The organism is Lactiplantibacillus sp. C232 (assembly GCF_023806725.1).
Lineage (GTDB): Bacteria > Bacillota > Bacilli > Lactobacillales > Lactobacillaceae > Lactiplantibacillus > Lactiplantibacillus plantarum.
The window spans coordinates 57,672-110,814 of record NZ_JAMSKZ010000008.1 but is presented as its reverse complement, the minus strand read 5'-3'; the positions used below and the strand labels follow the sequence as shown (position 1 = coordinate 110,814).

51 protein-coding genes and 3 pseudogenes (1 of these 54 running past the window's edge) are annotated in these 53,143 nt (G+C 41.5%); 2 read left to right on the top strand and 52 right to left on the bottom strand.

Going from position 1 to position 53,143, the window contains the following annotated elements:
* The coding region (locus MZO41_RS09350; protein ID WP_252129676.1) for a lectin-like domain-containing protein at positions 1–2,525 on the bottom strand (2,525 nt) is incomplete at its 3' end.
* A gap of 306 nt (positions 2,526–2,831) precedes the next feature.
* On the opposite strand from MZO41_RS09350, the gene MZO41_RS09345 reads away from it, so the two are divergent.
* Positions 2,832–3,578 carry a helix-turn-helix transcriptional regulator gene (locus tag MZO41_RS09345; RefSeq protein ID WP_003644185.1) on the top strand — a complete coding sequence of 249 codons (747 nt, stop codon included), beginning with the start codon at positions 2,832–2,834 and terminating at the stop codon, positions 3,576–3,578.
* Positions 3,579–3,702: 124 nt separating this feature from the next.
* Here MZO41_RS09345 and MZO41_RS09340 read toward each other — a convergent pair whose 3' ends face one another.
* The 36 genes and pseudogenes from MZO41_RS09340 to MZO41_RS09160 all read right to left on the bottom strand — a co-directional run bounded on the left by MZO41_RS09340 (position 3,703) and on the right by MZO41_RS09160 (position 37,326).
* On the bottom strand, positions 3,703–4,479 hold the full coding sequence (locus MZO41_RS09340; protein ID WP_003643285.1) for a DUF4422 domain-containing protein: 777 nt from the start codon (positions 4,477–4,479) through the stop codon (positions 3,703–3,705).
* A 135-nt stretch (positions 4,480–4,614) separates the two neighbouring features.
* On the bottom strand, positions 4,615–5,694 hold the full coding sequence (locus MZO41_RS09335) for an acyltransferase family protein (protein ID WP_058906903.1): 1,080 nt from the start codon (positions 5,692–5,694) through the stop codon (positions 4,615–4,617).
* Positions 5,678–6,787 carry an acyltransferase family protein gene (locus MZO41_RS09330; protein WP_003643283.1) on the bottom strand — a complete coding sequence of 370 codons (1,110 nt, stop codon included), beginning with the start codon at positions 6,785–6,787 and terminating at the stop codon, positions 5,678–5,680. The genes MZO41_RS09335 and MZO41_RS09330 overlap by 17 nt, the downstream gene beginning before the upstream one ends.
* Entirely contained in the window at positions 6,784–8,004 is a 1,221-nt protein-coding gene (locus tag MZO41_RS09325; protein ID WP_003643282.1) for a hypothetical protein, read from the bottom strand. The genes MZO41_RS09330 and MZO41_RS09325 overlap by 4 nt, the downstream gene beginning before the upstream one ends.
* On the bottom strand, positions 7,991–8,614 hold the full coding sequence (locus MZO41_RS09320) for a YveK family protein (protein ID WP_003643281.1): 624 nt from the start codon (positions 8,612–8,614) through the stop codon (positions 7,991–7,993). Before MZO41_RS09320 ends, MZO41_RS09325 begins: the two co-directional genes overlap by 14 nt.
* A gap of 5 nt (positions 8,615–8,619) precedes the next feature.
* The gene (locus MZO41_RS09315; protein WP_003643280.1) at positions 8,620–9,747 is read right to left on the bottom strand and encodes a hypothetical protein; all 1,128 of its coding nucleotides are present in this window, start codon (positions 9,745–9,747) and stop codon (positions 8,620–8,622) included.
* Positions 9,748–9,768: 21 nt separating this feature from the next.
* Positions 9,769–10,902, bottom strand: coding sequence for a UDP-galactopyranose mutase (gene glf / locus MZO41_RS09310; protein ID WP_013355410.1), 1,134 nt, complete (start codon positions 10,900–10,902; stop codon positions 9,769–9,771).
* Positions 10,903–11,258: 356 nt separating this feature from the next.
* Positions 11,259–12,191 (bottom strand): glycosyltransferase family 2 protein, encoded by a 933-nt coding sequence (locus tag MZO41_RS09305; protein ID WP_013355409.1) that lies wholly within the window; start codon positions 12,189–12,191, stop codon positions 11,259–11,261.
* A gap of 62 nt (positions 12,192–12,253) precedes the next feature.
* Positions 12,254–13,165 (bottom strand): glycosyltransferase family 2 protein, encoded by a 912-nt coding sequence (locus MZO41_RS09300; protein ID WP_022638556.1) that lies wholly within the window; start codon positions 13,163–13,165, stop codon positions 12,254–12,256.
* Positions 13,166–13,556: 391 nt separating this feature from the next.
* Positions 13,557–13,952 carry a barstar family protein gene (locus MZO41_RS09295; RefSeq protein ID WP_072534105.1) on the bottom strand — a complete coding sequence of 132 codons (396 nt, stop codon included), beginning with the start codon at positions 13,950–13,952 and terminating at the stop codon, positions 13,557–13,559.
* A gap of 293 nt (positions 13,953–14,245) precedes the next feature.
* Positions 14,246–14,656 carry an Imm63 family immunity protein gene (locus tag MZO41_RS09290; RefSeq protein WP_013355406.1) on the bottom strand — a complete coding sequence of 137 codons (411 nt, stop codon included), beginning with the start codon at positions 14,654–14,656 and terminating at the stop codon, positions 14,246–14,248.
* Positions 14,657–14,917: 261 nt separating this feature from the next.
* Positions 14,918–15,835: a hypothetical protein gene (locus MZO41_RS09285; RefSeq protein ID WP_033607865.1), complete on the bottom strand. Its 918-nt coding sequence runs from the start codon at positions 15,833–15,835 to the stop codon at positions 14,918–14,920.
* Positions 15,836–15,998: 163 nt separating this feature from the next.
* Positions 15,999–16,409, bottom strand: a complete 411-nt coding sequence (locus MZO41_RS09280) for a hypothetical protein (RefSeq protein ID WP_013355405.1) — start codon at positions 16,407–16,409, stop codon at positions 15,999–16,001.
* Between the two features lie 160 nt (positions 16,410–16,569).
* Positions 16,570–17,593: pseudogene (locus MZO41_RS09275) on the bottom strand (IS30 family transposase).
* Positions 17,594–17,653: 60 nt separating this feature from the next.
* Positions 17,654–17,878, bottom strand: a complete 225-nt coding sequence (locus MZO41_RS09270) for a hypothetical protein (protein WP_013355402.1) — start codon at positions 17,876–17,878, stop codon at positions 17,654–17,656.
* 115 nt (positions 17,879–17,993) lie between these two features.
* Positions 17,994–18,913: pseudogene (locus MZO41_RS09265) on the bottom strand (hypothetical protein).
* A gap of 142 nt (positions 18,914–19,055) precedes the next feature.
* Positions 19,056–19,973 carry a hypothetical protein gene (locus MZO41_RS09260; RefSeq protein WP_013355400.1) on the bottom strand — a complete coding sequence of 306 codons (918 nt, stop codon included), beginning with the start codon at positions 19,971–19,973 and terminating at the stop codon, positions 19,056–19,058.
* Positions 19,974–20,108: 135 nt separating this feature from the next.
* Entirely contained in the window at positions 20,109–20,387 is a 279-nt protein-coding gene (locus MZO41_RS09255) for a hypothetical protein (protein WP_013355399.1), read from the bottom strand.
* Between the two features lie 101 nt (positions 20,388–20,488).
* Entirely contained in the window at positions 20,489–20,752 is a 264-nt protein-coding gene (locus MZO41_RS09250) for a hypothetical protein (RefSeq protein ID WP_022638552.1), read from the bottom strand.
* A gap of 34 nt (positions 20,753–20,786) precedes the next feature.
* On the bottom strand, positions 20,787–21,713 hold the full coding sequence (locus MZO41_RS09245) for a hypothetical protein (RefSeq protein WP_013355397.1): 927 nt from the start codon (positions 21,711–21,713) through the stop codon (positions 20,787–20,789).
* Positions 21,710–21,997, bottom strand: a complete 288-nt coding sequence (locus MZO41_RS09240) for a hypothetical protein (protein WP_128650866.1) — start codon at positions 21,995–21,997, stop codon at positions 21,710–21,712. The genes MZO41_RS09245 and MZO41_RS09240 overlap by 4 nt, the downstream gene beginning before the upstream one ends.
* Before the next feature lie 379 nt (positions 21,998–22,376).
* Complete coding sequence (locus MZO41_RS09235; RefSeq protein WP_003637645.1) at positions 22,377–22,649, bottom strand: hypothetical protein; 273 nt, start codon at positions 22,647–22,649, stop codon at positions 22,377–22,379.
* 283 nt (positions 22,650–22,932) lie between these two features.
* Complete coding sequence (locus MZO41_RS09230; protein WP_041161945.1) at positions 22,933–24,414, bottom strand: pre-toxin TG domain-containing protein; 1,482 nt, start codon at positions 24,412–24,414, stop codon at positions 22,933–22,935.
* A gap of 1 nt (position 24,415) precedes the next feature.
* Positions 24,416–26,146 (bottom strand): annotated as a pseudogene (locus MZO41_RS09220) (LPXTG cell wall anchor domain-containing protein).
* Between the two features lie 191 nt (positions 26,147–26,337).
* Positions 26,338–26,538, bottom strand: a complete 201-nt coding sequence (locus MZO41_RS09215) for a type II toxin-antitoxin system RelB/DinJ family antitoxin (protein ID WP_013355395.1) — start codon at positions 26,536–26,538, stop codon at positions 26,338–26,340.
* Positions 26,539–26,572: 34 nt separating this feature from the next.
* A complete protein-coding gene (locus MZO41_RS09210) occupies positions 26,573–27,952 on the bottom strand; it encodes an oligosaccharide flippase family protein (RefSeq protein ID WP_225868878.1) in 1,380 nt (459 codons plus the stop codon).
* Between the two features lie 59 nt (positions 27,953–28,011).
* A complete protein-coding gene (locus MZO41_RS09205; protein ID WP_015380072.1) occupies positions 28,012–29,085 on the bottom strand; it encodes a polysaccharide pyruvyl transferase family protein in 1,074 nt (357 codons plus the stop codon).
* Positions 29,078–30,037, bottom strand: a complete 960-nt coding sequence (locus tag MZO41_RS09200) for a glycosyltransferase (protein WP_013355393.1) — start codon at positions 30,035–30,037, stop codon at positions 29,078–29,080. The genes MZO41_RS09205 and MZO41_RS09200 overlap by 8 nt, the downstream gene beginning before the upstream one ends.
* Positions 30,022–31,296 carry a hypothetical protein gene (locus tag MZO41_RS09195; protein WP_015380070.1) on the bottom strand — a complete coding sequence of 425 codons (1,275 nt, stop codon included), beginning with the start codon at positions 31,294–31,296 and terminating at the stop codon, positions 30,022–30,024. Before MZO41_RS09195 ends, MZO41_RS09200 begins: the two co-directional genes overlap by 16 nt.
* On the bottom strand, positions 31,289–32,320 hold the full coding sequence (locus MZO41_RS09190) for a glycosyltransferase (protein ID WP_022638546.1): 1,032 nt from the start codon (positions 32,318–32,320) through the stop codon (positions 31,289–31,291). Before MZO41_RS09190 ends, MZO41_RS09195 begins: the two co-directional genes overlap by 8 nt.
* Before the next feature lie 17 nt (positions 32,321–32,337).
* On the bottom strand, positions 32,338–33,432 hold the full coding sequence (locus MZO41_RS09185; RefSeq protein WP_013355390.1) for a glycosyltransferase family 4 protein: 1,095 nt from the start codon (positions 33,430–33,432) through the stop codon (positions 32,338–32,340).
* Positions 33,433–34,110: a sugar transferase gene (locus tag MZO41_RS09180; protein ID WP_015380067.1), complete on the bottom strand. Its 678-nt coding sequence runs from the start codon at positions 34,108–34,110 to the stop codon at positions 33,433–33,435.
* Positions 34,091–35,038, bottom strand: a complete 948-nt coding sequence (locus MZO41_RS09175) for an NAD-dependent epimerase/dehydratase family protein (protein ID WP_013355388.1) — start codon at positions 35,036–35,038, stop codon at positions 34,091–34,093. Before MZO41_RS09175 ends, MZO41_RS09180 begins: the two co-directional genes overlap by 20 nt.
* Before the next feature lie 17 nt (positions 35,039–35,055).
* Positions 35,056–35,829 carry a tyrosine-protein phosphatase gene (locus MZO41_RS09170; RefSeq protein WP_013355387.1) on the bottom strand — a complete coding sequence of 258 codons (774 nt, stop codon included), beginning with the start codon at positions 35,827–35,829 and terminating at the stop codon, positions 35,056–35,058.
* On the bottom strand, positions 35,816–36,544 hold the full coding sequence (locus MZO41_RS09165; RefSeq protein ID WP_013355386.1) for a CpsD/CapB family tyrosine-protein kinase: 729 nt from the start codon (positions 36,542–36,544) through the stop codon (positions 35,816–35,818). Before MZO41_RS09165 ends, MZO41_RS09170 begins: the two co-directional genes overlap by 14 nt.
* Positions 36,545–36,555: 11 nt before the next feature.
* Positions 36,556–37,326 carry a YveK family protein gene (locus MZO41_RS09160; protein WP_022638544.1) on the bottom strand — a complete coding sequence of 257 codons (771 nt, stop codon included), beginning with the start codon at positions 37,324–37,326 and terminating at the stop codon, positions 36,556–36,558.
* A 359-nt stretch (positions 37,327–37,685) separates the two neighbouring features.
* Here MZO41_RS09160 and MZO41_RS09155 point away from each other — a divergent pair, with 359 nt between their 5' ends.
* The gene (locus tag MZO41_RS09155) at positions 37,686–38,285 is read left to right on the top strand and encodes a tyrosine-type recombinase/integrase (RefSeq protein ID WP_015380064.1); all 600 of its coding nucleotides are present in this window, start codon (positions 37,686–37,688) and stop codon (positions 38,283–38,285) included.
* Positions 38,286–38,333: 48 nt separating this feature from the next.
* Here MZO41_RS09155 and rfbB read toward each other — a convergent pair whose 3' ends face one another.
* The 15 genes from rfbB to MZO41_RS09080 all read right to left on the bottom strand — a co-directional run.
* A complete protein-coding gene (rfbB, locus tag MZO41_RS09150; RefSeq protein ID WP_013355383.1) occupies positions 38,334–39,350 on the bottom strand; it encodes a dTDP-glucose 4,6-dehydratase in 1,017 nt (338 codons plus the stop codon).
* Positions 39,351–39,442: 92 nt separating this feature from the next.
* A complete protein-coding gene (locus tag MZO41_RS09145; RefSeq protein ID WP_015380061.1) occupies positions 39,443–40,672 on the bottom strand; it encodes a hypothetical protein in 1,230 nt (409 codons plus the stop codon).
* A gap of 102 nt (positions 40,673–40,774) precedes the next feature.
* A complete protein-coding gene (tagD, locus tag MZO41_RS09140; RefSeq protein ID WP_013355381.1) occupies positions 40,775–41,170 on the bottom strand; it encodes a glycerol-3-phosphate cytidylyltransferase in 396 nt (131 codons plus the stop codon).
* A 19-nt stretch (positions 41,171–41,189) separates the two neighbouring features.
* The gene (locus MZO41_RS09135) at positions 41,190–42,605 is read right to left on the bottom strand and encodes a flippase (RefSeq protein ID WP_022638387.1); all 1,416 of its coding nucleotides are present in this window, start codon (positions 42,603–42,605) and stop codon (positions 41,190–41,192) included.
* 69 nt (positions 42,606–42,674) lie between these two features.
* Positions 42,675–43,559 (bottom strand): glycosyltransferase family 2 protein, encoded by an 885-nt coding sequence (locus tag MZO41_RS09130; protein ID WP_013355379.1) that lies wholly within the window; start codon positions 43,557–43,559, stop codon positions 42,675–42,677.
* A 17-nt stretch (positions 43,560–43,576) separates the two neighbouring features.
* Entirely contained in the window at positions 43,577–44,689 is a 1,113-nt protein-coding gene (locus tag MZO41_RS09125) for a CDP-glycerol glycerophosphotransferase family protein (RefSeq protein WP_013355378.1), read from the bottom strand.
* A gap of 1 nt (position 44,690) precedes the next feature.
* Positions 44,691–45,755 carry a glycosyltransferase gene (locus MZO41_RS09120; protein WP_013355377.1) on the bottom strand — a complete coding sequence of 355 codons (1,065 nt, stop codon included), beginning with the start codon at positions 45,753–45,755 and terminating at the stop codon, positions 44,691–44,693.
* A 44-nt stretch (positions 45,756–45,799) separates the two neighbouring features.
* Positions 45,800–46,576 carry a DUF4422 domain-containing protein gene (locus MZO41_RS09115; RefSeq protein ID WP_013355376.1) on the bottom strand — a complete coding sequence of 259 codons (777 nt, stop codon included), beginning with the start codon at positions 46,574–46,576 and terminating at the stop codon, positions 45,800–45,802.
* Positions 46,577–46,584: 8 nt separating this feature from the next.
* Entirely contained in the window at positions 46,585–47,865 is a 1,281-nt protein-coding gene (locus MZO41_RS09110) for an O-antigen ligase family protein (RefSeq protein ID WP_022638388.1), read from the bottom strand.
* Between the two features lie 24 nt (positions 47,866–47,889).
* Positions 47,890–49,011 (bottom strand): hypothetical protein, encoded by a 1,122-nt coding sequence (locus MZO41_RS09105; RefSeq protein ID WP_225868877.1) that lies wholly within the window; start codon positions 49,009–49,011, stop codon positions 47,890–47,892.
* Positions 49,012–49,015: 4 nt separating this feature from the next.
* A complete protein-coding gene (locus tag MZO41_RS09100; protein WP_013355374.1) occupies positions 49,016–49,618 on the bottom strand; it encodes an AAA family ATPase in 603 nt (200 codons plus the stop codon).
* Between the two features lie 23 nt (positions 49,619–49,641).
* A complete protein-coding gene (locus MZO41_RS09095; RefSeq protein WP_013355373.1) occupies positions 49,642–50,277 on the bottom strand; it encodes a YveK family protein in 636 nt (211 codons plus the stop codon).
* A gap of 123 nt (positions 50,278–50,400) precedes the next feature.
* Positions 50,401–51,519, bottom strand: a complete 1,119-nt coding sequence (glf, locus tag MZO41_RS09090; protein ID WP_013355372.1) for a UDP-galactopyranose mutase — start codon at positions 51,517–51,519, stop codon at positions 50,401–50,403.
* A 149-nt stretch (positions 51,520–51,668) separates the two neighbouring features.
* On the bottom strand, positions 51,669–52,385 hold the full coding sequence (gene larD, locus MZO41_RS09085; protein ID WP_003643315.1) for a D/L-lactic acid transporter LarD: 717 nt from the start codon (positions 52,383–52,385) through the stop codon (positions 51,669–51,671).
* Positions 52,386–52,574: 189 nt separating this feature from the next.
* A protein-coding gene (locus MZO41_RS09080; protein ID WP_003643314.1) for a YihY/virulence factor BrkB family protein crosses the window boundary here: on the bottom strand, positions 52,575–53,143 show its 3' portion. It continues 361 nt past the right edge of the window; 569 of the gene's 930 nt are visible here — the last part of the coding sequence; its start codon lies off the right edge, out of view; its stop codon occupies positions 52,575–52,577.

Below are 53,143 nucleotides of genomic sequence, written 5' to 3'. Positions count from 1 at the left end.
GTTCCATCCGTATAAACATAATGAATAGTCTCATTGACCGTTTTACTTTCCGTTGTCACGGTTGGAGCATTCTTGGTGTACACGATGGTAAATTCAAGGTCACTGGAATCGCCAGTAACCGTCTGCGTACTAATTTTGCTCTGATCTGGTGTGTAGCCCTTAATTGCTGGACTATCCACGGCCGCAAATTGTTGCGCTGCCGACCAACCCCCATATGTCTTTTCACCCGTGACAGCATCTGTAAATATAGTCCGTGTAAACGTGATGGGCTGGGCCACATAGTCATCGTGGGCTGTAGTTCCATCCGTATAAACATAATGAATAGTCTCATTGACCGTTTTACTTTCCGTTGCCACGATTGGGACATTCTTGGTGTACACGACGGTAAATTCAAGGTCACCAGAATCACCAGTAACCGTCTGCGCTGACACATGCTGCAAATCTGAATTAGGCGCATCAGTACTTGTTACTGTATAGCCCTTGATTTGTGGATTTGTAACTGCATCGAAATCTTGACTATTACCCAATACCCATCCAGAATCGACTGGTCTACCAGTTGTCGCATCTAGTTCTATCGATGTTGTAATTGTTGAATAGTAGGTTGTCGTCGTTCCATCCACCGGATTCGTCACGGTCAATATATGGATGGGATTGGCGGTGTAGCTAGTGGTCAACGCATGACCATTTTCATCAACATAATTAATAGTTTCGTTAACTGTCTTGACAATAGCCATATATTCAGGCACATATACATAGATAACAGTACCATTGTCACCCGATTGGATTAAGGTTCCATTGGCATCTAAACTTTTTGTGCCGGTAACTGAGCCATCATCCATCTTAATAAATCTATAATTGGGAATTATTAATTGTTTAGTGGTGTACCGACCATTGACATACGCTCCATCTGGATAATTAGCTGTTCCTTGAGCTAGCTGATGTCCAGTAGTATCAACATATTTTACATTCACAGTCGCTGCTTCTTGAAAATCGAAGCTAGTCAACTTAAATTGTTGTAAATTTTTAGCTGCACCAGTTGATGCACTGACAACCATGGCCATTGCTTGATAAGAACTGGCAACAGTCGTCTTCCAAGTTAATACTTTACCACTAGCTTGCGTATAACTAACGGTTAACGTTCTTGTAGCACCATCATAGTTAACTACAAAATCATGAAAGTTACCATCAATATCCGCTTTACTTAACGCCTGCGACTCTCCTGTATCTTGAGCCCACCATCGCTGTACCTTAGAACCATTCGCAGTCGAAATTTCTTGGTTACTCGTCTTGACAAAGGTGCCATATGGTGCGTTGGCTGAGTCACCATTCCAACCAAAGCCATTAGAATTTGTTGATGAGATTTCACTCCCATTTTTATCTGATGATGGTGCTTGGTAGCTATTAAACCATGTGTCTAGCTTGAACCCGATAGCGTCTTGCAATCCACCAATACCTAAATTACCACCAGCATTTCCCACGTCAGTTGTATTGCCACTGTGAAAAGCAAACCCAATTCCATCCGCACCATTCGGGTTAGACCCCAGATTTACCTGACCAGTTAATGTAAAGCTTTTATTCATATCAATCTTACTGGTTAATGAAAAATTACCAACTTGATTATTTTGATTGGGCGTAATAGTTACAATTCCCGTCTTGGCATCATATGTTGCAGATCCGTTCAAACTAAAATACTTTAGGAAATTGTCCTTGTCTACATGAGTCAAGGCCGCTTCATCAGAGATCAACGCTTTACTTGTACGAAGCTGCTGTAACAATGTGCTATATGACACTTTTGTCTTGGTGGAGTACTTTTTAACACTAGTCGAGGTAGCACGAACCGCTTTGCCCGTAGTCGTAGTTGTTAATGATTGGGCTTGGCTTTTAGTGCTATTAATCTTCCGACTACTTGTACTGGTTGTCTGACTAGTATTTTTCGCACTACTGGATTCTTGATTGCTTGTACGGGTCGCTTGATTAATACTCTTGGCACTGTTAGCTTCTTGATTGCTTGTACTGGTTGCCTGACTAGTATTTTTCGTACTACTGGATTCTTGATTGCTTGTACGGGTCGCTTGATTAATACTCTTGGCACTGTTAGCTTCTTGATTGCTTGTACTGGTTGCCTGACTAGTATTTTTCGCACTACTGGATTCTTGTTTGCTTGTACTGGTTGCCTGACTAGTATTTTGAACGCTACTATTTTCTTGGCTAGTTGCGCTGACCGCCTTATTGACAACACTCGCGCTAGCGTCTTGATTAATTGATGCACTAACACTTTTATCATCATTTGTAAGAATCACATTACTAGACGTATGCTGATTTTTAGACGCATCAGTAGAGATGCTCGTCACATGTTGAGATGCTGAATCGTTCGTCACTTCGGAATCTGCTGCGGCGGCCCGTGTCATAGTAACAGTACCTACCCCCAATGAAACCAACGTAATCCCCATAATAGCCCAGTTTTTTCCACATTTATAAAGCTTATAGTGTGTTTTATGCTCTCCAAAATTATCCTTTTTTAACATAAAAATCTATCCTTTCGCACGATTTTGTAAAAAATCATGCGAAAGGATAGGTGTAAAATGGGACATTATAATTAAAGTTTCTCAGTTAAATTCACGATAAGTATAGCATTACCTATTTGATAACGCAGAATATATAGCACGATTTTTTACAAAAGCATGCTAAAGTTACCTTGTTGCCTTAATTAATCATAATGGTAACATCTTTCTACTACAAAATAAATTACATTTAATAATTTTTGTGTTGTCCATGAATGATTTGTATTGCAAAATATCAAATTTAATAATTATGATGGAAGGTCTCTAATTATGAACATTGCACGCTTTACTCCCTTGCGTATCTCATCATCCGAGCAAGAATTCATTTTAAATTTTTCATTATTGGAACATGATCTGATACACTTTTTTAAAATACGTGATTTCGATCACGCAATTAGTCGCATCAATAAATTCAAGGAAGTTCATCCTATAAATTGTATCGATGCAGAAATACTTAATCAACTTCTACTGGGCTTAATTGGTAGCTTAACAGCAGCTAGTTATACCCACAATCTCAACCTAAATGACTTCCTAAAATTGCGATTATATTTCTTTAATTTTATTAAAAAATCACCTTGTACATCATCGACATTTTGGCCATTAAGCAATGATATCATTACTACTTATTTCAATTTATTAGACAACTTCGACTTTCATGTTTCTTACCAGAATCTATCAAAACAAGTGGCTTTAACGGCTTATTACATCAGTGCCCATCCACAAGAACTTACTAACAGTCATGGAGTTCTGCATACTTTAAACTTGAACAATGATTACACCCAAAAACTGTTCAAAAAAGAACTAGGATTTTCAATTAATGCGTATATTCAGCATATTAAATTATCAGAAGCCAAGCGTTTGTTACTACAACGTCAGCTATCTGTCGGTAAAATCGCATCTTTATTGCACTTTTATGACACCCCTACGTTCTCAAAAACATTCAAAAAGGCTGTAGGTTTGTCACCACTCAAGTATCGTGAACTAAACTATCTGTCGTTAACAAGTCAGTCCTATTAATATGACCTGGTCACTATTAAACGCGTACTGGTGGTTATCGATACACGTTACTTGATGTTCATGGTACACCAGGATCACCTACTCAACACTTCAATTTGTCTGCATTAAATTGAAATGTCAAACGTTAAAAATGGGTCCGCTTGGCAGCTTGTGGAAAGAACTTACGTTTCAACAGATTATACGCTTTCGCCGGTAACTGTTGCTTTTCCATGTACATTACCGGGACTTCCACGTACTTAAGTTGGTTATGGTTGATCCACACGTCCAATAGGAACTCAGATAAGTACCCGAAAACGCGAGCTTCTTGGACATCGTAATCCGCAATATCGATCCGGTCACACACAGCAAACAGAATATCAAAGACCCATTTGGCATAGTCGTCAAACTTAGGACCCGCCATAATCATCATGTTAAACATGTGCGCCGACGTTTGATGCATCAACTGATCAAAATCATCTAAGTAGGCGGCATGACGTTCACTAATAACCGTTCGCATCATGTCCAGTGGTTCCCGATGATGTGCGTGAACGTAATGTGAATAATTCGATTCAATATAATAATGGCGCTTTTTTGGTACGATGACATCATATTGCTGCAATAAACTTTCAATTTCGGTCATTGATAAAATACCGGCTAATTTGCGTTTAGGTGCCTCAGACAAGTAGCGTCGATATTGATTCAAACCCTTAACATCCGCATGACAGTTCTTCCAGATCCAGTACATCGCCGTTAGCTCGTTAAAGTTCGGGTTGCTTGCCGAAATGTTGTCACCGACGTTATCAGGTTGATAATTTTGTGGTGCACCCCCATGGATCGCAGCACCAACAAAAATAGGTCGGTAAGTTGGATCCTGTGGCATTTGATACGGCTTATGAGCCGCTACATAAATTTGTACTTTCATTTGCCAGTCCCCCTCTGGTATGAAATTTGTGCTTCAAATCATGATAAATTTTCCATCATTTAATAATGCAAGTATTTGCACGTGACTGTTAGGTCAATTAATTATCTCGGTATTTGCCGGATTATACACAGTAATTTAACGACGTTGTAGCCGGCGAAATAGATACTGCCGAGGTAAAAAACAAGCTCGAATTCCCGGAAGATGCGGAATTGCCAGCATGGCAACCGTCACGAAGCCAATCCGGTAACTGATTGCGATGATCGTCGTCACGAGTGGTCCCATATGGGTAATCAAATGATTCGTCAACCATCCTTCAATGCCAATCACGTTTAGATCGATCAAATGAAAACACAGAACCACTAGCGATAACTGACCGTAGCGTTTTAACCACTTAATCGGCCGCGCATTCGGATAATGACTAAGCCAGTCACTGACGCGAATGATACACAAACTGCCAGCAACACCCCCCATGACGCTAATCAACAGATTAGGCGATGTTGGAACTGTCAACGCAAAATAACCCTGAAAAGCACTCACTAACCACATGAACGTGAATAATAAATACCAAGCTGATGATATCCGACTTAGCAGGGCTGTTTGTTTAACGAGGTAACCAGCATATAAAAAGAGCTGTGCTAACAACGCGGCGTTAACGGCCCACGGTAAATAAGCGGCATGACCGAGCCAACCACCTAAGATTGCGAAAATAGCGAACACCCCGCCCCGTACAATGGCCTGACGCCAGCGCTGATGACGTCGGGCCGTTAGTAGCATCACACCATTGAACAGTTGCAGCACAATAAACATACTGAGCAAGAACCACACGGCCCCAATCGGTTGAACTTGCCAGTGCCACGGATTGAACACTGCCGAACCGGCCCCGTATGCCGTGGCAATTAGTCCTTGTCGCCAGCTTGGAAAATACGCATTAAGGAGCGGATTCGGTAATAATCGGGCTATCGCACTTACGACTAAGAGCACAACTGCCGTTGCGAGATACGGTAGTAATAGGTTAATGATGCCACGCTGACATTCTTGTCGTGCCGGGCGTGAGCGATACAAATAACCGCTCAACATGAAGAAAATCGGCATGTGAAAGGCGAAGATCAAACTACCGAAGAATTGCCCGTTATAGGGGCCCAAGGTATGACCAATCACGACCGCTAAAATTGCGATTCCCTTTGCAATATCGATCCACTCAATTCTTTTGCGCATTAACAGAGCCTCCTATTAACTGGGAGCCACCAAATAAATCTGGTAATAACCGTTGCAACCAGCGGACATGTCGTAATAACCATACTAGTTCAACGCTAACGATCAGCACCGCGATACTCCAGAGCCAACCAGACCACCACGCACCAATAATTGGTGTCAGCAACCGATTAATGACCATAAATGGTGTAATCAGTAGACCGGCCACCAGCATATCACCATAACCCGTTTGAACAAAGTTATGCCGGCGTACTGCTTTGGACCGTGGCCGGTTCATCATCCAGGTGGCAATCGTCACCCACAGCGTCAAACATGGAATTGCCTGAAAGGTTTGGGCAAATGGCTGGCTGCTGATAAGGTCAAAATTCTTTTCCAGATTCACTTGATACATCGTGACCGACACCATCACGGCATAGCACCCACATGTCAGCAGCCACGCCACTAAGAGATGTTCTCGCGTAATCCGGTGTAACACCTCCGTTTGGCTCAACCAATACCCCATCAATGCAAAAAAGCAACCGGCCGTAATCGCGAGCGGCGAATTAACACTGATCGTCGTCAAACCAGTGAAATAGGCCAAGATTGGTACCATGCCAATAAATACGAGCTCCGCCCAAAATAGGTATTGCTGAATCGCAACACTCGCATGGTGTGCAATCACCCTTAACAACGGCAAGGTGACAAAGAAGCCCAACAGCTCATACAAAATGTCATAAAAGCCCACGGGCGCTTGGGCTAACGCGGTTAAAAAGCCGGCAATGTTAAAACTATTTAAACTGCCTTGGGTCACCAAGTCTTCAAGATAGAAGGCCAGTGAGAATAAGGTAATTCCGCCTATTATCCATAAGACTCGGCGAATCAACTGTGGCACGGTCAATGCCGTGCGCCGCAATTGATAGGCGCCCAGGGCCATCAACAATAAGTTGGGGCCCGCTGCCGTTATTAATGCAATGACGAGCTGCGGATAGAACCAGATACTTTGTGGTTGGTGGCTAAAACTAAATACCGCGTTCATCCCGGTATCACCGAATAGAATTAACATCAGGGCGATGATCAGGATCAACCGCTGGACCCGATAAGCCTGTTGATGATTCATCGGCACGACGCCCCCCTTCGAATAACGACAGGTTGGTCAAATGCGGGGCCGACTGCCGTTTGATAATTTGGTAAATCAGCGAATAACATCAGAATAAAGACGTTATACGTTACTTCTAAGAAGTGCTGATCAAACATACTACTGATGGCAATGGCCACAAAGATTACCGGCAACAAATAATCGTGTTGCCGCGTACGTTGATACAAAAACCAGGTCATACCGATAATTATAATCAGCGTTAATAGTAATCCGTATGAAATCAACATATTTAAGAATGACGAGTCAATGAAGAAATACGTTGCATCACCAACACCATTGGTAAACGTTTCAAACCGATCGCCGCCCCAACCATTAATTGGAATCGGGGCTTGGCCGAATAATTTAACGCCATATGCTAATAACGCGTTATTCCCTAGCGCGAGTCGCGTGGACAAGGTATTATTGAGCGCTACCAGCAACCGGTCTTGATAATTAAAAATATTCGACAACCCAATAATTAGCCCACTAGCAAGTGGTAACATCAAAAAGCTATACCGAATCATCGGCCGAAGCCACCGAAGCTGACGGCGATAGATATAGACCAAGTACAAGCTGATCAAAACGAGTAAAGCAATCACATCCGTCATCGTTTTCGTAAACTGGTAAATCATTGCCAGGCCAAACAACACGGGTAATAGCGCTACTAATCGAAAACGACGGGCCAATAAATACAAATACGCCGCACACAGATAGAAAATATGGGCCGCAAAATCAGTGGTATACACGACACCAAACGACTGACGTAACCCATCGGCAGTTGCAAACGTAATATTTTTAATCAGTCCGACTTCCGCAGCAACTAGCGCTAACAAGAGAATCGTCCCCACGACGCCCAGATAAACTTGAATGATCTGCCGAAACGAAACTTCCCGGGCTGCAATCACCAACATGATTGTCGGCATCAAATAATGCGCACCCGATGTGAGTGTCACGACAGTCACCAGTACAAGTAAACTGACTTCTCCAATAATTTGGCCGGGGGTCAAGGTATCTAAGCAAACCACGAGGCCCAGTAATGCGGCCAAAGTCGCTAATTCAATCAAAACGCCCACTCGATGCGGTATCATCTCGTTAAAGGTCGTCGTCTGTAGTGTGACTGAGGCTAAGTAGATTCCGAAGATAATCAGATAGAGCACATTACGGTGCTGCTGCATACTTGCTCCCCTACGTCTCATCATCGTGCCGCCCCCAACCCTGACCATATTTCACGAGGTACGGACTCAGCAACGCCAAGCCGCCCCCAACAACTAATATTAACTTCCAAAGCGCCCCGCGAATCACGTTCGTCTCACGCGTTACGGTACGTTTAACTGTCTTCACTCGATAATTTTTTAAGCCCGTCAGATTAGCTTTAATCGCCACATTGAACGCCTGAACATTCTGCTGGGCCACTTGCCGTGAACTACTCGTTGCTGTCACTCGCAAGACCGGTCGCCGCGCAACTGGTGCCGCTTGGACCGACTCACTCAGTTCCTGAATCGGTTGCCAAATGCCATAATGCGCATAGGCATAAGTGCTGGCTCGAGTCAGCACTGCACTCTGGTGTGGCATCACGTTGAACTGCGTGATAGCTTTGATATCCTGGCGTCGCTGACGTTTTAGACGGGCTGTTGACAGCCCTGAACGCGGCGTTTGCGCAATCTGAATATCAACAGATGCTTGATACACCGGCTTAGGTAGCCATCGATTGCCCGCCCATCCAAGGCCGACGCTTAGCATAATGATCAGCAATTCGAGCGGCAACCACCGCCACGCTAGACTAAAGCGTTCCTTTGGCTGTACCTTCATGTGCCTCACTCACTCCCACGTAGACTAATTTGAAATTGGCTCCAGAGATAATCAGTGACCAATAGATGCTGCTGCCCCACTGCTTTAAATCGCCGATCAAGTAACCGATAACGTGGCTGTTTCTGAACTTTTTCAGCTGTCGTCAAGTCAAATATTAACCGGTAGCGATGCTTGGTGGTCGGTATCAAATTCACCGCGGTCACTCGTTGTGACTGCGCATGATTTAGCTTAACGCGACCAACCAACCTGACCGGACGCGTCAACCGATTGGCACGATAAATGGCCAACTGCGTACCGCGCTGACGAAACAGGTATAAGTGTTGATCAATCAAGCTCATTCCAGCGACTTGGCGCGCTGGGAGCTTTCCTAGTTGTAACGCGTGCCAAGCTTTGATCCGTCCAGTCTTCGTGAGCTGTCCATAATAGAGTTTGGCGCGACTGCTTTGGCGATCAATGCCGCGAACCATAACAACCGCTGAACGAGTCGTACCTGGAAAGACGGCCTGAACCCGACCTTGCTTAAAATCAGCCCCGTTAAAGTTCAACCGTTGATGTTGCCAATCTTTAAAATTAGTCGTCCAGTAACGGTCTTGCCCATCTATCAACGTCAAGCGGCCATTCGCGTACCAGACACTCGGCCGTGACAATTGCACATGCGGATAACTAATGGGTAGTTTCGTCCATATCCGGCCGTCTTGGCTGGTACTGATACGACCGTACGTTGTCGCATCACCTCGCTGCTGTCGATTTTGAAAGACCGGCGTGGCGGTATTCTGAGTACCGGCTTGTAAATACCGTGCTTGACGTAGCGTCTTGCGTAGCTCCGCCGTCGTCTGTGCAGAACGATACTTTAGATGCACTGTTTGATTACGGCGCGGCAACAAAGTCGACAATGGATCGCGAGTCGTTAAGACATAGCCATTAATGCCAGATTGAAATAAATTGCGGTGATTGACCTTACCTACTAAGGTAATTGGTCCGGGTGAAATAATCGGCGTCCCATTTTGATCAGTTTGATAAATCCGCGTGACCGTGTCTTGACCGCGCTGAATACTCAGGGCGTAGCAAGCATATCCCAATAATAGTGCGAGCAATGCTAGGCTCCCCCACACAATTGCTAGCCGTTTTCTCATCTTCAATCATCACACATTCTTTTATTTGGTCGTTGCAAATTCCGACGCGACTGTCACTAAGGCCGCGTGAATCACTTGGTGCATGTCATAGTAGCGATACTGGCCTAGTCGACCACCAAAGATGACTTGGGGTTCAGCCGCGGCGAGCTTCGCATACTGTTTGTAGAGCGTATTGTTGGTTTGATTATTGACCGGATAATACGGCTCGTCACCCCGCTGCCAGTTCGCTGGAAATTCACGTGTAATTACAGTTTGATCCGCATCGCCCTTACCGAACTCAAAGTGTTTGTGTTCGATAACACGGGTATACGGCGTCTCAGCATCAGTGTAATTGACTACGGCATTACCTTGATAATTATCCACGGGCACGGTTTCAGTCTCAAAACGTAGTGAACGGTAGGCTAATTCCCCTAACTGATATTCAAAGAATTGGTCAATCATCCCGGTAAAGACGACTTTCGGGTATTGGGCAAGATACTCAGCCTTATGCGCAAAGAAGTCGGTGTTCGTTTCCACGGTAATTTCAGGATGAGCTAACATCTTCTCAACAATCTGCGTATAACCACCGATGGGAATACCTTGATAAGTATCGTTAAAGTAATTGTTATCGTAAGTGTAGCGTACCGGTAACCGCCGAATAATGAACGCTGGTAAATCCGTAGCCTTTTGTCCCCACTGCTTTTCCGTATAACCCTTGATCAGCTTTTCGTAAATATCGGTCCCAATCAACGCAATTGCTTGTTCCTCCAAGTTGCGTGGTTGGTGATCACCGAGATTCGCCGCCGCGCGTTGTTCCGCAATCTTAGCGGCTGCTTCTGCCGGTGTCCGAACGCCCCAGAGTTCACTGAACGTATTCATGTTGAACGGCAGGTTGTACATGTGACCCTTGTAATTAGCGACTGGGCTATTCGTATAACGGTTAAATTCCGCAAATTGATTAACGTAATCCCAAATTTCACGATCCGAAGTGTGGAAGATATGAGCCCCGTATTGGTGGACTTGAATCCCCGCCACTTCCTTAGTGTAGATATTACCAGCAATGTGGTCGCGCTTTTCAATCACTTTGACCCGTTTACCGCGTAAGGCTGCTTCATGAGCAAAGACGGCACCAAATAGTCCCGCACCAACTACCAAATAATCGTATTGTTCGTTCATGTGAATTCCCCCAAAATTAACTTGTTCTTGGTGAATTATAACAAACATTACGTGATAAACAATCGCTCAACATACGGATATAATGGGTTTTAATCAAATATTGGGGCTTGCTAAATTAAGTTTACTATCTAAATAACAAATAATATTATGATTACCCGTTTAAACGCGTTTGTGCCGAGCCACGTCTAGTCCGTCATCTGATTTAGATGTTACCGACTAATAATCCGTTCCGGTCAGACCGCCAACCACAATATTTATCATCTGAGATTAGGAAATAAATTCGAAAATTAAATTTTGCGGGGTCCAAAAAGCCGTCCTAATTAGTCAGACTAACTTGGACGGTCAACGGGTGACGTTTAAAATTTCTGCCCCGGCATAAAATTAAGGTTCAAGCCTTCTTTTTCAATCGCCGCGTCCCGCAACGCTTGCGTATAGGCCTTGATGACCATTTTATGATAACCCCGATAAAATGGCCCGCATAGCTTGAATAGCAAGCGAGCATAGAAATAGCTCAGCCAGGCCAGACTAACCACTGGATTGGCCCGCCAGCGTTTGATGGTAATGAACCGGTTGCGTAGGCCGTAGTAGAGCCGCCAATCTGGAATAAAGCTAGTCTTTAGGTCCAGCGACGGTAAATAGGTCTTGTGAATCAACTTGGCCGCACTCACGTTGACTGGTTTGGACAACTTGGCCGTCCGGACCGCGTATTCACAGTCATCCCACCAAATGAAGAAGCCCGCATCGGCCACACCGACTTGCTTAACGATCGCCAGGCTCATGAAGACGCCACAGAACGTGTATTGGTCAAACTCAAAGTTACCCGTGTAAGCCGCTTCAGGCACTGCCTGCGTCCGAAAAGTACTCCAACTTGTGAAGCGATTGCGTTGATCCACTTGCAGGCGACCATCTTCCACGTATACGCTCCCCGTCAGGATTTGGCGATTCGGATGGGTCGAATGATACGCGATTAATTTTTCAAAATAGTCCGCTTCAAAAATGGCATCGTCATCGGATAGTGAGACCCAGTCAAGGTTCGGGTCGGCCTGAGCAATCTGCATGCCCCGCGCAAACCCACCGGCACCGCCGATATTTTGTTCCAAATAGCGATAGTCGACCTGCGAATTCGTCAAGATACCCTGATGTTCCAGCGCCGCACGCGTCCCATCGGTCGAATGATTATCAATGATGATGATCTTGGTCGGCGGCACCGTCTGATTCATCAGTGCCGTAATTGATTCAAGTAATAATTTTTTGCGGTTAAAAGTTACCACAACTGCCCCATATTGCATGTTCGTCCACTCCTAAATCGTTTCGTTGACCAGCTTTGGTCTGTCTTCTAATTGTGCCGTCATCACGATGGTAAAAAAGCGAGTTGGCGCCCCAATCGTGCGTGCCAACCATCTCGATAGCCGGTCACGTAGGCTTTGATCAGCGGCCATGCCTGGCCCCAGCGATTCCGGAAGAGTAGAATCGCCAGTAATTTACGTGCCAAAAAGCGGCGACAATACCAGCGCGTCACGCGATTAGCACCGCGATGCTTCAGCAATAACGCGATGCGGTTGCGCATCACGTAATACTCTTTCCACGGTGCAATCGAGGCGCGCATGTAAGTCGTTTTGTGTAAGACTTTGGCTGCACTAAGATTCATGAACCGACCGTACTTCAACGCGCGGACCGCGTATTCAAAATCATCAAACCGAATAAAATAATCTTGCTCAGGCAAGCCAATGTCTTCGACCACTTGCCGGCTCATTAAGACCCCGACAAATGAGAAAATGTCATACATAAAATCCTGCACGTAAGTGGCTTCACTGACTGGTTTGACCGTCAATGTCGCCGGATTCGTAATCAACTCGCGATGCATCATGTCGTGCGTGCCGTCCGGTAGTAGGACTGAGCCGGAAAAGACTTGTTGCTGTGGATGGTCAGCGATACCCGCCCGCATGGCCTTGAAATACCCCGGCTCAAACAGCGCGTCGTCATCTGAAATCGAGATCCAATCACAGTCGGTCTGCAACGCCAGCCGCATTCCAGTCGCAAATCCTGCTGAGCCACCCAAGTTTTGTGCACAGCGGACATAGTGTAGCCGTTGATTATCGAAGTCAAAGCGCTGATTAATATAGCCCTCAGTCCCGTCCGTCGACGCATTATCAATCACGAAGATGGTCTCCGGTGCCGCTTCTTGGTTCAGGGCACTCTCCAACGCTTCCCCCAAAAGTTGTTTTCGATTGTAAGTGACAATCACACATGCTATTTTAGCCATAAGCTTCCCCCAAAGTGCGTTCTATACTAGCAGTCGCGAACTAAATCAGTCCCCTGCCGTTCCCAAAATCACAGTGATACCTCACACTGCTCTAGTGTGCATTATAGCTAGAAGCGAAACACCAAGACAAGCACTTAAATTTTTAAGTTTGGTGAATTAATATTCTGTATTAAATAATCTGTGAAATGATATTAATGCGCTTTTGAGCCGATGAACGCAAAAAAGCCACGGCACATTGGCACGTGGCTGATTAGTTGGTACGGATTGAATTGCGTTTGACAAATCATTACTTGGTCAGTTGCTATTTTAATTAATTTTCATGATTCTGTTGGGATATAACTGTATATTGACCAATTTTTATTCGCGCTTACGAACGATCACTTTGGCCGTCTTAATTAACAAGGTACACGTTAAAGGCCCTGGTTTTCCCACCAACCACGAACTTCAACACGTCCTTCTCCCAAAATGGCAAAATGTCATCCTTAAAGATTTCCATCGAATCCTTCCTGGCTCTCAGATCTTTTCTTAAAAAAGAACCATAATCATCAATAATCACACAAATTTGTTGATTAGGGATCCAACTCAAATCTGTCATCCAATCTGCGTAAGCATCCCACCCCTGATAGTCAGGCATGGCGAACTTTTCACCCATGAAGTCGAGAAAACATCGCTTTGTTTGTATTTTCGTTCCTGGAACTTCCACCGTATAACAATCCACTGTTTTCAGCTGTATTTTGAGCTTTTTAACCTCCATGCGGTTGATATATGAAATCACGTTATTTGTCACGACGTTTACCTCACTTTAATTTGGGAAGCGTCGCATCGTAGTTAGACGTAAAGCATCTAGGTCTGCGCCTACCATTGACACGTTCACATTCCTAATCCCATTTAGTTTTCGATTATTATGTCACACTATTTTCACTAAGCCGCCCGATTTAATTGGCAGCTCCGACCATCACTAGTCTTCAAGCGATTGTCAAAGTCGGGTTCTATTACTGATGGGTAATAACGTGCTAGCAGACTTGGCGTAACTGAATCACTAGGTTGAAAGTATTGGCTCGATTTGGCAGTTCTGGATTCTTATAATGGCGCTGTTTTCAATCCTTCACTAATTTCTATTTCTCCAGCTTTCTTATAATTTTCACCTACCATACTTAATAATCTTAATTTTTGATCAAAAATAACTTTTCTTTGTGTTTGATTTGATGAAATGTGCGCTCTCATGTACGCAATCGCTAACGTATCAGTAATAGAACTAATAACCCAATATGTTATTTCAAACAGGTTATCTGTCACATTATGCGTATTTTCCGTTCCGCGCTCACTATACACAAAATGATATCTCTGACCGTCCGAATAAATGTAAAAGCCATCTGCACTCCCATGATTATTTTCAACGAAATTGTACTCGTTAATACGACTAAGATCTCCCAATCTGGAAGCCCGTTCTACGATATGAATTTTCAAATCTTCCGTTGAAAGTTTAAACATGACATCGCCCCCTATTTGTTATTAACGCAACACATGCCCGTTGAACGAGTTCTTCGATAGATGTCCCTTGATTTCAATCAATAAGGACGCGCGCTCTCTGGGCTTATTTGGTATTCGATTACTTATATCAGATTTTCAACACTTCAATGAATCCTCTTGAGCATCATCCTCGCCAGGATTGTCCGAATAACAAGACACAATACTGGAATAATTAGCCCTAATGTATCCTCCAAAATGATTGTCTTGCAGTGGCATAAACGTTTACTCCAATGCTTGGTGTACTGCAGTTAACCAGTTCTGCCAAACCTCCGTCTGAACACGTTGGTTGTGCGGCAAATAAACTGTCTTCCAGATTTCACTGGTCAACTTACGCAGTGGTTGCGCATGCAAGGCATTGTCTGTGCAAAAGACTTCATAGTATTCTTTTGCCATCAACAGTACAGTTAGGCTACTAGCCTTAGTATCGGTTTCAGCATTCGCAGAAAATTTTCTACCCCATGCTTTGTACCTTTCATTGGCATCATTAACCTTCGAATATTGTTGTAAATAGTTTCCTAGCTCGCTGCCATTAGTGACTTGATAATAATGCCGCATAAAAGCGAGCTGTGCCTGAAATGATTGTTCAACAGTCAACATCTCAGGGTTGTCTTCCATTGGAATTTTGGGGCGCGGAGCTGGCAAGACCTGGGCGACTGGAAATTGATTTTTCCGAAAGCCTTTCTTCTTCGGATTAGGCAAGGACTGTCCCTTTTTGAGAAAAGGCGATTCATTCACCGGCACCACATTTGGATTCGTAATCCAATTAACCGCGGCAACCCAATTTTGCCACACGGGTTCCTGATTCCGTTTCACTTCTGGCATCTCACAAATCATTCGAATGCGACACGTCAAATTTCGAGATACAGACGTTATTTCCGCAACATCTGGTAAATATTCATTCACGAATTGCTTAACCGCTTGAAAACTTTCTAACACAGTGTGGTCCTCGTCACTCACGTCGATAAAAAATGCATGCCAGTCATCGGCAATTGCTTGATCAAATAGTTCACCATCGTCACTCCATAATGTGACACTTCCCAATAGACTTCCTAGACTATCATCTTTGCTAGTCCAGTAGTATGAATCCAAAAACTCAGACATTGAGAAGTAGCTCTCCTGCTCATCCACTCTTTTCTCCAAAGTAATCCCACCCATTCTGTACACGACCCACCGGATATTCCGTTTTTCATCCTCGAAACTGTCCAGTATTGATGCGAGCCTCTTTTTATAAATTTACATAGATAAAATCATTGTTTTGCTTTAATTTATGACTTTATAAAACTATTAAATACCGCTTTAATAGTCAAGGATACAAGTTTCCACTATTGAGATTATTGACTTGTATCAAATCTTTCCGTATATATTCTAGCATTATGGTTCGCATCGTTGAGTCATAATCTGGTACACTCTGTTGACTAATATAATAAATATCTCGCTTAGACCCGATTTTCAAAAATAGCTTGTCACCTATCTTTTCATCAAGCTTCAAAACGTCAAACTTTCTCCATTCACCAATATGTGTATGATTCATGTCACCAACTAAGGCAATTTTACACTCATATTCCTTACCAATCTCCATAAAATAGAAGGTTTCACCCTCATTTACCAATCCTGAATCGTCAAAAACTTTTTCGAGTGAATTCGTCTCAGTGTTCTGTAGCATTAAATTCCTTGTGGCAACAAAATCATCTATTGATAATAACTTATACACCATATCCACTCCTTCATGTTGATTATTCTCCCACTGGATAAAACGATACAATAAAACCGTTATCTCCGTATACAACTCGATATTCTTTTCTATTAACTTTATAGTTTCCCGAATTGTCAAATCAAGTGCAACATACCTGACCTATCCTTAAACATTGGTCTAGTTAATCAAAGTCTGGCAAGATATCCATCGCTGATTTATAACCTAAGATCTTACGTGGTCGTTGGTTGAGTGCATCTTGGATAGCTTGGATTACCGGGAGTGTTAGGGATTTCATTGACTTGCCCTTAGGGATGAACTCCCTGATCAACTGGTTTTGATTCTCATTAGTCCCTCGTTCCCAAGGTGAATATGGGTGTGCGAAATAGACCGTTGTCCCCTTGTACCTTGGACAAGTCGGCGAACTCAGAACCGTTGTCGAACGTTAGCGTTTTAAAGTGCTCTGGACCGTAATCATCAATCGCGTCTTGAACCGCTTGGCGACAAGTGTCGGCGTGATAATTCGCAATCTTGAGGATGATTTCATAACGGCTAACACGCTCCGTCAAAGTCAACAGGGCTGGTTCACTGGCAACCCGTTTACCCTTGACCAGGTCACCTTCCCAGTGACCGATTTCAGTCCGGTCATTAGCGGCAGCTGGACGGTCTTCAATGGATTTACCTAGGGCCCGTTTATTCTTACGTTGATGAGTTTTTTGACCTGATCTCACATGGCGGCGAAGCTTCATCGGCAGGTCGCTATTCGTCACATCTAGTAGCCCGGCATCGATGTAGCGATAGACAGTCGGCGTTGACGGGCAAGGACGATCTGGCCAAGCCATTTTGTACTTATGAACGCAGGTGTCGACGCTCTGTTCCCGAGGCTTTTTATGGAGCTCGCTGGTTAAGTAATCGAAGAACTCGGGCGCCTTATCTGTCCAGCTAACCGCATGACAAGCAGCACGGCGGTCGCCGTGAAGTATTTGGGCCGTCTCGGCGTAGTAAACGTGGTAAGGCTTGTGATTAGCGCCGATTTGACGTGTGGCGCCACGATTGAGTTCACGCGTGATAGTACTCCGGTCGCGATGAAGCTTTTGGGCAATCTGACTAGCGGGCCAATTTTCATTGTGAAGGGCCATAATTTCGCCTCGTTCGCATGGTTGGAGTTGTTGGTAAGTTCTAGACGTGGTATTCTGGTTTTGGGTCATGAAGACATTCCTTTCTTAGTTCGTGGTTGATTTAAGAATAGGTCTTCATGGCCTTTTGGTCTAGTTTTTTATATGTTGCACTTCAATTTTAAATCCGGCAACTTTATAGTTTGCATATGGGCCCTTTTTACCCACACCACGTTTTATTGCCTTTGACTTTAAAGCTTTATCTAACAACTTAGGAATATCTGCCTTTGCCACACCTCTATCAGCAAAATTGTCCTCATGGTGCTTTAAAATATGTTTCAGTCCAGCACGATCATTTCCCTTTTCTAGCCAATACAAGTTCCCATCAAAGCCCCTAATAATTGCAAGGACATCTTCAGATGTTAACTTGTACTTCTTCCGCTAAATTTACATAGGCATATCATTAATGATTGTCTTGCAATGGTACGATCACTTACTCCAAAGCTTGGTGTACTGCAGCTGACCAGTTCTGCCAAAGCTTCGTCTGAACACGTTGGCTGTGTGGCATATAAACCGTCTTCCAGATTTCATAGCTTAACTTGCGCAGTGGTTGCGCATGCAAGGCATTGTCTGGGAATTCAATTTCAACGTATTCCCACATCATTAACAAAGTTTTCAAAACATCTGCCAATTTTTCTTTACGAGAGAATCTCGAAAACGTATCCTCCCAATAGAGATATTCTTGATTGTCTTCGCCATCCGCGCTACTCTTTTGTAAAAAGTCTCCCAATTCACGACTACTGTCAGTGGCCTGATAATGAGTTAAAAAGTTCATAAATACGTGATACGATTGGGTCAAATCAAGTTTCTCCAGATTAGATGCCAGTGGAATTTCGGGGCGCGGCGCTGGCAAGACTTGAGCAACTGGAAATTGATTTTTCCGAAAGCCCTTCTTCTTCGGATTAGGCAGGGATTGCCCCTTTTTGAGAAAAGGTGATTCATTAACCGGCACCACATTCGGATTCGTAATCCAATTAACTGTCGCCACCCAGTTCTGCCACACGGGTTCCTGATCCCGTTGCGCTTCTGACATCTCACAAATCATTCGAATACGATACGTCAAATTTCGTGATACTGATGTCGTTTCAGCGATATCCGGTAAGTATTCATTCACAAACTGCTTAACCGCTTGAAAGCTTTCAAGCAGGGTGTGGTCCTCGTTGCTCACATCGCTAAAAAATGCGTGCCAGTCTTCTGCAATTGCTTGATCAAATAATTCATCATTATCATTACGCCAAAGTGTAACACTCCCCAACAGATTTCCAAGGCTATCACTTCGCTAGCCCAATAGTAGGAGTCCAAAAACTCAGACATTGAGAAATAACTTTCCCGCTCACTTAATCTTTTTTCCAATGTAATCCCACCCATTCTGTACACGACCCATGCAGGGCATTCTGATTTTCACCATCGAAACTGTCCAGTACTGATTTCACGCCTCTTTTTATAAATCTACATAGACATATCGTTAATGATTGTCTTGCAATGCCATGCTGACTTACTGTATTGGTTCGTGTACCGCGGCTATCCAGTTCTGCCAAACCTCCGTCTGAACACGTTGGTTATGTGGCAAATAAACCGCCTTCCAGATTTCATAGCTTAACTTACGCAGCGGTTGCGCGTGCACAGCATTATCCGGAAAAGCCATTTCAAAGTAATCCCGGACCATTAAAAAGGCCTTCAAAATATCTAACAGCTTTTCTTTATGTGAAACCCACGAAAACTTACCCTTCCAATAGAGATACTCTTGGTTATCTTCGCTGATCACACTATTCTTTTGCAAATAGTCTTTCAATTCACTATTGTCATCGGTGACTTGATAATGATTTAAGAAGTTCATTAATGCGTGAAAAGATTGGTCCAAATCAATTTTCTCCAGATTAGATGCTAACGGAATTTCTGGCCGCTGTGCTGGCAAAACCTTGGCGACTGGAAATTGATTTTTCCGAAAGCCCTTTCTCTTCGGATTAGACAAGGATTGCCCCGCTTTAAGGAATGGCGATTCTTTACGAGGGACAACATTAGGATTCGTGATCCAGTTAACCGCCGCCACCCAGTTCTGCCACACGGGTTCCTGACTCCGTTGCGCTTCTGACATCTCACAAATCATTCGAATGTTATACGTCAAATTTCGTGCTACTGATGTCGTAGCCGCGATATCCTCTAAATATTCGTTCACAAACTGCTTAACCGCTTGAAAACTTTCAGACACCGTGTGGTCCTCGTCGCTCACATCGCTAAAAAACGTGTGCCAGTCGTCCGCAATTGCTTGATCAAATAATTCACCATCGTCACTCCATAATGTGACACTCCCCAATAGACTTCCTAGACTATCATCCTTGCTGGCCCAATAGTATGAATCCAAAAATTCAGACATTGAAAAGTAGCTCTCCCGCTCATTTAATCTTTTTTCCAAAGTAATTTCACTCCATTCTTGATATACCGAGGGACTTTATGCATTGTGCCTTTCATAGCGGAATGAATACCACCATCAATGAGCTCATCATAACGTTCTGCATAAGCTTCTCAGTATCCTAAACGCTCAACTAACTTATTCTGCTTGTTTCTGGTTAGTCGATCGTTGCTTTCCCCAAATAAACAGTAAGACATAGACAACGGTAATCACCACATTACCGGCGATACTAGTCACTAACTCTTTAGCGCCCTCACAAAGTAAAAGTGCAAAAATTAAACGGACAACAAAGTAACCAGCTGGTATGACACTGCCAACTAGACTCGACCTTTTGCGTTTACCTAAAACATGGTTCCAATATCCTAAGCCAATTGTGATTACCGCCGTAATCGTTCCAATTAGAATAAATACAAGCATTTGAATCCTCCTTTATCAAAACGCCACATGGCTATAAAAATGACCGATATTCGGCAATTATTTCTCGTCGAATATCGGTCATCGTATCTGACTAATTCATACTACCGAGTAGCTCGGTGCTTTCCCCAAGCGAATAGTCCATAGTAAATCAAACTGAACAGTAGGCTACCGACTAACGATGATACTAGTCCCCGCGTCGTACTTTGCATCATCATCGCCAGAATCGCTCGAACAACAAAGTACGCTACTGGAATAACTATACCAACTAAATTAGATCGATTCCTTTTGCCCAACCGATAACTCCAGACCCCCAAGCCTACAGTCACCACCAGCAACAATAATCCAATAACCACAATAATTAGCACTAACTTTCCTCCAATACTTATGTGACACAATCACTTACTGCATTGCTTCGTGCACTGCAGCTAACCAGTTCTGCCAAACCTCCGTCTGAACACGTTGGCTGTGTGGCATATAAACCGCCTTCCAGATTTCGTAGCTTAACTTACGAAGCGGTTGCGCGTGCAAGGCATTGTCTCGTATTTCAATTTCAGCGTAATCCCATATCATCAAAAAGAGCTTTAAAACGTCTAACAGCTTTACTTTTTCTTTACGAGTGCCTTTCGTAAAATCGTACCTCCAATAGCGATATTCTTGGTTGTCCTCGCTGATTACGCTATATTTTTGTAAAAAGTCTCCCAATTCGCGACTACTATCGGTGACCTGATAATGAGTCAAGAAGTTCATATATGCGTGATACGATTGGGTCAAATCAAGTTTTTCAAGATTAGATGCTAATGGAATTTCTGGCCGCGGTGCGGGTAAGACCTGGGCGACCGGGAATTGATTTTTCCGAAAGCCTTTCTTCTTCGGATTAGGCAAGGACTGCCCCTTTTTGAGAAAAGGTGATTCATTAACCTGCACAATATTGGGATTCGTAATCCAATTAACCGCCGCCACCCAATTTTGCCACACGGGTTCCTGACTCCGTTGCGCTTCTGACATCTCACAAATCATTCGAATATGATACGTCAAATTTCGTGATACTGATGTCGTTTCAGCAAAATCTGGCAAATATTCGTTCACAAACTGCTTAACCGCTTGAAAGCTTTCAAGCACGGTGTGGTCCTCGTCGCTCACATCGCTAAAAAACGCATGCCAGTCGTCCGCAATTGCTTGATCAAATAATTCATCATTATTATTACGCCAGAGTGTAACACTTCCCAATAGACTTCCAAGGCTGCCATCCTTGCTGGCCCAATAGTAGGATTCCAAAAATTCAGACATTGAGAAGTAGCTCTCCCGCTCATTTAATCTTTTTATCAAGGTAATTTCACTCCATTCTTTGGATACCAAGAAGCTTTATGCATTCCGTCTTTCCTAACAGGAACAGGCCGACTATTAATACCACCATCATGAACTTTAACCCAGATTTGCTTATGGTCTTTAGTGGTCTCTGCATACCAATCATTACCAAAGATATCCATGCGCTTAAAATTATCCTTACGCCGTGCAACGCGAAGCAAAGTTTCATCTTTTAGTAATTTTTCCTTATTGAACCGTTGCCGTACAGAAACGAACAACAAGACATAGATAAAGGTAAATACCAAATTACCGACTAAACCTGGCTATCACTTCTCGAACTCCTGCACCCAGTACCAGCGCAAAGACTAACCGTAGGATAAAATAACCAACTGGTATGACACTACCAAGTAAATTCAACTTATTGCGTTTTCCTAACGCATAACCCCAACAGCCCAAGCCCACCGTGATTACCGCGGTAATCACCCAATCGGATAAATACCAGCTATTCCTGCTAAACTAATTCACTTTATCTATTAGCTAGGCGCTCCTCCAAACAAATCAATCATAGTTAAATTGGGTAGCTTATTCCATAAGAAAATCCGTGAATGATTCTACCGATATTAACCAATCCACTATTGAGAAAATCTCGCAGGCGTTACAATTGGTACAAAGATTCTGAAAAGTTCACGATAATTCTTTTAAGGCAAAAGATACTTCATCTCTAATCTGCTTTTCGTTATAGTACACGTTAGGCAATTTCAAATCTTCTTCACTATCAGAAAACCTACCTGACATATCAGATAAATTCCTAAAAACGGTGTATTCTTTTTCCGACAATTCATCATAATCGATTTCCAAGTCAAAAATTTTCATAAACTGAATTGTAAAATTGTTAATCTCTATTTCTCCATGACTCAAACCATTTAACAAATAATACAGTTGCTCTTTTTTTGTCATAATAGCTTTCTCCTTGACAATTCCAACTATCCAACAGAAAATACTAATGCCAAATAAATGGCTCGTGCTAATTCAACTTTCCCTAAAATGAACATTTGTCCCATATAAAATCATATTACTCCTAAACAACCAAAAATATCAGTGATTATATGACTTATTTGGCTCAGAAATCGACAATCGACTGGTAAATCAATCAGGGGACACTAAAATCTAGTATAGAAGGTAGGTACACCCCCCTTACAGTTTGGTAGACTTTCCATATTGTCCTTGACACCACCCAGTATCACCGCTTTGGAACCGCTGGTAATGGTCCCAACGCATCTCTGGCATATTTAAAATGATAAATAGTGTTTGTTGCCTTATCATAAAGCACTTCAAAATTATATTTCTTGCCATTAATATAAATCTGACTATAATACATGATTGCTCTTGATCCTCTGGGGTCAGGAACAGGCGTACCACCCTTGATTGCTTCTCTCAAAGTTTGAGCTGGCACTGCTCTATTAGGATCATCCATATGCTTATCTACTTTATCTGTATAGTTAAATAAATCTTCACCAGAAGATTTAACCCCACTGCCGTTATTAGCTCTATTGTTTTTTTCTGTCTTATTCTTAACTTTTCGTTTCGCTGTCTTTGCTTTTGAGCCTTTACGCTTACCAGGCTTCTTTTTATTACCACCCTTTTTCCGTGCATACGAAGCTTTTCTTGCCTTGCCCGCAGCCTTTTTCTTATTGTAGCGTTTCTGTTGTTTCTTGGTCGTCTTGTGCTTTGTCGCATGAGAAGTCTTTTTGTGCTTAGACTTTTGATGCTTAGCTTTTGTCCCATGCTTGGTCTTTGTAGTTTTGTGAGACTTCGTAGGTGCCTTCTTGGTGGTCTTCCTAGCCGGCTTACGTTTGGCCAATTTCTCAGCCGCTCGCTTCATCGCCTGCTTAGTTGCCCGACCGGCACGCTTGACCCGACCACCATTCTTCGCAACTTTCCCGGCCTTCTCAGCAGTTGCCAAAAGCTTTGTCGCCTTTGCTAGCTTAGCGACCTTCGAGACCGGCACAAAGTTCAAGGCTGTCCAAGCTGCTCCTACTAACCGTGAACGCTTCTTACCAGTAGCGGCATCTTTCCCCGTGATCATGGTATAAATATCATTATACCCAATCATATCCGTCACCAACGAAATGATGCCTTTACTGATTCCTGTCTTACGACTAAGTGTGGCAATTACAGCGCTACCCTTGGACTTATGCTTTTTAGATGACTTCTTCTTGGATTTACCATGTTTCTTAGAAGACTTCTTCTTGTGCGACTTGCCATGCTTCTTAGAAGATTTCTTCTTGTGCGACTTCTTATGCTTCTTAGCAGCCTTCTTCTTGTGTGACTTCTTATGCTTCTTAGCAGCCTTCTTCTTGTGTGACTTCTTATGCTTCTTAGCGGCCTTCTTCTTGTGCGACTTCTTATGCTTCTTAGCGGCTCTCTTCTTGTGCGACTTTTTATGCCGCTTTGGCGCCGCCTTCTTCTTGTGCCTTACTGCGACTTTGCGGCGATGTGGTGCTTTGCGATGCACAACTCTCCGCTTGGCTTTCCGATGCGCACGATGTGATTTTTTGGCATGTCCACTGGCACGATGCCGTACTTTATGCTTCCGAGTATGGGTCACGCCACGGCGATGTGCAGATACCGTGTCGACCGAACCTGAAAAGACCGTAAAGACGAGGACAAATACCATCAAACCGATTAAAATCTTTTGGAGGATCTGACGTAATTTTTTCATGTTAGTCACGCCCTCGTTTCTTAATAACCATCGTAATCGTAACGGTGAGCAATAATAAGCCCACGCCTAGCCAGACCAACCAGGTTGCGACCGCTGAATTCGTCTTAGGCAAGATCTGGTTCAAGATTGGATGTTGCTTCTTAAACGTCGATTGTTGCTTAGCACGGCTTGCCGCTGCCACACTAGCTGAGTCAACACTCGAAGCTGACGAACTTGGCGTCGTAGCCTGCGATTCCCGTGGCGATGCAGAACTTGCGGAAGCCGCGATAGTTGCGCGATTAGCCTTGGTAGTTGGTGTTGATGAAGCTTGATTCGTGTTAGCTTTTCCTGGTGTTGACGATTGACTCGTGCCCGTGCCAGAATCCACTTTTTGGCTACTATCAGACGCACTTGCCGGCTGAGTATGACTTGAACGATCTGATGCCGGTTTATCCGAGTCATCAGAATGACTGGTCGTACTTGATTATGACGAGCTTTCTGAATTACTGCTTTCACTGGAACCAGCAGCTGGCTTTGATTGACTCGATTGACTCGATTCACCTGACTGACTTGAATGGCTCGACTGGCTCGTCTTATTCGCACTTGCCGAACTAGCTGAATGGTCAGCACTACTTGAATCTGTACGGCTACTGTCACTACTATTAGCACTCGTGTCACTAGCAGCACTTTCCGAGCTAGTCGTCGCACTACCGGCAGGTGCCGTCACATCATTGTTTTCGGCCGCCCATGCGTAGCCCGAACCAAGTGTATACGCCATCCCCTTGTCACCATCATAGGTATCTAGGTAAAAGCCGTCACCATCAGCACCACCATCAATTTCGACGGCTGTATCTGGTGACACGTAGAGATTTTGTTCGCCTTGGTCAGCCTGCAAAGTGCCTTCGTATAAGAGCTTGCCATTTTGAGTCAGACGTGCCCGCGTATTCGTGGCTTGCGCGAGAGGCGTCGCCGCACTGCTAGGATTATTGTTGGGCGAGACACCTTCATCATTACTGAATACCGGATCATTGACTGGGACCCCATCTTCAAAAGAAGCATCCGCACTCAAAACAACCGGTGTCGAATTAGGTTCCGCAATCAACGCTTGCACCGCAGCACTCGTATCATTATTGAGACTACTTGAAGTTTGTGCGCTCCCCAGTGCACTACTGGTGTTTTGGTCCTCAGTGAACGGTGACTTGAAACCCAACCCACTGTCACTAGCTGTTCCAGTCGACGTTTCACCTGCGTTGGTTGCCTCATCGTCAGTTTTACTGTCCGTCGCTTGACTATTACCGGACAGCACACTACTATCCGCTTTTGAAGTCTCACTGGTACTAGTGCTCGACTGACTGGTAGCGTCAGTGTTGCTTTGACTGCTCGTACTACTTGAATCAGCCTTACTAGATGAACTCGTTGTGGCGGTTGATTGATCACTCGTAGCGCCGCTATTAGTTTCCGCTTGATCAACCGTTGTCACATCCGTATTACGCTTATCACTAGACTGACTCGCATTGTTAGCTGGATTGGATGAAGTAGTTGCTGACTGGTTAGGATTGATTTCTTTTTGCGCCGTGACCTTCAAGCCATTCAATAAGCTTAAGTCATAGCGTTCGTCAGTAACCATCGACTTCAACCCATTGACCGTGTTGGTCTGTTGACTCTTAGTACCATTCGCGTTCGTCACCGTAGTCGCCGTCTTGATTTGACCGCTTTTATCAAAAGTCGTGACCGTTTGTTCAGCCCCTAACACTCTAGTTGCCGTGACCTGGCCCTGATTGTCGACTTTAAAGGTGACCGTCTCATTTTTAGGTAGTTCAAACGTATATACAAAAAATGTCTGAGATTGCTTATCGCTTCAGTGATAAACAATCTCAGACATTTCATTTAAATAATTCGGGACAAGTTATTAATCATCAAGATGTCGCCTGATCTCCGCCGCATCTACTTTCTTTCAGCATTACTATCTGCTGTCCGTGTGGGACGGAATGGCAACCCATTTTCTAACAAGCTCTGTTTGAAGAACAGGTTTACAGCTGTCGATAAGTCTAGTCCCATGTCAGCATATAACTTTCTTAACTCATTCTTTTCACTTTTGTTGATGCGCATTGCAAACATCGTTTTATCCTCATTATCTGATGACATTATTTAACCCCCTCATGTCTACACTTTCCATGAATCATTTCCTTTTAACTCGCAATAAAAAATGCATATTAATGGCAATTAAAATCAATTCTGACATTACTAAAACCAAATACATCATTAATATATTGGGCAGTGACAATTGTATAATTGTCATCCCGATTAATAACAGTAGCGAAGTAATAAGTGGTACCCAAGCGACTTTGAGTACGACGAACTTTTTGACGTCTCTTAGTCTGACGAGTGCAACAAACGCAAAGCCAGCGGCCGCACCAATTCCGGCTCCTTGAAGCCCAAATAATGGAATCAAAATCAGATTCAAGACCACGTTAGCCAGCATCCCCAATACCGTCGTTTTCATAATACCAATCGTCTGCTTAGTCGCTAAGTAGATCGTACCAAGAAACCCTGATAGGTTCGAAAATAACGACGCTAGCAACAATGTTGGTACGATTTCCCACGCCGAAAAATAACTTGCGGCAACAAATACGTGCATGATGGGTTTAAGAAAAACTATGATCCCACCAATGAGGACAAACGACAAGCCAGCATTGGCATTAAAGACATCTGAAAAAAAACGTCCCTGCCGATTTTCTTCATACTCTTCCACCGCTGAAATTTGCCAGGCTTGTGAAAAAATGGTGTAAAACACGTTGATAATCGTCGGAATTTTAGTTGCGACTGCGTAAAGCCCGTTAGCTGTTAATCCTAAGATGCCAACGATAAAAAAACGGCTGGCATCATTGGTGAAAAACCACAAGAATGCATTAGGAATCAATGGAATACTGTATCTTAACATGGTTATCAAAAATGTTCGATTTAATGCACTGAGGGCATAGAATTTCCAAATTTTGGAAAACACCCCTAGGAAAACAATCGACGCACCGTTAGACAGAATCAAAGCATCTAAATAGCCGTCAACACCGCCATGTTGCAACACGATCCGAACCAGTCCGACACCCGCTAAAACAAACGAACTGATCAGACCGTTTAACGCAAATAATTTAACATAACCAATCCCACGAACGAAGTTTTGCATCAGACTTTGAATCAATCCGACGCAAAGATAAATTAAAATATATTTGGCATAATTGACATTTAGGATAACCAATACAGGATAGACTAAGTTCGCAATTATAATCATCAAAACGGTGAACGATAAACCATTAGTGAACACAGCGACTTGATCACTATTTTTATCCATCACAAATCTAAATACGGCATCTGCAACACTGAGTGCTACGACCGGCAATAACATATTGATGGTCGTCGTAATTAAATCGACCTGGCCGAACTGAGCAGTTCCCATATACCGAGTGAAAATTGGAATTAAAATGAAACTGATCAGCTTACTACCAAGATTACCAATTGCAAAGATGCCGATATTATTGATTAATTTTTTTGCTTTTGCATTCACCAAACTTTAAAAGCCTCCATCATCTCCAACTAAATCTCTGACTGTTCTAACTGGCCATCTTATTCCAGAATGGCCTTTTTGAGTGGCACATAGTTTTGTTTTATCTCGAGCAACTCATCTTGAGATGGACGCTTCATCTTTTTTAACTGATTCTCAACTGAAGTTACCGAGTCAGGAGTTACCAACTTGACCGAATGCACATCCTGAAGCCATGTCGAAATTGTGGACTCAATTTTGTGATTATTATTTGCAAATACTAGACAAGGACGCCCGGTCAGGATTGAGAACAACATCCCATGTAACCGATCTGTCACAACTAAGTCAGCCTTGGAAAAGGTGGCCCACTTTTCATTCAATAGCGACATCCGGTTCGTATCATCAATCGTATCAACCCCTTGGGCCATCGTGTCCGTTGTACTAACCGTTTTGAAATGTCTACCTAGCATTTCAGACAACTCGGCCTTAAAGGATGCCGTCAGACAACTTTCCTCATCACCCCGCAACGCCAAGAGAACTTGCTGATGTGATTCATCAGTCGCTTTTTTCTGCAACGTCCCTACCAACGAAAAAACAATATCAGGCACCAAAATGCATTGTGTTTTAGAGAAAATGTCCTGTGCACGCGCCAATGAATAGTTTTCGCGAACCGTCAATACTAGCTTTGGATGCTGATTATAGGCGTTACGACTCAACCATTGTTCATATTTGCCTACCAAATTATCTTCAAAAAAGATTGATTGTGGAAAAACAACAGTCCGGTGTTGCCTCATTTTTTTAAGAAGAAAGCGTCGATTACGCTCCGATAACGGATATAGTGACCCGATATTACCGCCACCATGATACATGATTAAATCATCGTCTGTGATAGCGGACTTAACAGATCGTAAAAAACTCGCCGTATCTGTCTCTGCAATCATAATCAGATTTACATTCCGAAAGTTTTCTTTAATAAATTTCTGCTCTGCAATGACAATGGCTTGATCCCCAAGATTGGGGTGATTAGGTATGCCAAACAAAATAAGATTTCGCTTCGTCTTACTGAGTGTGACCTGCTTACGCTGAAAGAAATATTGATAATTCAGCCAAACACTACTCATCACAGTCCGGATAACGCTTTTAATTAATTTATACATGGTGATATCGTCCCCTATTCACTGCCCAAACTAGTCTGAACCGTAAATAGTTCATGACAAAATAAAAATTATCTTTGGATGTTACCATGGCCTTTACAAGCTGATGAAGACCTTTGCCAACTTTTTTCTGTCGTGTGTTTTGCATCGCCAACGTAAAATATTGTTGACCACGATTGAACTTTTGACGCATACCCTCATTATTTATTTTGGCAAATAAATCCGGGTCGTCGGATTTAAAAGCATCATCTCCTGTATGCACCCGTTGCGCATATAATTTCTGAATGTATCGCGAAACAACATAGGTTTTCCAAGCATTACTCGTCATACTATTATCACGCAAGCGATACTTCAAAACTTGAACATTGATTGACCCAATCTTTAACCCGCTGGCAATCATTCGCAGCCAAAGATCATAATCTTCAGCCGTTGGTAACAATCGATACCCACCAACTTGATCAATGGCGGACTTACGCATCAACACAGTTGGGTGAATAATGGTTGACCCATATGGTAACAGTTTTGCAATTAGCCGTTCGTCTTCCGGGATTGCTGATTTTTTCCCAGTCACACTGCCGCTTTCATCAATATAGACAATATTTCCGGAGACCAAATCAAGGCTCCTTCGTTTAAGTTCTCTCAACTCGAGTTCAAGACGTTTGGGCTCTGAAATATCATCCGCATCCATTCGGGCAATTAATTCACCATTAGCCAACTTGATGGCCTTATTAAGACTCGCCGCCAAGCCGATATTTTCCCAGTTGAACACTAGCTTGATAATATCGTTCTGCTGATCATAGGTCTGCAGTAGTGCTTTCAAATCGTTTTGATTAGGATTATCGAGCACGATGATGAACTCAGTCGGCAAATAAGTTTGTCCTAAGATGGCCTCAACCGATTGACGGACCTGCTCAGGTCGCTCATTGTAAACACTCATCACTACGCTGATTTCCATGTTGTCTCCTCACTATGTGGTTCAGTCGAAAATAGGTAACTCAAAAACACAATTGATGTCAAGACCATCCCGCTTCGAGCAGCCTCACCCTTATAATTAGCAATCATCAGGACAATTAAAAACGCTAGAAACAGCAAAGACCCTCGAACCGTGTTTTTCGACTTCTTATGACATGCAATTAGTTGGGCAATAATCGTGCTATAAAGAATGCCCATGTAAACTAGGCCACCCATAAACAAGTCGTTGATATAACCAATATCAGATGTGCCAAACCAAATATTACTTTTATTTCCTGCATAAACACGCACCCCATAGCCAAACAACCAATTCCAAGCTCCGGTTGGAAACATTAAAAAAGAGCCTGTCAGCTGCTCGTAATTTCCTTGCTTATCGCCTTCAAATACGAGCGCTAGCGTATCTTCAAAGCCGCTCACGATCCAGGTGTATGTATCTGGTTGAATTGATTGTAAGAAAGACAATCCCAAGAAGACAAAACCAATACTAATTACGATGATCACGATTCCTTGAAGTAAGCCCTTCATACTTGTGATCATTTGTTTTGCCAACATTAAAAGAAAGCCCAGGACTAAGGTCACTAACCCAGTCCGGCCATTTAGCACGATGATGAACACGCAAAATGGTATGAACCAATAATATTTTTTACTAACATTCATTCCTAAATAAATCGCAATCAACCCAACAATACTGTGATAAATGGGGGTAAAGAAGGTGTAATCACTGCTAATCCCGTATAACCGTTCACCATAAATAAACTGATTATCAATAATACTCGTAGCTGTTCTTGCTAAAATAGCTGCTCTCAATCCTGAGCTAACTAACATTATCAACGCAAAGAAGCATTGAATCACAACCATCCATAAAATCCAGGTTAGTACCTGGTTAGTTGTCATCCGAAAATACTTTCTCAGTACTTCCAGCCATAACACCAATGCGAGAACATTTAGGATAATAGCGATATTTTGAAAAATACGAGGGTCATTGCCAGCAAGTAATGCCCTAAATGCAAAGTAAATGATGGACAACAACACACCAATTTCAAAAATTTTTAATCCATCAATCGTCAGTAAAACCTCGTACGGGGATAGTGCCAAAACACAAATAATTGCGATCCCTAGCGTAATTATCATTGGCACGTAACTGTTGGTCCAGAAATTAGGTTGGTAGATTAAATAAAACCCGGCAAAAAATAACAGTGGCTTAAAAAAATTACCACCTGCATGGCTACTTGCCTCAGTCATCGTTCAAAACTCCTTCATAAACTTGCCGAATCTGATTAACGAATCGCGTCTGACCATATTTAGTAAAATCTATTTTTGATATTTCAGATTTAAATTGCTTATAAATTAGCTCGTCTGAGAATATATCACGCAATGACGCTAGTAATGCATCATCACTTGCATAGACGATTCCGTTTAGCTCATCAGTTGTTTGCGCGATTCCACCTATAGATGGCGCAATTGGAATCGCACCAAGTAGTGCTGCCTCAACCATGGTCAAACCAAACGCGTCTGACTTTGAAGTCGATAATACAACCTTGGCACGTGCCATATATTGATATGGATTACTCTGAAATCCCAGTAAACTAATCTGGGGTAATTCGCGAATCAAACTTTGGAGACGCTCTTTAAGACTACCGTCACCAACAATTCCAATTTTCAGATTTGGAAACATAACTAATAATCTTTTAGAAATCTCCACAAATCGTTCTGGATTTTTTACCTCTTCTAGCCGACCAACGAATAACAAATCGAAAGCTGTTGGAATACTCAAATACGCCAATTCTTTTATCCGTTCGATATCTACGCCATTTGGTATCACAGTAGTATTAGTTAATTTATCTTGAAAGATATATGATTCTTTTGCCCATTTCGATACATATATCACTCGTGCGCTTTTATCAGCAACATGTTTAAAAGCAATACTCTTTAAATTACAAGTAGTTTGCCATAAAGGCGACTGATGAATATGCGTCACAATTGGTATATGACGAAAAAGAAAATTAGCTAAGAAACTCGCCTTAAAGTCATGGGCATGTATAATATCAGGCTTAGTCGCTTCGATTTCCCACTTCAGCTTAATAATCTGCTTAGGATCAAAGCTCTGATACTCGATTCTTTCTGCCATTACGCTATTCTGAATAGGTCCTGACGGCGAGAAGTACGTAAAATGATAACAATCGCTTAAATTACGACTTATATTAATTGCAACTTGCTCAGCGCCGCCCAACTCAGAAGAAAATAAAATATGTGCAACTCTTATCATTAACATCCTCCTCGTATCTACGCTAAACAACGCGCGTAACAAGCCTGCGTTTGAGCCAGCATATCTTCAACCATAAAATACCGTTGAAATAACTTGTAAGAATTGTCCTCCATACGTTTTTTATCACGTGCTCGATACAATTGAACAATTTTATCGGCTATCTTGTGTGGATCATTTTCGACTAAAAAGCCATTATTATGAATTAACTCTTCATTTCCACCGACATTAGAAGCAATAATAGGCAAGTGTTGCGCCAGTGCTTCAACCAGACTGATTGGCAACCCTTCATAATCCGAAATCAAAATGGCACCATCAGACTGTTGATAATATTTCTGGACATTATCAACTGAGCCAACAAAGTTTACCTTGTCATCAACTTGTAACTTCTGAGTCAATTGTTGACAATTAGGTAGTAATGGTCCGTTTCCTAAGAAATTACAGATCAAAGGTAAATCATCAGGAATATAGGCTAACGCTTGAATTAATAAATCTTGGCGCTTCTGGCTGTTAAAACGTGCGGCCATTGTCAACACAAATGGCTTCTCACTACGCTCATTATGAACAGTGCATCTCACTTCTCGCACACCATTGTAAATTACAACCCCAGGGTGGCTTTCATTAATAATTCCATTTTCAACGCCTAACTGATAATCAAATCTCGATACACAAATATAATAAGTGGTCAACGGTCGAAGCGTCTTTTCCACCAGCTTAATTAAAAGCTGTTGTTTCTTGCTGACTCCCGGCGTGAACCCCCATCCGTGAACAGTAAAGACAACTTTCATTGATAGTCCTAAGGCAGCCAATCTTCCAACCATTCCTGCCTTAGATGAGTGAAGATGTAAAATGTCAGGCTTTAGCCCTTTCAGCAATTTCCGCAAGGCTCTGATAGCTTTAAAATCATTTATCAAGGAAACTTGACGAACCAAATTAGAAATGATTACTAATTTTACTTGTGGCAAGTTCTTTTTTATCTGCTCGCTCAGACGACCTTCAATTCCTGAGATGAGTGTAACAGTATTGCCAATTTTGACTTGCCGTTCTATCAAGCTATATAAGTGAGCTTGGGCGCCACCCCAAGTGGCTTGCGTGATGACGTAAACAATCTTCATTTATCGTGCACCGTCCCCAGTAAACACGATTTTAACGGTCCCCAGCAACATCTTAATGTCAAACCAGACCGAAAAATGTTCAATATAATAGTTATCCAACTTGCATTTAGCATCTGGTGTAATATCATAGCCGCCGTTAATCTGGGCATATCCAGTAATCCCCGGAATGATTCGTAAGCGCTTCGGAAAGTCAGCAAATTGTTGGCTAAATTCTTCCGTCAACACCGGACGTTCAGGCCGTGGTCCGACCAGACTCATATCCCCTTTTAGGACGTTCCAGAATTGTGGTAGCTCGTCGACGCGCGTCTTACGCATAAAACGCCCCACTGGTGTAATCCGGGGATCATTTTTTTGTGCCCAAACGGCCCCAGTCCGGGCTTCGGCATTCTGATACATCGACCGCAGCTTAATCACGTTAAAGCTCTTGCCCATTAAGCCGACCCGCTCTTGCTTGTAAAATGCGGGGCCCTTAGACGTTAGCTTGACCAAAATCGCAAATATTAGGACGATTGGGGAGCTTAACACGGTGCCAACTAAGCCAACGATTAAATCAAAGACCCGCTTCACAACCAATTTCCAACCAGTAACTGGTCGACCAATCATTGTTAAAAATTGATAATTCGTCTGTGGTTGAATATGACCTACTTTGACCGTTTCATTAATTTCGACTTGCTTCACGTTGTTGTGCCCCTTCCCAATATTTGCTTAACCCTGCTTCTAATGACCATTTAGTGGTGTATCCCAACTTCACTAACTTACCAATGTTAGCCACCGAACGTTTAACTTCCCCTTCACGTCCTGGTGCCATCTTGACCTGTAATTTCTGACCAGTAACCGTTTCATACGTCTCAATAATGCTCGTCAGACTCGCTTCGTTACCATTGGCGATATTAAACACTTCATGACTCGTGTCGCTCTTGGTAATTAGCCATAACGCCTGGATCACATCTTCGACATAGACAAAGTCCCGTGTCTGACTGCCATCACCGTATAACGTAAACGCCTTGTCATTCTTCAAGCAGTCCGTCAAAATTGACAGCACCCCTGAATATGGTGAGCTTGGGTTCTGACCTGGACCATAGACGTTGAAAAAGCGGACACAGACTGTTGGTAAGTCGTATAGTTCGCCGTATGCTAGGACAAAACGTTCCGTCGCATACTTATCAATCGCATAAGGTGATAATGGATCCACGCGCGAATCTTCTTTTTTAGGTAATTCTGGCAGATTTCCATAAACCGCCGCTGAGGAAGTAAACAGGAACTGCTTGATTGGCAGCGCAGTCTTGCGAATATACTCCAACATATTGAAGACCGCCGTTTGATTGACAGAATGCGTCTCTGCCGGACGTTCAATCGAATCTGCCACGCTGGCAACTGCGGCTAAAAAGTAAATGTAATCGGGTTGTTCTTCCTGTAACAACTGCTGCATGAACTTTTCGTTGCGCACATCTTCAACATACACGGTGACTTCATCCTGGTGCTTAATATTATGTAAGTCCCCCATGGACAAGTTATCGACGACGACAACGTCCAACCCTTCGGCGACCAAGTGATCGACCAAATGGGACCCAATAAATCCTGCTCCTCCAGTTACTAATGCCTTCATTCAACTCGCTCCTTCTACTAAAACAACCAGTGCTTCCGCTGTTTACGTGGCATCTTGATTTCACCCAGTTCAATCTGATCGCCATTCAACAAATCCCGAGCGTTGGCTGCAAACCGTTCAGGATATTCAGAATTCAATTCATTTAAGACTTGAAAAGCCTTCGTCATTGCAAAGCCGCGGTTTTTCAACGTGTGTGCATCCGAAGCAACCACTTGAACTAACCCGCACTTCACAAATTCCTTGGCCGTTCGTTGGACCTGCTCCCCGAAGGTCCCAACTAAGCTCGTGGCTGTGACTTGAGCCAACACCCCTTGTTCAACTAACTCATATAAACGTTGGGGTTCCGCAATAATCTGTGCATTACGTTCCGGATGGGCGATGACTGGTGTGATACCTTCACAGCTTAATTGGAAAATCAATTCATCCAAATAACTCGGGACCATCTCATGAGGTAGTTCAAGTAATAAATAGTTTCTACCGGTATCTATACCCAACAAGTCGTCCAGATGATCCATCAGTTGCCCATTGAGGTGAACCTCTTGACCTGGAAAGACGGTCAATTGGATATCACGCAAATTCAATTCATTTTGAAAGTCCGCGACAGCCTGCTTCACATTGACGGCATGATTTAAATAATGTCGATCCATGTGATGCGGTGTCGCGAGAATGTAACGAATGCCGTCCGCCACCGCTTGTTCCGCCAGTTCAAGTGATGCGTCCAAGGATGGCGAACCATCGTCGATTCCTGGCAAAATATGACAATGTAAGTCAACTAAATTATTTATCTTCATTACTGTAGTACCCGTAACCATTGTCATAGCCGTAATAGCCGTGATGCGAACTATCCCGAACATCATTCAGGACACTCCCCAGAATATTGGCATGCGACTTCTTCAAAGAACGTACCGCATCCCGCACGGCTGCTTTTTGCGCGACGCCTTGACGAACGACCAAGACGGTCCCATCAACCTTGTTAGCCAACAACTGTGAATCGGTCACTGGTAAGATTGGTGGTGCGTCCACTATGACTAAATCCAACTTACGGGTCGCCGAAGTCAAGAACTCGGTCATCTTGTTACTCCCCAATAGTTCTGCAGGGTTCGGTGGCTTAGGACCACTCGTCATCACGAATAGATTGCCAATTACGGGATGAATCGCATCATTAACATCCTCTAACTGGTTGCCTAGCCACGAACTCAAGCCCTTTTGGTTCTTCAAGCCAAATGTCTTGTGAATGGTTGGCCGCCGTAAATCGGCATCAACCAGTAGGACTTGCATGCCTTCCTTGGCATATTCAACGGCGAGGTTGCCACTAACGGTCGATTTGCCTTCGCCCAACATAGCTGAGGTCACCATCAAGGTCCTTAACTTTCGGTCAGACGCGGCGAAGTTGATATTCGTTCGAATCGTCTTGATCTGTTCGGTAATGACTGACATCGGTTCATTAATCGCCGTCAGATTAATGGGTGCCGTGGTCGTCGTATTCTGTTCTTTACGTTTAAACATTGAGCACCCTCCTATACACGCTTCATCGCTTGTGAATTCGTCCGGTCATTGTGCGGGCGATAACCACCATTGAGATTTAAGACCTGCTTCTTCATTGAATGTTGATGCTGATGATTGACTAAGCCCAAACTGGTCAGTCCTAAATCATCCGTCAAAAAGTCAACGTCATGCACGCGCCGGTCGGTCAACATCCGTACTGCTGCGTAGACGATACCGAGTAGCAAACCAGCAACTAACCCAATCAGCAGATTAAGTGGTTTCTTGGGTGAAACCGCACTCTTAGGTGTCTCTGCAGGTGCAACAATCGTGACGTTGTTGACTTTGATGATCTTCTTGACCTGATTCTTGAAACTCCGTGCAATCTGATTAGCAATCGTGGCACTCGCCTTAGCATCGGCGTCAGTCACCGCAATTGAGAAGACCTGTGAATTAGTCGTACTGGTGACACTAACTTCACTCTTCAATGTATTCAGTGACCGTTCAATGCCAAACCGCTTACTCAACTGTTGCTTAGCTGGCTTCAATACGACCTGACCCGCAATTAATTCTTTATAAGTGGTAATCATCTGAACATCGGCTTGCTGACCCGCATACTCGGTTGCAGCGTTCGTATTCTTACGATTGACCAGAATCTGAACACTCGATTGATACTTCGGTGTAATAACAAAGAACGTCAACCCCGCTGCGACGATCAATCCAGCCACCGTAAAACCAATGATTGCCCGCCAATATTTGCGGACTAACCGGATAAAGAAGTCAAAACTTACTGCTTGATCCATCATTCACTCTCCAAAACTTAATAGACTTTGCTAACATTTTATGTAACGTCACTATTTTGAAAAGAATGATTCCTTTTACGACAAGGGTTTAACCTGAATTTGATAAATTTACGATAAACTTGTATCAATCACGACTTTTATCGATGTTTTTATACAATAAAACAACAGATTACATTGACAAATATAAACGAGATGTTATATTTATTTACAGATTGCGTTTAAACGGCATTATTTTTTTCAAAATAGTGCCGTTTTCACGCGCAATCCGGTGATGTACTAGATTATTGATTATATTTATTAATTAATATGGTTTATAATTACTATGTAATAAACAGAATTAGTACGTTCCACGAAAGAGTGTGATGATTATTTACTACAATGTCGAGCCACTGCGTTCCCAACAGGAAATTACGGCCTTCGTCAACTATGCCCGCAATGGCACGCATGGCGAACGAAACGCCCTTTTGATTTTGATTGGCTTAAACACCGGACTACGAATGAGCGATATTCTTAACCTGAAAGTGGTACAAGTTCGCTACCAAGATGTCGTCCAAATTACAGAAAAGAAGACGAAAAAAAGACGTCTGATTTTACTCACACGTCTGCGTCCACAAATCAATCACTATATAGAAGATTTACCTGATTCTGAATACCTGTTTACCAATCGCCAACATCACCCTCTGAGTGTGAATGCTGTCTATAAGTTGTTTCAAACCATCGCTCGCAAGATGAACCGGACTGACATCGGGACACATACACTACGTAAAACGTTTGGCTACCACTATTACCAGCAAACACACGATATCGGAACGCTGATGATGATCTTTAATCACTCCAGTGAAGCCATTACAAAGCGGTATATCGGACTTAGTCAGGACGTGATTATGAGGCAGATGGCCGGGTTCTCGTTGGGAATTGAAGGGGCGTCAGGGGAAAAAGAGAATAGTCAAAAGACTGGTTAGTCCCGCGGGTTGCGGGGTTGACCAGTCATTTGACTATGGCTTTGTTCATTATTGATTATGTCGTGCGTAAGTCTGCTCAACTTGCGCTTTGCTAGTCTCCCACCAGCTACGATGGGACGTATACCACTCAATCGTATCCTGGAGGCCAGCTTCAAAGTTGGTGTACTGTGGCCGCCAACCAAGTTCAGTTCGTAGTTTGGATGCATCAATTGCATACCGTAGATCATGTCCTGGTCGGTCTCTGACAACATCATAAGCGTCTTGTGGCTGCCCCATCAACTGTAAAATCATTTCGAGAACTGCCTTATTGCTCATTTCCCCATTAGCACCAATGAGATACGCTTCACCAATTCGACCTTTAGTCAAAATGTCCCAAATTGCAGCTGAATGATCATTGGTATGAATCCAGTCACGAACATTATTACCAGTTCCATATAATTTAGGACGGCGCCCACTCAAAATATTGGTAATCTGGCGTGGAATAAACTTTTCAATATGCTGGTATGGGCCATAGTTATTGGAACAATTTGAAATCGTTGCCTGTAGGCCAAATGAACGGGTCCAAGCTCTCACCAACATATCACTGCTAGCTTTAGACGCTGAGTATGGACTTGAAGGCTGATAAGGGCTGGTTGGGGTAAATTTACCTTCATCGCCACTGCCATGTTCAGATAATGGCAAGTCCCCGTAGACTTCATCGGTAGACACATGATGGAATCGCTTATGATACTTAGTTGCTGCCTGTATTAGCGTGTACGTACCGACAATGTTGGTCTGAATAAAGGGCCACGGATTAACTAATGCCTTATCATTATGGCTTTCTGCAGCAAAGTGCACGATTGCATCAGCTTTGGAGACTAATCTATCTACTAACGGCGCATCACAGATGTCACCAACGACTAGTTTAACGCGGTCACCCAGTATGTCGGTTAGGTTAGCACGATTGCCGGCGTAAGTTAGCTTGTCCAGTACGACTATTTGTACTTCTGGATGCGACTCATAAACATATCTAGCAAAATTCGCACCGATGAATCCAGCACCGCCTGTGATTAGTAGATGATTCATATTAATAACACCTTTCTTAATGCGTGACGGAAATGACCGAATAAGATTTTTTGAAAATTTCTGCATATACTAAAAGTATTGAGTAGTGAGATCTACTCAGATACCACATTAATAATTTGATTATTAGCATGTGCAAGCTGACCATTGCCATTATTATTGATAAACGGTGTGAATTTTGCAGCACTGATTACTAGATTACCATTGATTGTTACGTCTTTAGTTACATTACCTGGAAACGCTGAACTGATTAGTACATATTGTCCAGTCGGATTAATATTTACAAATTCATTTCGAGAAATATCAATATGTTGCACAACATATGATTTCAATGGATTAAATATTCGAATATAATTAAACGGACCAGTAGTATGAATGTTATAAAAATGATTGTTCCTAATACTCAAATTTGAAATTCCAGTAAAGTTGATGACTCCAGAATTCTTATCGGACCTTGGACGCGCATCCATGACATCATTATTTGAAAAATACACATCATGAATTACACCAGTTTTACCGTTCTGAAAAGTTGCATGCTCTCCTATTGGGTTTGGAGCATAGTACTCAATCTGATTACTTTTTAAAAGTGGCAAAAATTTACTGCCTGAAATAAACACGTTATACGAGGGCAAATCGTCATATTTATCATCTTGTAAAACATTTGACATTGCCAACTTATCCGAGTAATCAATCTGTATTGCTTCCTTATATTCAAATGTAGCCTTTGGATTAAATCCAATAAAAGTACAATTTTGGACGTAAATATTATGACTCCCATCAAGATCTAAATCATGCCCACGGGGATCTTCACTGTTAAAAAAAGTACAATTTTGAAACGTGACTTGTTTTGCATGATTCATGCTTTGAACAAAGGCACCTTGCCCATTCGTATCAATTCCTTTAAAAGTAGCATTCGACCAAGTCACATTACTGATACCGCCATCATATCCCTTCCTAGGACTAGGATATGAAAAACTACACATTTGAGCACCACTTATCTCAAAAATAGCTCCTTGTGCAAATTCAAAGCGAATATTGGAATGCAATAAAATTGCCCCTTTACTAAACTGGTAAACTCCCTTAGGAATATACACTGTAGTAAAATCCTTGGTATGTGAATCAATAATCTTTTGCAACTGCAAGTTATTTGATTGATTTGATACTTTCATTCCTTCTTGCTGAACATTAACGAATGTATTAGCATTGGCGCTATATTCGCTTACAACTAAAATTGTTAACAACGTTGCAAGTAATTCAATAATACTCAGGAAAACACGAGCTTGACCCCTACTATTATTCAAAATATCCCCCCATTTCTTCCACATACCAGTATAATAACATCAATATTAGAAGTGGGTATACTACCAGGTACAGTTAGATCAACATACTAAAAAATGACGTCCTTCATTAACGTCATTTTACACTTGCTATTTGGTCTTCATACCAAGATCTTGCTTGATTTTAGTTGAAGAAATCCCCTCAGTTCGTGGCAAATAAATCACTTCGCAATAATCTTTCAGAAAATCAAATTTTCCTTTCCAGTCATCACCCATTACAAAAACATCAATGTTATTTTCAATTACATCATTGATTTTTTGATCCCAGTTTGTTTCTGGTATAACTTCATCCACATATTTAATTGCTTGGAGAATATACTTACGATCTTCATATGGTGTATACGCTTTTTTCCCTTTTTCGGCATTAAACTCATCCGTTGAAACACACACTGTCAAATGATCCCCCAACGCCTTGGCGCGTTTCAATAAACGAATGTGTCCCTTATGCAATAAATCAAACGTACCGTAAGTGATTACTCTTTTCATTTGGAAATTCTCCTTTATATCATTTTTTCCTTAGTTTAGCCAAGTTTTCAAAAATACTTGGTTGTAAAATACAAAGCAAACCACAGTAGATAGAAAATCCTACCACAATCTGGCCAATCAAACTCAACGTTGTAATCCTCATTGTAATATTCAGAACGTATGTAGGAATAAACATACAAATTCCCGCTACAAAATAAATGCCAAAATTGCGAAATAACCGCTTAAACTTCAATTTTTGACGTACTTTGTAGAGTTGAAAACTGGTTACTACCAACTCAGAAAGCAATGTAGCAGTCATTGCACCTGCAACCCCCAATTTTAAAATTAGCGGTATGTTAATTACCACATTAGTAACTGCGCCCAACACTACAGAAATCGTATACGTCTTTGTTTGCTTCGTTGGTAGTAAGAATTGCTGTCCGATGACGTTACTTAGTCCAATTAACACAATTACTGGCGCCTCAATGATCAATAACTTGTTCACCATTGTAAATTTTTCTCCAAAAAACCATGGTGCAAGAGCGGTAGCTAATGCCGCAATACCGAATGCCATTGGAATTGAGATAGAGAGCACAAAATCAAATGACGTATATAAATATTCCTTCACCTGTCGAATCTTTTTCTTTGCATATAAATTGGCAATATGTGGCAGCATGACAGTCCCTGTAGATGTCACAATTGCCAGAACAAGTTTAATTAACTTATCAGAATAATCATAATATCCCGATGACGTAACTGAATCCAATTGCCAAAGCATTGTTTTATTTACCGCTAAGTAGACAGTGATTGCTACCTGTGGGACAAATAACGCCAATGATGGTTTCAAGTGTTGAAATATATTTAGATTACGAATCTTTGGTGCATTAACAATCTTCGGTAGATAAGGCCAAAGTGTCATATTCCCCAATAATTGCGATACTGAGAGGATCAGGATATAGATTCCTGTGTCCCTTGAACTTTTTACCAGAGTAAATATCGCAATTAATGAAATCAGTTTAATCAGCATATTTCTCAGAACAGTTTTTTTGAAATCTTCTAATCCCATAAAGAACCAGGATATATCAAATGCACCTGCTATGATATAAAAGGACTGATAGAAAAAATATATTTTCAACGAATTTTGAAAATATAAGAATATAACAAATGCAACGTATGCCAAAGTTATCGTTGTTATTTGTAGAAATTCAATTTCCCAAAAGGTCTGAGACATACGAGATTTATTTTCCCGAATAAAGGCAATTTCTCGATTCCCATAAATCGTAATTCCAACAGTTCCGGCTAGTAAGAAATAAGTGATCACTGAGTTAGTCGTCGCATTTATACCAACACCAGTCGGGCCTAAAACTCGAGAAATATACGGTACTGTCAGCAGTGGGGTCAATAAAATCAAGACATTGTATCCAACATTATATAAATAATTCTTAACAATTTTCATATACTTACATATCTATGGCTTAACCATACTCATGGCCACCAAGACTCTACACCCCTTCTACGACAATGATTACGAATAAAATTTAATTTTAGGATTAAACACAAAGCCTGCAAAGAGCCCTCTGTACAATGCTTTTAACTTGAGCCACTTATATTCACTATTGGATACAATAACAGAGAGAGAGAGTAGGACAGCACGTACAAAATATCTGCCCACTTTTTTTTCACGACGTGCAATATAAAATCCATTTCGAAGACTATAGTAATAACGGCTGATTTTATTCTTATCCCGTTCATGAACTAAATCCACACTTAAATTTACCTTCGTCTCGTGAGTCACAGTACTGTTGATTACAAAGTACCCCGTGAACTTATCACTCAAACGAATCGTGTATTCCGTATCATCACTCCAGATAAAGAACTCAGAAATTGGAAGCCCAACTCTTACGACGTCATCCTTCTTAATTAAGATTGAAACAAACGTCCCAGTTTTTACCGCAATCAATCCATTTCCAATCTCATCAGACCAGTATTTCTGCGTTGTTAACTGATTCATCCTTGCTGCCTTGTTATCAACCCATCTAACGTTGCTTGAAAGAAACGACCACTTTGACTGTAATTGTTTATCTGCATCTAATAAATTGGTCAACGTATCAGGATTAGGGATTGTATCATCGTCCATTATCCAAAAATAATCAACATCCAAAGACATTGCTTGTTTTATTCCTTCTGAAAATCCACCAGCCCCACCTAGATTGCTATCTAGACGTGAATAGATAACTTGATGATGCTCTTTCACCAACTTACTCATAAAGGACTGAGTGTCATCTGAACTATGATTGTCAATCACCAGAATTTGTGTTAACGCAGCCGGCTGAATCAACAGCTGGGAAAGACATTTTTTTAATAAATCTACTCGATTATACGTAACTAAAATTGCCGCAACCTTTTTCATGCAGAACTCCCTCGTTTTCATAAACCAAATACTTTCGAAACAATCTTCTCACTTGCATCTCTTCGCTCATAATTCGCATTAAATTCTCTAGCAAATTGACTATTATCGTGTTTACTATTATCTTCAGACATAAGTTGACGAACTAAGCTATCAAACGAATAACAGATTGGACCAGGAACGGTGCTACTATACTCCATATATGTCCCTCTTTCCTCGTTCATATATCTGTTGTAATCGTAAGGATAGAAAATCATAGGCCGATTTAATATCGAATAGTCAAAAAAGACTGATGAATAATCTGTAATCAATAGGTCTGACACTTCCATACAATCAGTAATTGAGAGATGTTCATTGAATTCAACATTTGGAAAGTTTCCTAACCCTTTTTCAACATAAAGACGATGAAAATTGACTAGAAGATAAAACTTTGAACCAAGCTTTTTTGAAAATTCCTCATAATTGAATTGAATCTGACTGCCATCATCACGAAATGTTGGTGCATACAGAATAACTTTCTGATTTTTTGAGATTCCTCGCTCTTTTCGAAAGCTGTCATATAATTGCTTATTATCTCCCAATCGATCATTTCGTGGCAACCCATAAGTCAATATCTGGTTATCGCTTAGACCGAAAGCAGATTTATAAAATGGATTGCTCCTAGAACCATTACTCAAAAAATACGTCCAATTAAGTGCATCCTTGCGCCACTCTTCTTTTTCCGTAGATCGCGAAGTATCCTGGATATCAGCACCAATTTTTTTGAGTGGAGTACCATGCCACGTCTGCAAGAATACCTGGTCCTTTCGAGGATTAACGCCCGAAAATGCATTGATGTTAATGACCCAGTATTTCGACACGGCTAAATAAAAGATATACGCCAGAGACATATATCGCACCCGATGAACATTCTCTGGTATGACTACCCCATTAGACGCAGTTACAATAAACTTGTACTGGTTTGCATTTTGTTTGTTCCGCAATTCTTCAAATATTGCTTTCGGATTACCATCAAAAACTTTGCCATTATTACAATTAAACAAAACATAGTTACGTCTTATTGGGCATAACCTAAATATTGGATAAACTGTTTTAAACAACACTTTTTTAATTATCGTACGTAATGCCTTCAATTTATTCTCCAATCGACTTCATAAACACATTAAAATAATTCTCACTATAAAATTTACTGATTGACTTCTTGATCTTTATGCTATCCTGAAAGTCCACCTTTCGATCCACAACTTTTTGAATCGCCTGTTGGTAATCCAGTGTACTATTTGTTTTGACCAATATGCCATTTTCAGAGTTAACGATGTCCTCTGGTCCGGTTTCACAATTAGTAGAAATAACTGGAATCCCAACTGAAATGGCTTCGTTCAGAACCATAGGTAGGCCTTCATACTTGGACGACAGTAAGAGACAATCCATTTTATCCAAAGTTGACCACATATTTTTCTTAAAACCCATAAATGATATATTATCAGAAATACCCTTAGAATCGATGTAATTGGATACTGCTTCAATATCTCCATCACCATATATGCTTAGATGCCATTTTCCTTTAACATTTGCTAAAGCATCAATAATTTGTCTCATATTCTTTTGCCCGTCCAACATGATGCGACCAACATAGATCAACTCAGGAGTCTCGCCAACCTCAGTGCGACTAACGACAATCTTATTTTTAAAAATAGGATTGAAAATCGTTTTGACTTTCTCAGCATGTACACCGTACTTCTGAATTTGATGCGATATACCCGAACTAATGGCTAGATATGTGTCTGCACTTTTCAATAAAATTTTTGGCAACGACTTTGCTTCCAGTGAATAGTGATACCAAGAAATCACTTTATATTTTTTGTGAAATATGGCCTTAATCCAATATGCTAACGACCACATTATCGGGTTAGTTGAAATCACAACATCCGGATTACCTTTTAATATTCTCAACATAATAAATGGTAAGCAAAAAAGATATACTAAAGCTCGTATCGTACGATTTTTGCCAAGATTAATTACTTGAATATCTTTGATAGAGCCTGTCCATGAATCATCTTCGTAACCACCAATACAAATTAATTTCATGTGATAGTCCCTTTCTGGCGAACGATTATATTCATGAAATAAATTTGTCAGAACTGTCTCAGTTCCCCCATATCCGGTCATAAAGGGTGTAAATATATATACTTGTTTCATTTTAAGAGCTTTCCTTTACATAGTTTCTAATCAACATCAAAAACTCAAAAATGAGTTTTTTTCTCGCGATTTGGAAAAAGTTTTCTAGCAATCAAATTAAGCCCCTTTTGAAAGGTTTTCTTTGCTTCTAAATATTGAACTGGAACTTCACGATAAGAATAACCATTTTTCTCAATCCACATGTCAAGCATCAGTTCGGACAAATATCCGAATACGCGTGCTTCACGAGCATCATAATCTGTGATATCAATGCTATCTTTTAACTTAAACAACACATCAAAAAGCCACTCGCAATACTCGTCAAAATAGCTACTTCTCATGATAAACATGTTGAACATATGTGCTGAACGCCGCTTTAATACCTGATCACACGCTGCTATATATTCTGGGTATTGTTTCCGGATAATCTCTACAAGAACATCCAAAGGTTCAGCATAATGTGCATTCTTATAGTGCTGTGCATTCGACTCAATTACATAATGTCGTTTGCTTGGTAAAATAATATCATCGTGTTGAAGGATTTCTTCTATATCTGCACGACTTAGGATTGTTGAAAAATCCTTACTGGGATGCTTTGATAAATATCGGCGATAGTGTACCAGTCCTTTGACGTCAGATTGATCGTTCTTCCACGCCCAGTAAATCGCTGTTAGCTCATTAAAGTTGGGATTCAACTTTGAGATATTCTGACCTGTACCATCAGAAATATATTCCTCCGGTACTTGATTATGTAACAAGGTCCCAACAAAGATAGGCTGATATATGGTATCCGTCGGCATCTTATACGTTTTATGGGCTGCTACAAAAATTCTTATATTCATAACTATTCTTACTCCTTCACCGAAATGCGCAGGCTTTGTTCAGATTGTTTATTATCAAGAAAGTAATAAACATAGAAAAATGAAATTAAATACATCGTCAACGGACTATATGGTACAAAAGTGATAACCATTGTTGCTAACAATAATATGAGTCCCACAAGTTTTTCCTTTGTCTTCGATTGCGTTAAAGCAGTTGAGAAAAATGAAAATAATGGTAAAAAATATGCTACAAAAAGATAAATTCCACCATCACTCAAGATTTTCAATACTCCAGAAGTGAATCCCAAGGCACCGACACTTCCATCTTTCAGCCGCCATGCAGCCATCGAACTGTGGATCACGTGCATATTATTAAATCCATTCCCGAAGAAAGGATGCTTCATCCAAGCAATCATTCCCGCATGCAAGTCATCATTTCTCAGTGTTGCGGATGTTGAGCCTGTCTTTGAACTAAGGGCACTCTTGATGACCCATAATGATACACCTGCAACTATGGTAACCATTACTATCCCGACTGGAGAAATATGGGTAACATGGCGTCGAATGATATAGTATGCAACTGCTAACACACCAAAAATAATTCCAGTTGTCGAAAAAGTAGTCACTAACGTAATAAGTAAAATAATAATGACAGGCATACGATGCTCGTCTGAAATAAAGAGTTCCGCATATAAAGCGCAAAGTAGGGTGTACGCATACATAGGAGCTTCAAGAAATATACCTGTATTCCGTGTAATTACACCTGAAAAAATTGACTGTGTTTGTGTATCAAAATGGATCCAAAAATAATTTGTAATATTAGTACCTGACCAGCCCGAGTACATGGTATTTCCCTTTATCAGATGCAAATTAGAAAACAGTACCCAACAGGCTAAAGATAGAATCGAAAGCAATTGAACGATATTTACAAATCGATGAACGGAAACATTTAATTTTCCATCCAAGAATCGCGCGTACCAGTAGCATACACTTGCTGGGAAAAAAACCAAAAAAATAGAAATAAATTGTGTTTTCCCATAAAAGTCAGTCATAAAACAATAAAACATGATGTACATATAGTACACAAATAGAATGGTAATTAATTTAGTTCGATTCGAATTCAAATGTAACGCTATAACCTGGACTGCTACAAAAAACATGATGATACCAACACCAAAGGCCAGAACTCTCGCTGATGCAAACTTATTCAAAGTGTATACGGTGTTCGTACTCACTATAATTAAAAACATTATGAAGTACTCAACAGTCTTTTCAAACAAACTACTTTCTTGACTTACACTACTTTGCACGCGCAACTCTCCCCCTTATGCATATTAATCATCAAATAAACTGCTATAAATACTCTTTGCAAGATGCAACTTAGATACACCCGTGTTGGGATAGTTTTCACTACTAATTACGATTCGTTTTGATCCCGATCCAGCCATAACATACGTTCTAAAACCATGACTATTTATCGTATAGTACATATGATTATTTGACTTCCTCAAAACCTCTAGTTTTTGTCCATATTGATAAAGTGTTTTTTGGTAACTAGCACTAAGATTATCTGAACTCATTACACGAATAGTATTCAAAATATCAATCATCGACATACGAATTTGATCAGTCCCAAAAGTATACTTAGTATCAATTTCCTTATAGGGCTTATCGTACTGAGGTGCTCCGTCTGTCGTTTTCGACAAATGATAACTCACCGCATCCGTTCTTTCGGAAAATGATTGACTATCAATTATTCGACTACCATCTAGATCATTTTTTTGGAAGAATTGCGTCAGTAGAGCCTTGTACGAACTTCGGTTGATTCTCATCAGAACAATCGCCAATAAGATTTGATTTGCCTTCACTTGCTGAGAATCACTTTGAACCTTATTTGTCTTAAGGATCTCGAAAAACTTGTTAAGGGCACTTTTCTCATCTAGACCAGTCAATGAATTACTGTTAACACTGATATTAAGCTCATTATTTAGTAACCGGTTGGCAGTGACTGTTATTTTTCCATCCAATTCTGGCACATACTTATTAAGTTTTGTATCCATTGAAATTTTTGATTTTTTCAACGTATCCATCAATAACATGGCATTAATTACGGATTCTAAGTTACCGACTCTTACCGTTGAATTATAATTAAATGCTTGTTTCTCAGCTGCGCTGGCATACCCAGATCCCATGGAATTAACAATGTTGTCACGGTTCGAGACTATATAAGCGCCAATATAGTTCTGGCCCAATATCTTACGATTCAGTTTGTTTAATTCTGCACTGCGAAGCGTATTATACTGTGCAAAGTTTGTTGCCCGGGGCAATACTTGACTGCTTTTGACCATAGTCGTTTTATGACTTGCATTCAACATTGTAGAATATTTCGTGTAGAAAAAAATCAATGAGAAAAACAACACAACCATTCCCAATGAGATTGTAATTTTTCTTTTCACTGTCCTACCTCTTAACATCAATATATCCAACTATATTATAATCGTGTGCAACCATACCATGAATAACAGTATGCAAGTCCCTTTTTTTGGTGCTGTTCAAATCGATAACTAAGATAGTGCCATCCACTTGTTCTAGTACCGGAGCTGCCTCTTCTACAGAAGCGTTAGCCGCTAGATTTACTAAAATTAAATCAAACTTATCTAGCAACGTTGCATACAGTGTTGAGAATAGGTCAGTGCTCAGAACATCTACTGTCTCGTTTGACGCACCAGCATCCATTATTTGCCCTGCAGGTAATATGCTCAAATTTTTATTGGTATCAAGACTATGAATGTATGATTTATAATCTTCACTCTCATGTTGCAACAGCTCAAACAGCCCTTTATCCTGTTGAAAATGAAAGGCTTTCAGAAAATCATTTCTTTGATAATCAGTATCAATAATTAGCACCCTTTGCCCATTTCGAGCACACATTAACGCATAATTAGCAATAAAAGTACTTTGAGAGAGGCTATTGTTCACATTCATCACGGCAAATGATTTTTCAGCTGATTGCTTACTAATTTTCATTTTGATTTTTTTAAGTGAAATCCGCATATCTAGCATTCTTAACTCCTCCAATTCATAAGTTACTTACCTTTAATTTCTAGTTCGCCTAGATATGGGACTTGATACACCTTTTCTGGAAACTTTGCATCTTCAACTCTTCCTGAACGAATGAATCGCCAAACTGAAATTAGACCAAATAACAAGAAAGCTGGGATGAAGATTAAACCAGCTATTTTCACATAATTCACACGATTGGGCTGACTAGCATTACTTGCTTTTGAAAGAACACTAACATTCACACCAGAAATGTATTTTCCGGCATTTTTAATAAAGATTTCTAGTGTCTCATTAGCTAAAAACTGTGAAAATTCAGCATTTGAAGAGGTCGCAACAATAGTAAAGAATACAGAGTTATCTCCAGACTCCACTTGAATCGAATAATCCTTATTCTTCCATTTCTTTTGTGCTGAAACTTTCTGATCTAACATACGTCTAAAGTTTTTGGTTTTTACGTACTGAGAATACGTGCTGATTTGAGATGCGTTGTTATCATTTTGGGAAAGTTGAACATTGGAACTATATTCTGGACTTTTAAGAAAAGTCACAGCTAGCACCCCCACAGCTGCCACAACAATAGATGCAATTACTACTTTTAAAAGATATTTTATTATAATATCTTTAATTAATGGAAGATCCCACTTAATCACCGTTTTCATTTTTCATTTCCTCATAAAAATAATATTTTCCGACATTCATCCTAGCCAATATTTTCGAACAATCTGCTGTCAAAAATATTATGTACAACTAGTACCAAAGTACTAGTCCGTATCGATAATACTTTAAGCAAATTCACCATTCACCGTCACCAACGCCGCATGAATCACTTGGTGCATATCGTAATAACGATACTGCCCTAAGCGCCCACCAAAAATCACGTTGCCTTCTTGCTTTGCAAGTTCAGCATATTGCTTATACAACGTGTTATTGCGAGTATTATTAACTGGGTAATATGGTTCGTCTCCACGTTTCCAATTAGCTGGATATTCCCGGGTGATGATTGTCTTACCTTTATCACCTTTACCAAATTCAAAATGCTTGTGTTCAATGATCCGAGTATAAGGCGTTTCTGCATCCGTATAGTTGATTACGGCATTGCCTTGATAGTTGTCGACATCACGTTCTTCAGTTTCAAAACGAAGGGAGCGATATTCGAGTTCACCCAATTGATAATCGAAGTATTGGTCAATCATTCCAGTAAACACAATTTTTGGATAGTCAGCCAAATACTGATCTTTGTGGGCAAAGAAGTCTACCCCAGTCTCAACATCGATTTCTGGGTGATCCAACATTTTTTCGACGATTTGCGTGTAACCACCGATTGGAATCCCTTGATAAGTATCATTGAAGTAGTTGTTATCGTATGTGTAGCGGACTGGTAGTCGACGAATGATAAATGCTGGTAAGTCGGTCGCCTTTTGGCCCCATTGTTTTTCGGTGTAGCCCTTAATCAATTTTTCATAAATATCAGTACCAATCAACGATATTGCTTGTTCTTCAAGGTTCTTAGGTTCGCCGCTTAACTGAGCAGCGTCTTTTTGTTCCTGAATTTTTGCTTGTGCCTCTGCAGGTGTCCGAACTCCCCACAGTTCACTAAACGTATTCATATTGAAGGGTAAGTTATACATATGTCCTTTATAATTTGCGACTGGACTGTTTGTATAACGATTAAATTCGGCAAATTGATTAACATACTCCCAAATCTGTTTATCAGAAGTATGGAAGATATGAGCACCATATTGGTGAACTTGAATTCCATCTACTTCTTTGGTATAGATATTTCCGGCAATGTGATCCCGCTTTTCAATCACCTTGACGTGTTTACCGCGCAATGCTGCTTCATGGGCAAAGACTGCACCGAAAAGTCCGGCACCAACAACCAAATAATCATACTTACTCAATTTAATTTCCTCCAAGAATATAAAGTCTCATCATGCCATTATATCAAAAAAATTTTAATGTAAAAGGGCAATCGTTATATTGTTGTATAAACATCGATAAAAAAGACGACTATTTTTACAATAGCCGTCCAAAATAATTATAGTATTATCTACCCAATCCCAAAGAACCCATGCATAAACAACGCCGCACAAGCAGCCCCAACGAAAGGTGCAATCCCAGGAACAATGATCCCGTATTGCCAGTCGCTGTCAGCCTTGTTCTTAATTGGTAAGATGGCGTGGGCGATCCGTGGGCCCATGTCCCGTGCAAGGTTCATGGCGAATCCAGTTGGGCCACCTAGCCCCATCCCAATGGCCCAGACTAAGAGCCCAACACCAATCGGCACGATCCCCGGCGTCTTCACTTCAGAAATAGCTAAAATCCCAGAAATAAAAATAAATGTATCGAAGAATTCGACGAAGAAGTTCCGTGGTAAGTTCCGCACAGCGGGTGCGGTTGAGAATAAGTTCCGAATCGTAATTGGGGAAATCTCATCAGCAGAAGCGGCAAAATGGTCCGCATACATGATCCAGACGATCACGGCACCAACAACCCCACCCAAAACTTCTGCAACTGAATACGGGATAAACAATGACCATGAAAGGTTCCCTAAAATACATTGGGCTAATACCATGGCCGGGTTAATGCAGACATTGCCGAAAATGAAGAGAGCAATTGTAATCCCAAACCCCCATGTTGTAATTGCGAAGATATGGCCGGAACCGCGATACTTGGTCCCCTTTAAAACCTCACTACAATGTACACCGACACCAAAAATAATCATCAAGGCGGTTCCCATGAACTCTGCCAAAAGCTGATGAATCACTATCTTTCTCCTCCTGTGGCGTTGTTACGCCTGTTTATTTTGAAATAGACGCCACTTACTTTCAGAAAGCACCGGCACTTTTTTCACACGAACACCATTATACACAAAATCCGAATCGTTTAATATGTAAATCGCAAAAAGTTTTGATTTTACAGGATTAAACGTTCGGATTCAATTAAAAGGTTCTGATTATTCTTTTTTAGTTGTTTTTTTGCGTTTGAAGAATTGTCGACGAATGCGGCGAATCATCCGTGGAGACTTTGGCTCAATCTTATGCTCAAACCATTCCTGCACCGACGCATTGACGACACCACCAAACATCAAGAGAATCCCGGAAAAATTCAACCAGAACATCAGTACAATTAAACTCCCAATCGTTTGGTAAGTCGTAATCCGTTTAGCAAATAATTCGATGTACACCCGGAACCCTTGCGAGATCACGATCCAACCAATCGTCGTGACTAACGCCCCCGTCCAAATGTAACGCAATTTTACCTTGGCGTTCGGTACAAAGTAATACAACAACATGGCGACGACGAACATCCCAACAAAGGTAATCAAGTTTTTGTTTTCCAACAACTGATTGATCCAATTCGGAATGATGGCACGCGTGAGATTCGTCAAATTCAAGATTACGTCTAGAATCAACTGACTCAACGTGAAGAAAATCGCCAGCCCTACGATGAGGAGTAATAGTCCCAACGTTAAGAAAAAGGCAATAATTCGCGTCCATACGGCATTTTGGGCATCCGTGACCC

What these genes read in the sequence shown, in the direction of transcription:
- MZO41_RS09345 (WP_003644185.1), top strand. Translation starts at nt 2,832, where the DNA reads ATGAACATTGCACGCTTTACTCCCTTGCGTATCTCATCATCCGAGCAA.
- MZO41_RS09340 (WP_003643285.1), bottom strand. Translation starts at nt 4,479, where the DNA reads ATGAAAGTACAAATTTATGTAGCGGCTCATAAGCCGTATCAAATGCCA.
- MZO41_RS09335 (WP_058906903.1), bottom strand. Translation starts at nt 5,694, where the DNA reads ATGCGCAAAAGAATTGAGTGGATCGATATTGCAAAGGGAATCGCAATT.
- MZO41_RS09330 (WP_003643283.1), bottom strand. Translation starts at nt 6,787, where the DNA reads ATGAATCATCAACAGGCTTATCGGGTCCAGCGGTTGATCCTGATCATC.
- MZO41_RS09325 (WP_003643282.1), bottom strand. Translation starts at nt 8,004, where the DNA reads ATGATGAGACGTAGGGGAGCAAGTATGCAGCAGCACCGTAATGTGCTC.
- MZO41_RS09320 (WP_003643281.1), bottom strand. Translation starts at nt 8,614, where the DNA reads ATGAAGGTACAGCCAAAGGAACGCTTTAGTCTAGCGTGGCGGTGGTTG.
- MZO41_RS09315 (WP_003643280.1), bottom strand. Translation starts at nt 9,747, where the DNA reads ATGAGAAAACGGCTAGCAATTGTGTGGGGGAGCCTAGCATTGCTCGCA.
- glf (WP_013355410.1), bottom strand. Translation starts at nt 10,902, where the DNA reads ATGAACGAACAATACGATTATTTGGTAGTTGGTGCGGGACTATTTGGT.
- MZO41_RS09305 (WP_013355409.1), bottom strand. Translation starts at nt 12,191, where the DNA reads ATGCAATATGGGGCAGTTGTGGTAACTTTTAACCGCAAAAAATTATTA.
- MZO41_RS09300 (WP_022638556.1), bottom strand. Translation starts at nt 13,165, where the DNA reads ATGGCTAAAATAGCATGTGTGATTGTCACTTACAATCGAAAACAACTT.
- MZO41_RS09290 (WP_013355406.1), bottom strand. Translation starts at nt 14,656, where the DNA reads ATGTTTAAACTTTCAACGGAAGATTTGAAAATTCATATCGTAGAACGG.
- MZO41_RS09280 (WP_013355405.1), bottom strand. Translation starts at nt 16,409, where the DNA reads ATGGTGTATAAGTTATTATCAATAGATGATTTTGTTGCCACAAGGAAT.
- MZO41_RS09255 (WP_013355399.1), bottom strand. Translation starts at nt 20,387, where the DNA reads ATGCTTGTATTTATTCTAATTGGAACGATTACGGCGGTAATCACAATT.
- MZO41_RS09235 (WP_003637645.1), bottom strand. Translation starts at nt 22,649, where the DNA reads ATGACAAAAAAAGAGCAACTGTATTATTTGTTAAATGGTTTGAGTCAT.
- MZO41_RS09230 (WP_041161945.1), bottom strand. Translation starts at nt 24,414, where the DNA reads ATGAAAAAATTACGTCAGATCCTCCAAAAGATTTTAATCGGTTTGATG.
- MZO41_RS09215 (WP_013355395.1), bottom strand. Translation starts at nt 26,538, where the DNA reads ATGTCATCAGATAATGAGGATAAAACGATGTTTGCAATGCGCATCAAC.
- MZO41_RS09205 (WP_015380072.1), bottom strand. Translation starts at nt 29,085, where the DNA reads ATGTATAAATTAATTAAAAGCGTTATCCGGACTGTGATGAGTAGTGTT.
- MZO41_RS09200 (WP_013355393.1), bottom strand. Translation starts at nt 30,037, where the DNA reads ATGGAAATCAGCGTAGTGATGAGTGTTTACAATGAGCGACCTGAGCAG.
- MZO41_RS09195 (WP_015380070.1), bottom strand. Translation starts at nt 31,296, where the DNA reads ATGACTGAGGCAAGTAGCCATGCAGGTGGTAATTTTTTTAAGCCACTG.
- MZO41_RS09190 (WP_022638546.1), bottom strand. Translation starts at nt 32,320, where the DNA reads ATGATAAGAGTTGCACATATTTTATTTTCTTCTGAGTTGGGCGGCGCT.
- MZO41_RS09185 (WP_013355390.1), bottom strand. Translation starts at nt 33,432, where the DNA reads ATGAAGATTGTTTACGTCATCACGCAAGCCACTTGGGGTGGCGCCCAA.
- MZO41_RS09175 (WP_013355388.1), bottom strand. Translation starts at nt 35,038, where the DNA reads ATGAAGGCATTAGTAACTGGAGGAGCAGGATTTATTGGGTCCCATTTG.
- MZO41_RS09170 (WP_013355387.1), bottom strand. Translation starts at nt 35,829, where the DNA reads ATGAAGATAAATAATTTAGTTGACTTACATTGTCATATTTTGCCAGGA.
- MZO41_RS09165 (WP_013355386.1), bottom strand. Translation starts at nt 36,544, where the DNA reads ATGTTTAAACGTAAAGAACAGAATACGACGACCACGGCACCCATTAAT.
- MZO41_RS09160 (WP_022638544.1), bottom strand. Translation starts at nt 37,326, where the DNA reads ATGATGGATCAAGCAGTAAGTTTTGACTTCTTTATCCGGTTAGTCCGC.
- MZO41_RS09155 (WP_015380064.1), top strand. Translation starts at nt 37,686, where the DNA reads ATGATTATTTACTACAATGTCGAGCCACTGCGTTCCCAACAGGAAATT.
- rfbB (WP_013355383.1), bottom strand. Translation starts at nt 39,350, where the DNA reads ATGAATCATCTACTAATCACAGGCGGTGCTGGATTCATCGGTGCGAAT.
- MZO41_RS09145 (WP_015380061.1), bottom strand. Translation starts at nt 40,672, where the DNA reads ATGTGGAAGAAATGGGGGGATATTTTGAATAATAGTAGGGGTCAAGCT.
- tagD (WP_013355381.1), bottom strand. Translation starts at nt 41,170, where the DNA reads ATGAAAAGAGTAATCACTTACGGTACGTTTGATTTATTGCATAAGGGA.
- MZO41_RS09135 (WP_022638387.1), bottom strand. Translation starts at nt 42,605, where the DNA reads ATGAAAATTGTTAAGAATTATTTATATAATGTTGGATACAATGTCTTG.
- MZO41_RS09130 (WP_013355379.1), bottom strand. Translation starts at nt 43,559, where the DNA reads ATGAAAAAGGTTGCGGCAATTTTAGTTACGTATAATCGAGTAGATTTA.
- MZO41_RS09120 (WP_013355377.1), bottom strand. Translation starts at nt 45,755, where the DNA reads ATGAAACAAGTATATATATTTACACCCTTTATGACCGGATATGGGGGA.
- MZO41_RS09115 (WP_013355376.1), bottom strand. Translation starts at nt 46,576, where the DNA reads ATGAATATAAGAATTTTTGTAGCAGCCCATAAAACGTATAAGATGCCG.
- MZO41_RS09100 (WP_013355374.1), bottom strand. Translation starts at nt 49,618, where the DNA reads ATGCTAGATATGCGGATTTCACTTAAAAAAATCAAAATGAAAATTAGT.
- MZO41_RS09095 (WP_013355373.1), bottom strand. Translation starts at nt 50,277, where the DNA reads ATGAAAACGGTGATTAAGTGGGATCTTCCATTAATTAAAGATATTATA.